Here is a 54,856-nt window from a genome sequence, read left to right on the forward strand (position 1 = left end):
GCGGTGGGGGCCGACCGGATGAGCCCGGAGGCGCGGGCCGCAGCCGCCGTCTTCCGCGATGCGGTCGACGACCTGCCCGGGCGGCTGCGTGGCTGCGCGGGTGGGCGGGAGCTGGCCGGTCACGGCTTCGCGGGCGACGTCGCCATCGCAGCCGAGCTCGACACCAGCCCGCACGTCCCCCTGCTCGTCGACGGCGCCTACGTGCGGGCCTGAGCCCGTCTCACACGCCTCGTGCGACCGCCGCGGCGGCCGCGAGCCAGGCCCGCTGGGTCTCGGCGCGCAGGGCGCCGAAGTGGATCACCCCTGACTTCAGTGCCGGGTCGAACGGGATCCGGACGACCTCGCGCACCAACGGCGCGAAGTCACGGGCGATGCGGTCCATGTTGGGATCGCGTCCGGGCGTGCGCTGCGAGACGATCACCACGGCGTTCTGTGCGAGCGTGCGGCAGTGCTCGTCGCGGCTGGCCAGCGCCTCGAGCATCAGGGCACCGGCCTCGGGGGTGTCCTCCACGTTGGTGCAGGGCACGACCAGCGTGTCGGCGTGCTTGATCATCGTGCGCCAGTTGGGCGCGCGCTCGCTGTTGCCCGAGTCCATCACCACGAGGCGGTAGTAGCGCGACGCCACCCGATAGATGTTGTCGACGTCGTCGGCTGACACGACGTGGTCCCCGGCGACCGACTGGTCCGACCACAGCACGTCGTACTTGTCGTCGGGCTGGTGGTGGGTGAAGTAGCTCATCTCAGCCGACTGGGCCGTGGTGGAGAGCAGGTCGTCCACCCGCGGCAGCAGGTCGAGGACGGTCGACTCGTGGTTGGCGCGCTGGGTCCGCCAGGCCAGGGACCCCCGGGTCTCGTTGTTGTCCCAGGCCAGCACGCCCGCGCCGCCGTAGCGCGCGAAGACCGCCGAGAGCATCACCGTGGTGGGCGTCTTGTTGGCCGAGCCCTTGCCGTTGGCCACGGCGATCACCCGTGGGCCGGGCCAGTGCTGGGAGACCGCGGCGACGTCGTCGCGGAACGACTGCTCCTTGGGGCCGGGGTCGAGACGGAAGCCCATCTTGTTGAGCGCTCCACGCCACCCCTGCGACGCCGGCTGGACGGCCGGGCCGGCTGTGATGAACGACGGGCGGCTGGAGCGGTGGACGCTGCCGACGGACCCGGGGGCGGGCAGGTCGGAGCGGGGCTCCTCCGGCGGCGGGGTGGCTCGTCGGGCGCCCTCGTAGTGCGGAGCGGGCTGAGGAGGCCCGGCGAGGGGCGGGGCCTGCTGGGGGTGAGGAGCCGGCTGCACGTGAGAGGCCGGCTGGATCGGTGGGCTGTCCTGCGGGATCGGTGCGGCGACCTCAGGTGGCGCAGGTGGCGGCGGGCTCTGGTCCGCCGGCGGTGTCGTCAGCGGGTCGTGGAGAGGGTCAGCGAGTGGATCGCCCGGGCTCGCATCACTGGGGGCAGGATCAGCCGGCGCGATCCGCGGCACGATCGCGGTGTGCTCGACGGGGCTCTCAGCGAATGTCGGGGGCGGGGCGGGCTGGGAGACGCCGTTCGCGGCCGGATCCGCCGGGGTGAGGCGGGGGATCGGCCAGTTCGTGGCCGGGGTCCGCTCGTCGTAGTACCAGCCGTCGGGAGTCACGACCAGCGAGGTCGGCAGCCCGTCCGGGCCGGTGGTGTGGACCCGGAACGGCTGGGCGGAGTCGGGGCTGCCTGCCAGGTCCCAGAGGAAGTTGAGCGCCTTGTCCCGCGCGTCCCCCAGACCAGGGGTGTTGTCGAAGACGTGCTGCGCGCCACGCGCGTGCACCTCGACACTCCCGTCGGCACGGAAGGCCGCGGTGACGGGTTCGCTCTCGGTGGTCAGGTCGTTCATCTGGGGCTCCTATCGGCGACGGCTCTTGACCGTGCGCGGGCCTCCTTCCCCGCGGACCGCCGATCTATGCATGGGGTGGGCAACGGCGCGGCGCACCCTCCTACACTCACGGCATGCTCAGTCGGCAGCGGGTGACCACGGTCGTCTTCATCACGATGGGGGCGGCGCTGCTGGCGTTCTCCCTGCGTCTGGAGGCGGGCGACTGGTGGTTCTATCCCGCGACCTTCGGCCTCGCGGTGCTGTGGACGGTCGGCTCCTTCGCCGCCGGCCCGGTGCACCTGGGCCGGATGGGCAACGAGCCGTCCGGGCGGCGCCCGGTGGTGCTGCCGTTCCTGACCGGCCTCGGCCTGGCCGCGCTCTTCGTGATGGGCGCCCTGGTGGTCCGCCAGATCGACTTCCTCAGCGACGCCGTGAGCAATGTGATCTCCCATGCCGACGAGGGCTCGCAGACGGTGCTGCTGGTGATCACGTTCCTCAGCGGGCTCGCGGAGGAGCTCTTCTTCCGCGGGGCGGTGTACGACGCCGTGCCCCGGCATCGTGTGGTCGTCACGACCATCGTCTACTCCGTGGTGACGCTGCTGACCGGCAACGTGATGCTGGCGTTCGCTGCCGTCCTGCTCGGCGCCGTGGCGGGTTGGCAGCGTGAGCGGACGGGCGGGGTGCTGGCCCCGATGATCACCCACGTCACCTGGTCGGTGAGCATGCTCTACGCGCTGCCGCTGCTCTTCCCCTGAGGGCTCGTGGCCGGGTTGCCCCGTCAGTCCTTGCGCCGGGCCGCCTCCTGGTCGGCGTCGCCGCCCGCCGCCTCCACCCGGCGGTCCGCCAGGGCTCGTCGTACCGCCTCGCTGTAGGACAGCGTGCTCCCCGGCACCACGTCGCGGATCGAGCTGTCGCGCACGATCACCTCGTTGTTCATGGAGTCGATCAGGTTGCGCCCGGTCGTGAGGTCCACGTCGGTGACCAGCGAGAGCCAGTACGACGACAGCTTGGGCGTCAGGACCGGCACCGGCACGATCGGCACCGACGTGCCGCGCTCGATGAGAGCCGCCTCGCGGAGCATGTCGATGTAGGACATCTGCTCGTCCCCGCCGACCTCGAAGATCCGACCGAGGGCGTCGGGGTGGTCGATGACGCCGGCGAGGTAGCGCACCACGTCGTCGAGCGCGATCGGCTGGGTGCGGGTCTTGGCCCACTTCGGGACGATCATGGCGGGCAGGTTCTTCACGAGCTGACGGGTGATTTCCCAGGAGATGCCGCCGTGCCCGACGATGATCGCGGCGCGCAGCACCGTCACCGGCACCCCGCCCTCGCCGAGCAGCTTCTCGACCTCGCGACGCGACCGGAGGTGGGCCGACAGCTTCTCGTCCTCGTCACCGAGCCCGCCGAGGTAGATGATCTGACGCACGCCCAGCGCGCCGGCCGCCGTGCCGAACGCCCGGGCCGCAGCCGCGTCGCGCTCCTCGAAGTCGTGGGAGTCCAGCGAGTGCACGAGGTAGAACGCCACGTCGATGTCGGTGAGTGCCTCAGCCAGGCTCCCCGGGTCGCCGACGTCGCCGAACACCGGTGTCCCGGCGCCGCTGTAGCTCTCCGGACGCCGCGTCATCGACCGCACGTCGTACCCCTCCTCGACGAGGGCGGGAGCCAGGCGGCGTCCGATGAAGCCGGATGCCCCCGTCACAAGGATGCGCTTTGCTGAGTCAGCCATAGGAGTCATATGCCCATCCGCGGAGCGCCTCATGTCTGAGCCGCCGGCCGCATCGTGTGAGAGCCGTCCGGGACTGTGCCCGCACTGTGATCTCATGACACCACAGACCCAGGAGGAATGACGTGACCTACAACAGGCGAACCAGGCTGGCCGCGGCCGTCGCGGGCACCGTGATGCTGACCGCCACCGCAGCGTGCGGCGGTGACGACAACGACGACAAGTCCGGTGACTCCGGCGAGTCCTCGAGCGAGAACTTCGCTGACAAGTCGCTCGAAGAGATCCAGGACGCCGCGCTCAAGGACATGGGCGCGCTCGAGTCGGTGCGGATGGCCGGCACCTTCAGCAACGACGGCAGCGAGATGTCGCTGGACCTGCAGCTCAACACCGCCGGAGACTGCGCCGGCACGATCGCGCTCGGTGGGGCCGAGGCCGAGATCATCGGCCTGGGCGAGGACTCCTACCTCAAGGGCACCGAGGAGTTCTGGACCGCGAGCGTCGGCGAGGGTGGCGGCCAGGAGGCCGAGGCCATCATCGCGATGATCGGCGACAAGTGGGCCAAGGTCCCCGACGGTGGGTTCACCGAGGTCTGCGATCTCGACGCGTTCCTCGAGAACCTCGAGGACGAGGACGACGAGTCCGAGTCCGCGGAGGAGAAGGGCGAGGTCGTCGGCGAGACCGAGGTCGACGGCACCCCCGCCATCGAGATCTCCTCGGAGGAGGACGGCGAGGAGACCACCGTCTGGGTCGGCAGCGAAGAGGGCAAGCACTACATCCTCAAGATGACGGTCCCCGGTGGCGACGAGCCCGGTGAGTTCACGTTCTCGGAGTTCGACGAGCCGATCGACGTCGAGGCACCTGCCGACGACGAGGTCGTCGACCTCGCCAACGCGGCCGGCTGATCTGACCGCACCCCCGAGCCCGGTCGGCCCTGAAGCAGGGGCCGGCCGGGCTCTCGTGCTGTGCGGACCGGCTTCCGGGGGTCGCGCATCCCGGTCGCTGGTCGAGCAGGTTGCGCAGCAACCGCCCCCTCGGTGGTCGAGCAGGTTGCGCAGCAACCGACGTCGAGACCCACCCGGAGACGCGCCGAAGCCCCCGCCGGATGCTGCCTACGACGGGGTCCGGGGCGGTGCAGCTACTGGTCGGGCGGTGGTACGGCGCGCGACCGGTCGCGGGTGACGTCGAGTGTGCCGGTGTGGTCGCGGAGGTACTGATAGCCCTGCGGGCTGGTCCACAGGAACGTGCCGGGGTCGACGACGGTGTAGGACCACGGGCTGTGGGTCTTGTGCCGGTGATGCCGCCGGCATAGCGGGGCGATATTGCAGGAGCACGTGGCTCCGCCGGCGGCGTGTTCTCGGACGTGGTCGCAGTCGGCACGGTGCCCGTCGGGCTTGAGCTTGCGGGCTGGTCTCGTGCACCACGGGAACACACAGGTGTGGTTGATCAACGCGACGCGTTCGACGAGGCGGTCGGGGACTTCGTAGGCGTTGACGTGGACGTGGTCCTCGAGATCGATCACCGGCTTCACGGTGATCTGAGTGTCAGGGCTGGCGCACCAGTCGCGGACCTGGTCGGCGGAGACGAAGGAGCGGGTGTTCTCGACCCGGGCGAGGTGGACGCCGTCGTGGTCGAGGCCCCGGGCGCGGAGGGCGTCGTGGGAGAGGTGGACGTAGAGGACGACCTGGCGTGGACGACGCGCTGTCTCGTGCGTGGGGGCAGGGCCGTCAGGGGCCGGGGTGGATGAGCGCGGTTGATCCGGAGCGCTGATGGGTGAGTCGGATCCACCGCGCTGAGCCGATGTCGCGTCGTCACCGGATTCAGTGTTGAGGTCGAAGGCCAACTGCTGGCGGGCAAGGTCGGCGACCGCCTTCGCCCGACGGGCACCGAGGGGCTCCTCCGAGCCCAGGGCACGCTGGGCTTCGGCTCCGGCGGTGACGGCGGCGTCGAGGTCCATCGCGTCCGCGATGTCGAGCTCGCCGCGGATCTGCATGGTGCCGTCGTAGGAGACCTGGTCGGTGTCGACATCGAAACAGCGCCCATCAGCAGCGGCGCGGCGGCGTTGCTCGGCGTCCTCGGGCTGGAACTGGACCCGGGCCTCCTCGATCAGCCGGTCCAGCGCGGTGATGCCGATCTTGTGGGCCACGGAGGCGACGTGACGGTCCACGAACGCCGCGCCGTCGGGGACGAGGCTCATGGTGGCGTCGGCGATGCGGCGAGCCTTCCACGCGACCAGGTCGCCGGCACACACGCGCGCCCACACCTTGGGCAACCGGTAGCGCAGCTCCACGGCCTGGCCGACGTAGCGGCCACCGGCGTCGGTGGACAGGCCCACGGCGAGAGCGAACTCGGTGACCGCGAACTCCGCCACCAACGGGGCACCCTCCCCGGCGATGGGCAGGCCCCGGTCGCCGTACCCGTCGTGGGCCAGCGCGGCATCGGTGAGGGAGTCGACCGAGTGCATCGCCGCCCAGTCCACGGCCAACCGAAGCTGTCTAGCCTCGGCCGCATCAGCTCCGACGCGGGTGATCCGGGCAGCCTCCAGCACCGCGGCGGCGGTGTCGGGAGCTGTCTGGGGCATGGATCTATTGGATCAGCGACCACCGACATTCCCAGGGCCAGAAGCGGGGCGACGCGCAGACTGTGGAGAACTTTTTTCGCGGGTGGGTCTCGACGTCGGTTGCTGCGCAACCTGCTCGACCAACGAACCCGGCTGCGCAACCTGCTCGACCAACGAGCGGGGCTGCGCAACCTGCTCGACCACCGAGGTGGGGCTGCGCAGGCTGCTCGATCAACGAACCGGCCGCGCGCCGCCCCACGGGTCACCGGACGACGGCCACCAGCGCGCCCTGATGGCCCGGGACCTGGAGCGTGTCGCCGTCGAGGGCCACGGCATCTCCGGTCTCGAAGAGCACCTCGTGGGGGCCAGCCAGTGGCACGCTCGCCGCCGAGGTGCCGAAGTTGACCACCATCAGCACGTCCCCGCGCCGCATCGTGAACAGGTGCGTCTCCTCGTCGGCCGTGCACTGCACGGAGCCGAAGGAGGGGTCGGTGAGCTCGGGCCGGGCACGGCGCACCTCGGCCAGCCGTCGATAGACCGACAGGATCCGGGCGTGCCGGCCGCCTTCGAGCTCGGACCAGTCGAGCTTGGAGCGCTCGAAGGTCTCGGGGTCCTGGGGGTCGGGGACGACGGCCGGGTCCCAGCCCATCCGCTCGAACTCTCGGATCCGGCCCTCGGCGGTCGCGCGGCCCAGCTCGGGCTCGGGGTGGGAGGTGAAGAACTGGAACGGCGTGGAGGCCGCCCACTCCTCGCCCTGGAAGAGCATCGGCGTGAACGGTCCGGCCAGGGTCAGCAGTGCGGCGCAGGCGAGCTGGCCGTCGTCGAGGTGGCCGGGGGAGGGGTCGGAGAGCCGGTCGCCGCGGGCTCGGTTGCCGATCTGGTCGTGGTTCTGGTTGCAGACCACGAGCCGCCAGGTGGGCATGTGGTCGGTGTCGATCGGGGCGCCGTGGTCGCGGTCGCGGAACGACGAGAACGTGCCGTCGTGGAAGAACCCCTTCTCACACACCTTCGCGAGCGCGGAGAGGGGCTCGAAGTCGGCGTAGTAGCCCTCGGTCTCCCCGCTCAGCGCCACGTGGACGGCGTGGTGGAAGTCGTCGCTCCACTGCGCGTCGAGGCCGTAGCCACCGGCCTCACGCGGACGGATCAGCAGCGGGTCGTTGAGGTCGGACTCGGCGATGAGCGTCATCGGCCGTCCCCGGTGCGCGGACAGCGCGGCGACCTCGATCGCCATCTCCTCCAGCAGGTGCACCGGCGAGGAGTCCGACAGTGCGTGCACTGCGTCCAGACGCAGCGCATCCACGTGGAAGTCGTCGAACCACATCAGCACGTTGTCGAGGATCAGTCGGCGCACCTCCGGGCTGCCCTCGCCGTCGAGGTTGACCATCGAGCCCCAGGTGTTGGCGCCCTCGGCCTTCAGGTAGGGCCCGAACTCCGGCAGGTAGTTGCCCGACGGCCCGAGGTGGTTGTAGACGACGTCCTGCACGACCCCCATCCCGGCCGCGTGGCAGGCGTCGACGAAGCGCTGGTAGGCCTCGGGACCGCCGTACCCCTCGTGCACCGACGACCACAGCACGCCGTCGTAGCCCCAGTTGTGGGTGCCGTTGAAGCCGTTGACCGGCATCACCTCGACCAGGTCGACGCCGATCGAGCGCAGGTGGTCGAGCTTGCCGACGGCTGCGTCCAGGGTCCCCTCGGGGGTGAACGTCCCCACGTGCAGCTCATAGATGACCGCGCCCGCGAGCTGACGCCCGGTCCAGGCGCCGTCGCCCCAGGCGTACGACGCGGGGCCGAACACCTGCGACCGCGCGTGTACGCCGTGTGGCTGGCGCCGCGAGCGCGGGTCCGGGAGCACCGTCTCGTTGTCGCCGACGAGGTAGCCGTAGTCCACCCCGGCCACGGCGAGGTCGCCGACGTCCTCGGCCGGCGTCCACCAGTCGTCGGTGCCGCACCGCATCGGCACCACCCGGTCGCCGATGCTGAGCGAGACCCGCTCGGGGGTCGGTGCCCAGACGTCGAAGGGGCCGCGGGCGCGCCGGGGGGCTGAGAGGGTGGGAGAGGTCATCAGGAGTCCTCCTCGCGCACCAGCAGTGCGACGGGGTAGGTGGCCAGCAGATCGGAGAGCCGCGCGTCACGGGTGACCGTGCGACCCGTGACGGCCTCGACCCACGTGCCCGGGGGCAGCGGCAGCACGGTGTCGTCCCAGCCGCCACGGGCGGCGAGTCCGACAGGCAGTCGGGTGACCACGCTGATGACGTCGCCGCGGCTGAAGGCCACCACGTGCTCGGCGGCGGGTCCGCGGGCCTTGAGCGGGTCGTAGCCCCGGAACAGGCCCGGGCAGTCGCGGCGCAGGGTCAGCGCCACCTTGGTGACCAGCAGCTTGGCGTGACCCGGGTCGCCCGGAGTCGTCGGCATCGTCGGACGGACGCCTCCGCGGACCTGGGCGAGCACGTCCTTGCGGACGTCGAAGTCGACCGGTCGCCGATTGTCGGGGTCGACGAGGCTCTGCTCCCACAGCTCGCTGCCCTGGTAGACGTCCGGGACACCGGGCATCGTGAGCGCGAGCATCTTGGCCGACAGGGCGTTGACCCACCCGGGAGCCGTGACGCGGTGGACGAACTCCTCGATCGTGCGGCGCACCTCGACGTCGTCGAAGGCCGCGTCGACGGCGGTGTGGACCGCCGACTCGTAGGCCTCGTCGGGCTCGGTCCAGGTGGTCCGGTCGCCGGCCTCGCGCATCGCCTTCTCGGCGTAGCCGTGCAGACGCTCGCGACCGGCCGGCCAGGAGCCGACGACGGCCTGCCAGAGCAGGTTGGCGAAGCCGGCGTCCGGCATCGCGACGAGCTCGAGCAGGCGCGTGAGCGTCGCGTCCCACTCGGCCGGCAGCTCCGCGATCGTGGTGATCCGGGCGCGGACGTCCTCGCCGCGCTTGGTGTCGTGGGTCGACAGCGCCGTCATCGCCAGCGGCCACAGGGTCTGGCGCTCGATCATCGAGGCGTGGAAGGCGTCCGGGCTGACGGAGAAGACGCTCGGGTCCCCGCCGACCTCGTTGAGAGAGGTGAGTCGCGACCAGCGATAGAAGGCGCAGTCCTCGACCCCCTTGGCCATCACCATCCCGCTCGTCTGCTGGAAGCGCAGCGCGGGCCGGTTCTGCGGGTCGGTCAGGACAGGGGCGAGCACGTCCAGCACCGGCCGCAGGTCGGCGCGGTGTCGCAGCGCCAGCGCGAGTGCCTCGTCGAAGTACTCGCGCCCCTCGGGCAGGTAGGAGCGGTAGACGGGGAAGCAGGCCAGCAGCTCGGCCACCGCGTCCACGATCTCCTCGGTGCCCGGACTGGTCACCTCCGCCGTCTCCAGCACCTGCTCCACCTCGCGGGTGATCCGGCGGACCTCGGAGTTCAAGATGCCGTCGGCGACCGCGCGCTTGGTGTCGTGGATCATCTGGTGCCAGTCGACGGGTGCACCGCGCAGCCGGGTCTCCAGCTGGTCCAGGGGGCCCTGCCCGGCGCGGTCTGTCAACAGCCGGTCGATCAGCCCTAGCGCGTCGTACCCGGTCGTGCCCGCGGTGTCCCAGTCGGTCAGCAGCTGCTCGCCCGGCTCGAGGATCTTCTCCACCAGCACGTAGGCGTCGCCGCTGAGACCGGCGAGGTCGCGCAGGTAGCCGCCCGGATGGCGCAGGCCGTCGGGGTGGTCGACCCGGAGCCCGTCGATCAGCTTCTCATCGAACCAGCGCCGGATCTCGACGTGGGACTCCTCGAACACGTCGCGGTCCTCGACGCGCACGCCGGCGAGCTCGTTGACGGCGAAGAACCGCCGGTAGTTTAGCTCGTCGTCGGCCATCCGCCAGTTGACCAGCTCGTAGTGCTGCCGGTCGTGCACCGCGTTGGGCTCCGCGCCGCCGGGCAGCGACGGGTCGTCGGTGCCGGGCGCGATCGGGAAGCGGTTGTCGTGGTAGCGCAGCTCGCCGTCGACCAGGGCGAGGTGGGCGATCGGACCGCCGGACTCGGCCTGGTCGTCGTCGCCGACGACCGGGATCCGGATCCGGCCGTCACCGGCCGCCCAGTCGATGTCGAAGGCGTTGGCGCGCTGGGAGTCGCGACCGTGCTTGAGCAGGTCCCACCACCAGGCGCCCTGGTGGGGCGTGGCCACACCGACGTGGTTGGGGACGATGTCGACCAGCACGCCCATCCCGAGCCGGCGGGCCTCGGCCGACAGCGCGGCCAGGCCCTCGGCGCCCCCGCGGGCGGGGTCGATGTCGTCGTGGGACACCACGTCGTAGCCGTGGTCGCTGCCCGGCTCCGACGCGAGCAGCGGCGAGAGGTAGACCCAGTCGACCCCGAGACCGTGCAGGTAGTCCAGCAGGTCCCGGGCCGCGTAGAGGTCGAACTCCTCGGTGATCTGCAGCCGGTAGGTGCTGGTCGGTGCCCGGTCGGGGACGCGCCGCGTCGTCTGGTCGGTCTCGCTCATCGCGTTCCGCTCGGGTGGGCCGACTGGGTCTGGGCCGCGACGGAGGCCGCCACCGAGTGGTCCACGTCTGCCTCCGGCTCGATGTACTCGCGCAGGACCAGCATGCTGCGCGTCTCCATCGGGATCGTCGCGCCGGCCGGGCACGGGCCGCGGCTGTCGGCGGACCCGCCGGTGTCGATGACGACGTCCCACGCCTCGGCGTACTCCTCGGGCGGAAGGGTGATCTCGGCGGGCCCGTCGGCGTTGAAGTAGAGCAGGAAGTGGTCGTCGACGATCCGCTGGCCGCGGTGGTCGCTGCCGGCGATGCCCTGGCCGTTGAGGTACATGCCGATCGCCTTGCCGCTCTCCTCCCAGTCCTCGTCGTTCTCCATGGGACGGCCGTCGAGGTGGAGCCAGACGATGTCGTTGAGGCGCTCGCCGTCGCCGGTGCGCACGGTGCCGCCGGTGAAGAACCGCTTGCGGCGGAACGTCGGGTGGTCGTGGCGCAGGCGGGTGACCGCGGCGGTGAACTCGACCAGCGGCTGGTCGGCGCGGTCCCAGTGCACCCAGCTGATCTCGGAGTCCTGGGCGTAGGTGTTGTTGTTGCCGTCCTGGGTGCGGCCGAGCTCGTCGCCGTGCGCGATCATCGGGACGCCCTGGCTGAGCAGCAGCGTCGCGAGGTAGTTGCGCTGCTCGCGGGCGCGGGCCAGCTGGATCTCGGGGTCGTCGGTCGGTCCCTCGACGCCGTGGTTCCACGAGCGGTTGTGGCTCTCGCCGTCGTTGTTGTCCTCGCCGTTGGCCTCGTTGTGCTTCTCGTTGTAGGACACGAGGTCGCGCAGCGTGAAGCCGTCGTGGGCGGTGACGAAGTTGATGCTCGCGACGGGGCGGCGCCCGGAGTGCTCGTAGAGGTCCGAGGACCCCGCGATCCGACTGGCGAACTCACCGAGCGAGGGCTCGCCGCGCCAGAAGTCGCGCACGGTGTCGCGGTAGGCGCCGTTCCACTCGGTCCACTGGGGCGGGAAGCCGCCCACCTGGTAGCCGCCCGGGCCCACGTCCCACGGCTCGGCGATCAGCTTGACCTGGCTGACGACCGGGTCCTGCTGGACGAGCTCGAAGAACGTCGCCAGTCGGTCGACGTCGTAGAACTCCCGGGCCAGCGTGGAGGCGAGGTCGAAGCGGAAGCCGTCGACGTGCATCTCGGTGACCCAGTAGCGCAGCGAGTCCATCAGCAGCTGCAGCGAGTGCGGGTGCCGGACGTTGAGGGAGTTCCCGGTGCCGGTGTAGTCCATGTAGTACTGCTCGTCGTCCTCGACGAGGCGGTAGTACGCCGGGTTGTCGATGCCCCGGAAGCTGAGCGTCGGCCCGAGGTGGTTGCCCTCGGCCGTGTGGTTGTATACCACGTCGAGGATGACCTCGATGCCGGCGGCGTGCATGGCCTTGACCATCGCCTTGAACTCCTGGACCTGCTGGCCCTGGCCCTGGGCGTTGCGGGCAGCGGAGGCGTAGTCCGCGTGCGGCGCGAAGAAGCCGAGGGTGTTGTAGCCCCAGTAGTTGCGCAGGCCCTTCTCGAGCAGGGTGCTGTCCTGGACGAACTGGTGGACCGGCATCAGCTCCAGCGCCGTGACGCCGAGCTTGGTGAGGTGCTCGGTCACCGCGGGGTGGGCGAGACCGGCGTAGGTGCCGCGGATCTCCTCGGGGACGTCCGGGTGCAGCTGGGTCAGACCCTTGACGTGCGCCTCGTAGATGACGGTCTCGTTGTAGGGGATCCCGAGCGGACGATCGCCCTCCCAGTCGAAGAACGGGTTGATGACGACGCCGAGCGTCATGTGCTGCGCGGAGTCGTCGTCGTTGCGCGAGTCGGGGTCGCCGAAGTTGTAGCCGAACAGGGACTGGTCCCAGTCGATCTCGCCGCTGGTCGCCTTGGCGTAGGGGTCGAGCAGCAGCTTGTTGGGGTTGCAGCGCATCCCCTGCGACGGGTCCCAGGGCCCGTGCACGCGGTAGCCGTAGCGCTGCCCCGGCTGGACCTGCGGGAGATAGCAGTGCCACACGTGGGCGTCCACCTCGCGCACCTTCACCCGGGTCTCCGTGCGGGTGCCGTCGGGTGCCTCGTCGAACAAGCAGAGCTCCACCTTGTCGGCGACCTCGCTGAAGAGCGCGAAGTTGGTGCCGCTGCCGTCAAAGGTCGCGCCGAGCGGGTACGCCGCTCCCGGCCAGGTCTCCATCAGTGGTGCCTCTCTCCCCTCCGACGCCGTGCCGGAGTTGGAACGATCAAAGCACGGTGTGCCCGTGCCCCGTGAGATGTGCCCGGTCTGGTCCGGTCCTACACCTGCGGGTGGGTGCCGTCCCCATCACAGGTCGGGTCCCAGTCGGATACTCACGAAGCGCGACTCGCGTAGCGTGCTTCACGTGACGCGAGACGCCTGGACCTTCCTCTCCAACCACGGCCACGTCCTGGTCGCGCTCGCCCGCGACCCCGACGCCCGGATGCGCGACATGGCGCAGGTCGTCGGCATCACCGAGCGGGCGGTGCAGCAGATCGTGCGCGATCTCGAGACGCAGGGATGCCTGACCAAGCAGAAGGTGGGCCGGCGCAACCGCTACACGGTGGTGCGCTCGGCCCACCTCCGTCACGAGCTCGAGTCGGAGGTCACGCTCGGTGACTTCGTGGAGCTGCTCGGCGGGTAGGCCGTCGCCCGCAGACTCGCGACCACCGCGACGACGAGACAGGTCGCGATGACGCTCAGCGAGAGCCAGATCGGGATCTTGTAGACGTCGAGCAGCAGCATCTTGATGCCAACGAAGACCAGGATCGCGGCGAGGCCCGCCTTGAGGTGGACGAAGCGGTGGATCAGGTCGGCGAGCAGGAAGTACATCGCCCGCAGGCCCAGGATCGCGAAGGCGTTGCTGGTGAAGACCAGGAACGGCTCCTGGGTGACGGCGAAGATCGCGGGGATCGAGTCGACCGCGAAGATGATGTCGGTGACCTCGATCAGGATCAGCACGGTGAAGAGCGGGGTGGCGACCCACTTCCCCGCGCGGCGCACCCAGAACTTCTGGCCGTGGAGCTCGTCCGTGGTGGGCACCCACCGCTTGACCCAGCGCAGCACCGGGTTGCGGGACAGGTCCGGCTCGGCGTTGCGGTGGGTGAACATCTTCCAGCCCGTGTAGACGAGGAAGGCGCCGAACACATAGAGCACCCAGGCGAAGTTCTCGATCAGCACGGCTCCGCCGGCGATGAAGATCGCCCGGAACACGAGCGCGCCGAGCACGCCGTAGAACAGCACGCGGTGCTGGTACTCCCGGGGGACGGCGAAGTAGGTGAAGATCAGCGCGAAGACGAAGACGTTGTCGACAGCGAGCGACTTCTCGATCAGGTAGCCGGCGAAGTACTCACCGCCGGCCTGGGCGCCGTACGCCCACCAGACCACGCCTCCGAAGGCCAGGCCGAGGCTGACCCAGACGGCCGACCAGATCGCCGCCTCCCGCACCGACACGACGTGGGCCGTGCGGTGGGCGAACAGATCGACCGCCAGCATCGCGAGGATCACGGCCAGGACAGCTGCCCAGGCCCACAGGGGAACGTTCATCGTCACGCCTCCATCCGCCCGCGCGCGGCGGGCTGCTGGAGGTCTCTCCCACCGCCGGGTCAGGCGGCTCGCGCACCGGGTCGGACTGGGCCGGCCGTAGTGACGGCGACGCGATGATGGGGTACTCCCCTCGTAGGGAGAGAGTATTCGCGAATTAGACTTCGGGTGTCAAGCTCGCGCTCAGCCTCGATCGGCCACCTGGCCGACGAGACCGTCGGGCATCGGCTCGTAGTGGTCGAAGGTCCGGGTGAACGTCCCGGTCCCGTGCGTGGCCGCCCGCAGGTCGATGGCGTAGCGGACCAGCTCGAGGGCCGGGACGTGGGCCCGGATCACGCTGTGCCGGTCCTCGGTCTGCTCGCTGCCCAACGGTCGGCCGCGGCGGGCCGCCAGGTCGCCCATCACGGCGCCGACCTGGTCGTCTGGCACCCGCACCAGCACCTCGTCGTACGGCTCCAGCACGGTGACGCCCGCGTCGGCGGCGGCCTCGCGCAGCGCCAGTGCGCCGGCGCTCTGGAAGGCCATGTCGGAGGAGTCGACGCTGTGCGACTTGCCGTCGGTCAACGTGACGCGCAGGTCCACCACCGGGTAGCCGTTGAGGACCCCACGCTCCATCTGGGCCCGGACGCCCTTCTCGACGCTCGGGACGTACTGGCGCGGGACGGCGCCGCCGACCACCTTGTCGACGAACTCGAAGCCGCTGCCGCCCGGGAGGGGCTCGACCTCGATGTCGCACACGGCGTACTGGCCGTGGCCGCCGGACTGCTTGACGTGGCGGCCGTGGCCGACGCCCTTGCCGACGAAGGTCTCGCGCAGGGGCACAAGCACCTCGCGCTGCTCGACGCTCACGCCGAAGCGGTCGCGCAGCCGGTCGAGCGCGAGGTCGGCGTGCGCCTCGCCCATCACCCACAGCACCAGCTGACGGGTCTCGGGGCTCTGCTCGATGCGCAGCGACGGGTCCTCGGCGCTGAGGCGGGCGAGCGCGACGGAGAGCTTGTCCTCGTCGGACTTCGTGGCGGCCTCGATCGCGATCGGCAGCAAGGGCGCGGGCATCGCCCAGGGGCGCAGCACCCGCGGCTGGTCCACGGCCGAGAGCGTGTCGCCCGTCTCCGCACCGCTGAGCCGGCCGATCGCGGCGATGTCGCCCGCGACGACGCGCTTGACAGCGACCTGCTGGCGCCCGAACGGGTGCCCCAGGGCTCCGATCCGCTCGTCGTCGTCGTGGTCCTGGTGGCCCGAGCCCTCGCCGTAGAACGACGTGAAGTGGCCGGACACGTGCAGGGCGGCGTCCGCCTCGAGCGTCCCGGAGAAGACCCGGACCAGGCTGACCCGGCCCAGGTAGGGGTCGCTCGTGGTCTTGACGACCTCGGCGACCAGCGGCCCGTCCGGGTCGCAGGCCAGGGCCTCGGCCGGAGCGCCCGCGGTCGTGAACACCTCGGGGGGCCGGTGCTCGGCGGGGGAGGGGAAGCCGCGGACCATGAGCTCGAGCAGCTCGTCGCAGCCCGCGCCGGTGGTGGCGCAGACCGGGAGGACCGGGTGCAGCGAGGCTCCGGCCACCGCGCGCTCGAGGTCGGCGACGAGGGCGTCCTCGGAGACCTCCTCGCCGGCCAGGTAGCGCTCCATCAGGCCCTCGTCCTCGGACTCCTCGATGACCGCTTCGATCAGCGCTCCCCGACGCGGGTCGCCCCCGGCGCCGGCCACCGCGGGGCCGGCGCGCAGCAGTGACGTCGTACCTCCGCCGTCGGGGACGAGCACCGGCAGCACCTTGTCGCCGAACGCCGCCTGGGCAGCCGTCAGGACGCCGGTGAAGTCGGCGCGCGGGTGGTCGAGCTTGGTGACCACCACGACGCGCGGCATGCCCACCTCGGCGCACTCCGCCCACAGCTGGGTGGCGGCGTGGTCGACGCCTTCGTTGGCCGCCAGCACGAAGAGGGCGCAGTCGGCCGCGCGCAGGCCCGCGCGCACCTCGCCCACGAAGTCGGCGTAGCCGGGGGTGTCCAGCAGATTGACCTTGACTCCGCGGTGGACGAGTGGCGCGACCGCGAGGGAGGACGAGCGGCCGTGGGCCTGCTCGGAGTCCTCGAAGTCGGAGACCGTCGTGCCGTCGATGACCGAGCCCGGTCGGGAGAGGGCTCCGGCCTGGACCAGCAGCGCCTCGACGAGGCTGGTCTTCCCGGACGAAGCCGGCCCGACCAGGACCACGTTGCGGATCTGATCGGGCCGGCCGGCCTCGAGGTTCTGGATGGCGTTCCTACGGGTGCCCTTGTCTGCCATGGCACCCACCCAACGCCCGCTCCCCGGAAGTGGGCAAGGGCCCCTCGGCCCTCGTGTTCGGCGGACCAACGTCCTCAGATGGTTACTGGTGGGTACGATCCTCTTATGACGCGCGAGATCTATGACGAGGACCACGAGGCATTCCGGGCATCGGTCAAGGAGTTCCTCGACCGCCAGGTGGTGCCCAACATGGAGGAGTACGCCGGCGACCACGGCCTGCCCCGTGAGTTCTGGCTCGAGGCCGGCAAGCAGGGCTTCCTCGGCCTGGAGGTCCCCGAGCAGTACGGCGGCTCCGAGGCCGGCGACTACCGCTTCAACGCGGTGCTCACCGAGGAGCTCGCCAAGGTCAACATGACGCTGCCCTCCTGCCTGGGCATCCACGCCGACATCGTCGCGCCGTACCTCGTGCACCTGACCAACGACGAGCAGAAGGAGCGCTGGCTCCCGCGCTTCTGCTCCGGCGAGCTGCTCACCGCCATCGGGATGACCGAGCCCGGCGGCGGCTCCGACCTGGCGAACCTCAAGACCACCGCCGTCCGCGACGGCGACGACTGGATCATCAACGGGTCCAAGACCTTCATCACCAACGGCGGCAGCGCCGACCTCGTGGTCGTCGCCGCGCGCACCAGCCCGGAGAAGAAGGCCAAGGGCATCTCGCTCTTCGGCGTCGACACCTCGCTGCCGGGCTTCTCGGTCGGCCGGGTCCTCGACAAGGTCGGCCAGGACGAGTCCGACACCGCCGAGCTCTCCTTCGAGGACGTCCGGGTCAGCAACGCCGACCTGATCGGCCCGCTCGACACCGGCTTCATCTCGATGATGCAGTTCCTGCCCCAGGAGCGCCTCGGCTCGGCCGTCACCAACCTGGCCCACGCCGCGCAGATCCTCGAGGAGACGATCCAGTACGCCAAGGACCGCAAGGCCTTCGGCCAGCCGATCGGCAACTTCCAGCACAACCAGTTCCTGCTGGCAGAGCTGGTCACCCAGGTCGAGGTCACCCAGGCGTACGTCGACCAGTGCGTGGTCAAGCACTCCGCGGGCAAGCTCAGCTCGGTCGACGCCGCCAAGGCGAAGTGGTGGACCTCGCAGGTGCAGAACGACGTGCTCGACCACTGCGTCCAGCTGCACGGCGGCTACGGCTACATGAACGAGTACCGCGTGGCCCGCGCCTGGCGCGACGCCCGCGTCACGAAGATCTGGGCCGGCTCCAACGAGATCATGAAGATGCTGATCGGGCGCGACCTCGGTCTGTGAGGCTGGCCGGCACGTCAGGTTTCCCCGGTCGACCGGGGAAACCTGACGTTGTCGGGCGAAGTTTCGCCTGACAAGTTCAGCGATCCCCGGTCGGCCGGGGAAACCGACACCCCCTCAGTCCGCCAGACGCGGGGGGAACCCGCCGGTGGCGATGGGGCCCCAGCGGGTCGGGGTGATGCGCAGCAGCGACTTGCCCTGCTGGCGCATCGCGGCGCGGTAGTCGGCCCAGTCCGGGTGCTCGCCGGCGATGTTGCGGTAGTAGGTCACCAGCGGCTCGACGGACTCCGGCGCGTCGACGACCTCGCAGTCGCCGTCCACCTGGACCCAGGCGTCGTTGAACTCCTCGGAGAGGACGACCACGCTGACCTGCGGGCGCTGACGGGCGTTCGCGGTCTTGGCGCGCTCGGGGTAGGTCGAGATGACGATGCGGCCCTCGTCGTCGACGCCCCCGGTCACGGGGGAGGCCTGGGGGCGCCCGTCGGAGCGCGTGGTGATCAGCAGCATCTGGTGGCGGTCGCGCACGAAGTCCAGCAGGCCCTCGAGGTCGACCTCGGTGTTGGTGGCGGTCTTGGGTGGCATGTCGTCCACTGTGCGCCATCGCAGGTGGGCCGGGGAAGGGCCAATCCGCTCCACCCCGGAGCCCGCGCCGTCTAGCCTCGCCCCATGCGGATGTTCGTGGCCGTGGTGCCGCCCCAAGACGCGCTGGACGACCTCGACGCCTTCCTGGAGCCGCGCCGTGAGGCGGGCGACCTCCGGTGGACCCAGGCGGACCAGGTGCACTGCACGCTGGCGTTCCTGGCCGACGTGCCCGACCGGGCGCTCGACGACCTCGTGGAGCGGCTCGAGCGCGCCGCGCACCGACGTACGCCGTTCCGCACCCGGATCGCCGGTGGCGGGGCGTTCCCGGACGTCGCGCGGGCCCGGGTGCTGTGGGCCGGGCTCGAGCTGGACGAGCACGGGGACCAGGAGCTGGGCCGGCTCGCGACCGGCGCCCGGGCCGCGGCCAACCGGGCCGGGGTGCCCGTCGACGGGCAGCGGTTCCGTCCCCACCTCACGATCGCCCGGCTGGGCTTCCCCGCCGAGGTCACCAACTGGGTCCGGCTGCTGGACGCCTACGCCGGCCCCGCGTGGGAGGTGGGCGAGATCGCCCTCGTCGCCTCCCATCTCGGGGAGGGCCCACGACGGCGTCCGCGCTACGAGGAGATCGCCCGTGTCCCGTTCGACTGACGCCCCAGACCGGTCGTCGCGCACCGCTTCGGTGTGCCGGGTGCACCCCGCCGGCGGGTCTGCCCTAGGTTGCAGGGGATGAGAATCGCAGTCGCCCGGGAGACCCGGGCCGGAGAGACCCGTGTCGCGCTCGTGCCAGAGCTGGTCGGCAAGCTGACCGCCCTGGGCTACGAGATCGCCGTCGAGCCCGGTGCCGGTGCCCAGGCCCTGATCGCCGACGAGGAGTACGTCGCAGCCGGCGCGCTGCTCGACGACGCCGCCCTCGACTCCGCCGACCTCGTGGTGTCGGTCCAGCCGCTGGAGGTCGCGTCCGTGCGCCGCCTGCGGCGAGGTGCCGCCACGATCTCGTTCCTGCCGACCGGGCAGGTGCCCGACGTGGTCGCCGATCTGCGTGACTGCGGCGTCGACTCCTGGGCGATGGAGCTCGTGCCGCGGATCTCGCGCGCCCAGTCGATGGACGCGCTGTCGTCGCAGTCGCTGGTCTCCGGCTATCGCTGCGCGATCGTCGCGGCCGGGCTGCTGCGCCGCTTCTTCCCCCTCAACATGACCGCAGCCGGCACCGTCCCTCCCGCCCAGGTCGTCGTGCTCGGCGCCGGCGTCGCGGGCCTGCAGGCGATCGCCACCGCCAAGCGGCTCGGCGCCGTCGTCAAGGCGTACGACGTGCGCGCGGCCGCCGCGGAGGAGATCCGCTCGATGGGCGCCCAGGCGATCGAGCTCGAGCTCGAGACGCTGGAGGGCTCCGGCGGCTATGCCCGGGAGATGACCGAGGACCGCGCGGCCCGTCAGCGCGAGCTGCTCGCGCCGTACATCGCCGCCGCGGACGCGCTGATCACCACCGCCGCCGTCCCGGGTCGACGGGCGCCGATGCTGGTGACCTCGGCGATGGTCGAGCAGATGAAGCCCGGATCCGTGGTCGTCGACCTCGCCGCCGACACCGGCGGCAACATCGAGGGCTCGGTCGCGGGCGAGATCGTCCGGATCGGCCACGCACAGGTGTGGGGCGGACGCAACGTGCCCTCGCAGATGCCCGGCCCGGCGTCGCGGCTCTATGCGCAGAACATCGTCAACCTGGTCACGCTGATGACCCGTGAGGGCGCCTTCGACCCCGACCACGACGACGAGATCGTCGCCGGTGCCTGTGTCACCCGCGGCGGCGCCATCGTCCACGGTCCCACCCGGGAGCTGGTCGAAGGACCGCTGCCGACCGACGAGCAGGAGGCGGGCCGATGAACGAGTCCATGGTCTGGCTGACGATCTTCGTGCTGAGCGTGTTCGTCGGCATCGAGGTCATCGCCAAGGTGTCCTCGACCCTGCACACCCCGCTGATGTCGGGGGCCAACGCGATCCACGGCGTCATCCTGCTCGGCGCCATCATCGTGACCGGCACCACCGACAGCACCGTGGCCCTGGTCGTGGGGCTGATCGCCATCGTGCTGGCCGCCATCAACATGGTCGGCGGCTTCGTGGTGACCGACCGGATGCTGCAGATGTTCACCCGGCGCAAGCCCACGGCCGGCGCCGCGACCACCGGGAAGGGCGGCAAGTGATGCCCACCTGGGTCCAGTTCGTCTACCTGCTCTGCGCGGTCGGCTTCATCCTCGCGCTCAAGGGCCTGGCCGGACCGCGCACGGCGCGCGCCGGCAACCTGATCGGCGCGGCGGCCGCGGTCGTGGCCTGCTCGATCCCGTTCTTCTACCTCGACCTCGACCACGTCCCGCTCATCCTCGGCGCGATCGCGATCGGCTCCCTCGGGGGCTTCCTGGGGGCCCAGCGGGTCCAGATGACCCAGATGCCGCAGATGGTGGCGCTGTTCAACGGCGTCGGCGGCGGCGCGGCCGCGCTCGTGGCGCTGCTGGAGCTCACCGAGTTCGCCGAGCTCGCCGAGCACGGCCTGGAGCCGGACTGGTTCCCGTTGGCCGCCACGGCGTTCACGATCGTGGTCGGCTCGGTCTCCTTCGCCGGCTCGGTGGTCACGTTCGCCAAGCTGCAGGAGCTGATGACCTCGCGGCCGGTGGTCTTCCCGGGCCTCCCGATCGCCTTCGCCGGTGCCTTCCTGGCCGCTCTCGTGCTCTCGGTGCTCGTCGTACGCGAGCCGACGGTGTGGATCGGGATCGTGCTGGCGCTGCTGGGCCTCGCGCTCGGCGTGCTGCTCGTGCTGCCCGTCGGCGGCGCCGACGTCCCGATCGTGATCTCGCTGCTCAACGCGTTCACCGGCCTCACGGTCGCCGCGGGTGGCTACGTGCTCGGCAACACCGTGCTGCTGGTCGCCGGCACCCTCGTCGGCGCGGCCGGCACCTTCCTGACCATGCTGATGGCCGGGGCCATGGGGCGCTCGGTCGCCAACATCCTCTTCGGGGCGCTCAAGGGCGGCTCGACGCTGGGTGCCGGCGAGGCCTCCGACCGGCCGGTCCGCTCGGCCGGGCCCGAGGACATCGCGATCCTGCTCGGCTACGCCGCCCGGGTCATCATCGTCCCCGGCTACGGGCTCGCCGTCGCGCAGGCCCAGCACACCATGCGCGAGCTGGTCGACGTGCTCATCGCACGCGGCACCCAGGTCGACTACGCCATCCACCCCGTCGCCGGCCGGATGCCCGGTCACATGAACGTGCTGCTCGCCGAGGCCCAGGTGCCCTACGAGCAGCTCGTCGAGATGGACGACATCAACGGCGAGTTCAAGCACACCGACGTGGTCCTCGTCGTCGGCGCCAACGACGTCGTCAACCCCGCCGCGCGCACCAGCCCCGAGGCGCCGATCTATGGCATGCCGATCCTCAACGCCGACGAGGGCCAGCAGATCGTCTTCCTCAAGCGCTCCATGCGCCCCGGCTTCGCCGGCATCGAGAACGAGCTGCTCTTCGACCCGAAGACCACGCTGCTCTTCGGCGACGCCAAGGAGACGCTCGGCAAGCTCCTGACGGCGGTCAAGGCGCTGTAGGGACGCCGGACCTGTTGCCGGACCTGTTGCCGTTTGGTCCCCAACGGCACCAAGAACGGTCCGGCGCCTGTCGTCTGTGACCAATCGGGGTGGGTACCTCCCCTCTCGCCGGGGAGGGAACCCGAGCCCCAGGAGAGACCCATGCAGTCCGAGGAAGACGAGCGTCTGGCCCGCCCCGACGGCCACCGGTACGACGCACCGGAGTCGCCGGAGGAGCGCGGCAACAAGGAGATCGCCTACGCCGCGCTGGGACTGCTGGTGCTGCTCGTGATGGTCCTCATCGCGACCGGCGTCGTGCCCTTCTTCGACGCCTGATCCCCGCCGATCGAGCAGGGCGCTCAGCGCCCGACACGCCCTGCCGATCGAGCAGGGCGCTCAGCGCCCGACGTCGAGATCCGTACGCCGACCGCTCAGTGCGCCACGCCGTACAACCGGTCGCCGGCGTCGCCGAGACCGGGGACGATGTAGCCCTTCTCGTTGAGCCGCTCGTCCATCGCGGCCGTGACGACGGTGATCGGGATGTCGAGGTCGGAGAGGTCGCGCTCGAGTCGCTCGCAGCCCTCAGGAGCGGCGAGCAGGCAGATCGCGGTGATGTGGTCGGCGCCGCGGTCGGTGAGGAACCGGATCGCCGCGGCGAGCGTGCCGCCGGTGGCGAGCATCGGGTCCAGGACGTAGCACTGGCGACCCGAGAGGTCGTCGGGGAGCCGCTCGGCGTAGGTCGACGCGTCGAGGGTCTCCTCGTTGCGCACCATGCCGAGGAATCCGACCTCCGCGGTGGGCAGCAGTCGCATCATGCCGTCGAGCATGCCGAGCCCCGCGCGCAGGATGGGTACGACGAGCGGCTTGGGGGTGGCGAGCTTGACGCCGGTGGTGGGGCACACGGGGGTGGTGATGTCCACGTCGGTCACGCGGACGTCACGCGTGGCCTCGTAGGCCAGCAGCGTGACGAGCTCGTCGGCCAGCCGACGGAAGGTCGGGGAGTCGGTCGTCTCGTCGCGAAGCGTCGTGAGCTTGTGGGAGACGAGGGGGTGGTGGACGACGTGGGTGCGCATGGGCGAACCCTAGTCGGTGCCCTCGAGATGGCGAGTGCCGAATGGGGTTGGCCACGACGCACACCGTCTGTCAGGCTGGATGGGCCCGGGTCGGGCCGAGGGCGCGCACGCGCCGGGAACGCTGATCAGAGGAGTCACAGATGGCTGACCAGCTGGACGGCATCGACTTCGCGCTGGCCGCCTACCGCGAGGAGGGCGAGTGGCAGCTGGTCGAGCTGGCCCCCGCCGTCGTCACCGACGTGGACACCTTCGCCTCGGCCCTGCGTCGCTTCCCGGGGGACGGGGGAGCGCTGGGGATGGTCGCCATCGACGAGGACTTCTTCGTCCTCGTGCGCGTCACCGGCCCGAGCGTGCGCCTGCTGCTCTCCGACGTGACCGCGGCCGACGAGTGGGAGCTCGCGCTCTCCGTGGTCGAGCACCTGGGGCTGCCGCTCCCCGAGGAGGACGACGAGCCGTTGCCGGCCGGCGACCTCGACATCTGCGGCGACGTCGGCATGCACGCGATGGACATGGGCGTGCTGATCGACGACTACGAGCTCTTCCCCGACGAGATGCTCTCCGACATCGCTCGCAAGCTGGGCTTCGGAGCCCTCTTCGACGAGGCAGTCGGCCTCGCGTCTGCATGACCCCCTCGCTCTACGCCCTGTGGGCACCGGCCATGGAACTCGCCCTGGACGAGGCGCGGGCGGCGCTCGCGACCGGTGACGTGCCGATCGGTGCGGTGGTGCTGGACGAGCACGGCGCCGTGATCGGTCGCGGTCGCAACGTGCGCGAGGCCGACGCCGACCCCACGGGCCACGCCGAGGTCGTGGCCCTGCGCCAGGCCGCCCGGACTCGTGGCGAGTGGCGCCTGGAGGGCTGCACCCTGGTGGTCACCCTGGAGCCCTGCACGATGTGCGCCGGGGCCGCGGTCCTCAGCCGGGTCGCCCGCGTCGTCTTCGGGGCGTACGACGAGAAGGCGGGCGCCGTGGGCAGCCTCTGGGACGTCGTGCGCGACCGCCGACTCAACCACCGCCCCGAGGTCCTCGCCGGCGTGCTGGCCGGCGAGTCGATGGCGCTGATCGACGACTTCTTCCGCGGCCACCGCGGATCCTGACGCGCGAGTCCGACCCGTCCGTCCGTGCCCTCTGACAGGCTGGCTCCCATCACCCGCCCGCAGGAGGTCGCATGCGTGTCGCCCTGATGGTCACGTGCGTCAACGACGCGATGTTTCCCGAGACAGGCAAGGCGGTGGTGCGGCTGCTTCGCCGGCTGGGGGTAGAGGTCGACTTTGCCGCCGCCCAGACCTGCTGCGCGCAGCCGATGGTCAACACGGGCTACCTCGACGAGGCGGTGCCCGTCGTACGCGGCTTCGTCGACGCCTTCGCGGGGTACGACGCGATCGTCGTGCCGTCGGGATCGTGCGCCGGGTCGGCGCGACACCAGCACGGCCTGGTCGCCAAGCGCTCCGGCGACGCTGGGCTGGTCGCCGCCGTCGCGGAGACGGTGCCGCGGGTCTTCGAGCTCAGCGAGTTCCTCGTCGACGTGCTCGGCGTGATCGACGTCGGGGCCTACTTCCCGCACCGGGTCACCTATCACCCGACCTGCCACTCGCTGCGGGTCGCGCACGTCGGCGACAAGCCGCTGCGGCTGCTGCAGGCGGTGCGCGGGATCCGGCTCGCGCCGCTGGCCGGAGCCGAGGAGTGCTGCGGCTTCGGGGGCACGTTCTCGGTGAAGAACGCCGACACCTCGGTCGCGATGGGCTCTGACAAGGCGCGCCATGTCCGCGAGAGCGGCGCGGAGGTGCTGGTGGCCGGAGACAACTCCTGCCTGATGCACATCGGCGGGATGCTCTCGCGGGAGCGGGCAGGGGTGCGGGTCATGCACCTCGCCGAGATCCTGGCGTGCACCGAGGACGGGCCGGTCCCGGTCGCGGCCGCCGGTACGACGGGAGGCGCGCGATGAGCGGCACGTTCGTGGGGATGCCGACGTTCCCGATCGCCGCGCGCGAGGCGCTGGGCGACACCCAGCTGCGCCACAACCTCGCCCACGCGACGGCGACCATCCGCGACAAGCGGGCCCGGGTCGTGGCGGAGGTCCCGGAGTGGGAGGAGCTTCGGCTCACCGGCGCCGCCGTCAAGGACGCCGCGCTGCGCGACCTCGACCGGCACCTGGTCGACCTGGAGGCGGCGCTGACCGCCCGAGGAGCGGTCGTCCACTGGGCGCGCGACGCCGAGGAGGCCTGCGCGATCGTCGCGTCGGTGGCCAAGAGCCACGGCGTCGACGAGGTGGTCAAGGTCAAGTCGATGGTCACCCAGGAGATCGGCCTCAACGAGGCCCTCGAGGCGGAGGGCATCGCCGCCTGGGAGACCGACCTCGCCGAGCTCATCGTGCAGCTGGGCGAGGACCTGCCCTCCCACATCCTGGTCCCCGCGATCCACCGCAACCGCGCCGAGATCCGCGAGATCTTCCTACGTCGGATGGCCGACGTCGGCCGACCTGCCCCCGCCGACCTGACCGACGATCCAGCCACGCTCGCCGCGGCTGCCCGGCTGCACCTGCGTGAGAAGTTCCTGCGCGCCAAGGTGGCGGTGTCGGGCGCCAACTTCGCCGTCGCCGAGACCGGGACGCTCGTCGTCGTCGAGTCGGAGGGCAACGGGCGGATGTGCCTGACCCTGCCCGAGGTGCTGGTCTCCGTGGTCGGCATCGAGAAGGTGATCCCCACGTGGGAGGACCTCGACGTCTTCCTGCGGCTGCTGCCGCGCTCCTCCACCGGGGAGCGGATGAACCCCTACACCTCGACGTGGACCGGTGTCACGCCCGGCGACGGGCCGCAGGAGGTGCACGTCGTACTGCTCGACAACGGGCGGACCCGGGCACTGGCCGACGAGGTGGGGCGTCAGGCGCTGCGGTGCATCCGGTGCTCGGCGTGCCTCAACGTCTGTCCCGTCTACGAGCGGGTCGGGGGGCACGCCTACGGCTCGGTCTACCCCGGTCCGATCGGCGCGATCCTGAATCCCCTGATGAAGGGGACCGGCGACCCGCAGACCGACTCACTGCCCTACGCGTCGTCGCTGTGCGGGGCGTGCTTCGAGGTGTGCCCGGTGCGCATCGACATCCCGGAGGTGCTGGTCCACCTGCGCACGAAGGTCGTCGACTCCCATCGCGACGACCGGGTTCCGAAGGCCGAGGCGCTGGCCATGAAGGGCGCGGCCTGGGCCTTCTCCGACTCCCGCCGGCTGGGGCTGGGGGAGCGTGCGGCAGGGGTGGCCGGTCGGGTGCTGACCCGGTTCGGGAGGACGAGCCTGCCGGGCGGCCGGGCCGCCGCAGGGCGGATCCCGGGGCCGGGGGCGGCGGCGTGGACCGGGGCCCGCGACATCGCCGCGCCACCCAAGGAGTCCTTCCGGGCGTGGTGGAAGCGGACCGACGGCGGCACGAGAGGTGATGACCAGTGAGCAGCGCCCGTGAGGAGATCCTGGGGCGGGTCCGCGACGCCCTGGGCGACGTGGAGCGCTTCGGGGAGGTCCCGCCGGTGCCGCGCACCGCCCGGGACGGTGTCGACGTGATGGAGCTGTTCGCCGAGCGGGTCGCGGACTACCGCGCGGTCGTGGAGCGCTGCGGTGTCGACGAGGTGGCTGCCCGGGTGGCCGCCGCGCTGCCCGCCGGGGCAGCCGTCGTGGTGCCCGGCGGGCTCGACCTGGCTGTGCCAGGGGCCGTGGTCGACGTCGACTTCTCGGCTGCGGAGCTCGACGCCTTCGACGCCGTGGTGACCCGGGCGTCGGTGGGCATCGCCGAGACCGGGACGATCGTGCTCGACCACGGGCCGGGCCAGGGGCGCCGGGCGATCTCGCTGGTGCCGGACATCCATGTCTGCATCGTCGCCGCGGACCAGGTGGTGGCGGACGTGCCCGACGCCATGGGTCTGCTCGACCCGCTGTCCGCGCTGACCTGGATCAGCGGCCCCAGTGCGACCAGTGACATCGAGCTCGACCGGGTCGAGGGCGTGCACGGGCCGCGGACGTTGCACGTGATCATCGTGAGCTGAGGTGGGTGACGCGCCGCACGGGTGGCCCGAATTCCGTCCGGGCGACCCGGTCGGGTAGATTCACCGGCGGTGGCGTGTCCGAGCGGCCTAAGGAGAACGCCTCGAAAGCGTTTGTGGGTGCAAGCCCACCGAGGGTTCAAATCCCTCCGCCACCGCCAGAGCGAAGCGCCGCTCCCAGGTTCCGCACGAGGACCGGGGGCGGCGCTTCGTCGTTGTGCGCCGCCCGCGCGCGACGTGACAACGTGGGCGCCATGCGGCAACCCGTGATCCGCCCCGGCACCGAGGCGGACCTCCCGCGGCTCGTCACCGTCGAGGTCGAGGCGGGGCGGGTCTTCCGCACCATCGGCATGCCGGAGATCGCCGAGGACCTGCCCGACATCGCTGCTCTGCGTGAGGCGATCGAGGCGAGGCGGCTCTGGGTGACGGTGCTCGGTTCGGGGGCCAGTTCGGTGCTCGGTTCGGGGGCCAGCTCGGGGGGCGGCTCGGTGGTCGCGGGGTACGTCGTGGCGGAGGTGCTCGACGCCAACGCCCACGTGGCCCAGGTCTCGGTGGCACCGGACTTCGCCGGCCGCGCGCTCGGCCGGGCGATGCTCGAGCACGTCGAGGCGTGGGGCCGCGACGCGGGACATCGCGCCACCACGCTCACGACCTTCCGCGCCGTACCGTGGAACGGGCCGTACTACCTGCGCCTGGGCTATGGCTTCCTCTCCGAGGACGAGATCGACCCGCAGCTCGCCGCGACGATGGCCCACGAGGCGTCGCTCCCGGGGGTCGACGGCACCCAGCGCTGCGCGATGATCAAGTCCAGCGCTGCGCGATGATCAAGTCGAGCTAGCCACCCAGCAGTCCGCCGAGCCCGCCCCCGCCGCTGCTGGTCGGCGCGGCCGCCTGGTGACCACCCTGCAGGACCGACTCGCTCGGTTGGACCAGCACGTAGCCCTGGCCGGTGAAGGCCATCTGGAAGGTCTCGCCGCTGCCGCCGCGCAGCATCGACTTGATGCCGCCGGTGTCGACCCGGATGTCCATTTGCACCCCGGAGGTCCACATCACGACCGACTGGGCGTCGGCGAAGGTCGGGCTGCTCGCCACGTCGAGGGCGACGGGCTCGCCCTCGGTGGTGATCGCGACGTACCCGGTGCCGCGCATGAAGACGTTGTAGAGGCCGCCGGTCATCGCCGCGCCCCGCGCCTGGACCCGCTTGATGTCCCACTCGATGGAGGAGGAGAAGGCGAGCACGTTGGCGCCGTTGACGGAGATCTCGTCGTTCTCGAGGTACATCACCTGGACCTCGGAGGCGAGGTTGGCGACGAACAGCTCGCCCTGTCCGGTGCACTGCATCATGTCGACACCCTCGCCGGTCATCGCCGAGCGGAACATCTTGCCCAGGCCGCCTGCGCCCTTGTTCTCGAAGTGCACGTCGCCCTGGTAGGCGACCATCGAGCCGCTCCTCGCCCACACGGGCCCGTAGCCCATCTGGACCTTGAGCAACTTCTTGTTCTGCAGCGAGAACGGGTCCTGGGAGGTGTTCTCCTTGAAGTCCGAGAACAGCGATCCGTGGATGGCCATGGCAGTCGTCCCCTCTCTGGGTGAACGTCCGGCCCCGTGGTCGGACCTGCTCACGACTCTAGTGAGCCGGGCGCGCGCTGCGTAGGCTTCGAAGCGGATCCCGGGAACCCGTCTGAACCGGTCGGAGGTACTGGTCATGAGTTTTCTCGACAAGGCGAAGGCCGCCGCGAACGACCTCGCAGCCAAGGCAGACACGGCGCTCGCCGGCGCCGGGATGGGCGGTCCAGGGGCGGCCCTCAACCCTGAACGACTGTTCCGCGACCTGGGCGTGATCACCTACCTCGAGGCCACGGGGCGACCGCTGTCCTCCGAGGAACGTGAGCGGGTCATGAACGCGCTGCAAGCGTTGGAGGGACAGGGCGCCATCCGCTCCTTCGCTCTCCAGACCGCGGCGGTGCCGCCTGGGGCGATGTCCTCCGGCAGCGTGCCCCCGCCACCCGGTGCGGCGCCCCCGCCCCCGCCCCCGCCACCGCCACCAGGGCCGAGTGCGCCGCCGGGACCTGCAGGGTCAGGGCCTATGTCATCGGGGCCTGTCCCGCCGACATCACCGCCCCCGCCGCCGCCCTCCTGGATGTCGCAGTAGGCGGGGTGGGGCGCAGGGGGCACCACGTTGCCTCGTGGCGGCTGGGTCGTGGCAGGGCCGTTGGGCCCTGTGGCGGCAGTTGCGCCTGGGCTTGAATGTGAGTGCGAGGAGAACCAAGGCGGAAGTGGCGTCAGGTAGCTGGGCAACCAGTCGAACCGGCCAAGACTCCTACACCGTGTCAAACGGCCATGGTTCTCCTCGCTACACGTCTGCCCCGAGGGTGCGCCCGGCCCCCTGGGCCCTGGCCCCCTGGCCCCCTGGGCCCCTGGCCCCCTGTCGGTCGTGTGTCGGGGAGCGCGCCGGGGCGCGTCGTGGGGCACACGACCCGGGGGGACGGTCGCCGGCCTGTCGCGAGCGGGACGCGCAGGGGGCACCACGTTGCCTCGTGGCGGGTGGGTCGTGGCAGGGCCGTTGGGCCCTGTGGCGGCAGTTGCGCCTGGGCTTGAATGTGAGTGCGAGGAGAACCAAGGCGGAAGTGGCGTCAGGTAGCTGGGCAACCAGTCGAACCGGCCAAGACTCCTACACCGTGTCAAACGGCCATGGTTCTCCTCGCTACACGTCTGCGCAGCCCACGCCGTACGCCGGACGCCGCCTGGGGCCGGCGGTCGAGGCGTCGGGGCCGCTCCGGGGCACCGCCTGTGGTGATGCTCACGCCGGATTTCCGACACCGGAATTAGCCTTGATGTTGACGATGCGTATACGTTCACATCGTCGCTTCGTCAATGCCCCAAGTGGGTAGAAAGCGTCGCGACGACGGTGCGCGGGAGTGTGCTCTGACACACCCGTGGGTGGACATCACCGTCTGACAGCCGCACACCCTTCGCGCGAGTTCCACGCGTGGGTGATAGCGATTCGCCAGCACATGACCACGAGAGCCCCGACGAGGACTGCCGCGTGAGCGCGGCCCACTGCACCACCGGCCCACGTCCAGGCCACCTCAGCACGTGCGTCGTCCGGCGGCACCGCCGACCGGACGATGACTCCTGCCCTCGGGCGCCTCGTTCGAGGAAACATGAACAAGAGACTCACCGCCGTCGCCGGCCTGCTCGCCATCGGCCTGACCGGCCTGACCCCCGTCACGGGCGCCCAGGCAGCTCCCTCGGCCGGCTCCTCCGCTGCCTCCGCCGACACCTCCCGCCAGACCACACCGTCGCAGCGCGCCCGGGCCCAGTCCGGGAAGCCATGGCTCTCCGGGGTCTTCGCGCACAGCACCCAGACCGCGAAGTCGTTCGAGCGGATGCGTGGCTCCAGCGTCGACATCGTCTCGGTGCACCCGCAGCGTGACTCCTTCGCCACGATGATGGACACGTGGTGGCTCGACCAGACTGCCGGCATCCGCCGTGCGGGCGCGCGCCTCGAGGTGACGGTCCCCACATGGCCGAACAACTCAAGCGTCAACACGCCCGCGAAGAAGCAGTGGCGCGCCTTCGGTCGCCTCCTGGTCAAGCGGGGGGAGCGCGACGCGATCATCGTCATCGGCAAGGAGTTCAACCTCCCCAACGGCTGGCACATCACCAAGGCCAACCAGGGCGCATGGCGCCAGCGCTTCCGGGAGGCTGCCACCGCGCTGCGCGGTGTCCCCGGCAACCGCTTCCGCATCGCCTGGACCCCCAACGAGGGTCAGTCGCAGACCGGAGTGGCGCCGACGGCCGCATGGCCGGGCAAGAAGTACGTCGACATCGTGGCGCCGGACTACTACGACCAGTGGGATGCGGTCCGGAACGCCAAGCAGGCCAAGGCTCGCTTCAACCGGCAGTACGGCATCGAGTGGTGGTTCAAGTGGGCCCGCAAGCGGGGCGCCAAGGTCGGCGTGAGCGAGTGGGGCGTCTCGTCCGGCAGCCAGTGGGCTGGCCACACGGGTGGGGACAACCCGTTCTACATCCGTGCGATGCACAACCTCTTCGAGCGCTACCGCGCTCGACTGACCTACGAGTCGTACTTCGAGGAGCCGGCGTCCTACGTCGCCTCGAGCCTCGTGAGCCAGAACCCCCGCGCGCGCTCGGCCTACAGCTCCCTGTGGTGACCTGGCCTCGGACAGCTCAGGAGGCACGTCGAGAGATCGCCGTAGTGCCGTCCTCCGCAGGCGTCTCCCTGCGAGACTCCTCGCCCGAGGCCCCCTGCGTCTGAGGCTTCACCTCACTGCCGCCGTCCTTCCCTCCAGGGAGGGACGGCGGCAGTGCGTCGAGACCGTCCACCGCGGCGGTGGCGCCCCGCACCGCACCCAAGATCACCCACGTGCCGACGACGTGGGCGAGCACGAACCCGGCCGCCGCGCCGGGCGCCCGGCCGAGCTCGGCCCCGGCCACCGAGGCGACCAGCAGGATCGGTGCCTGGATAACGCTGACCCGCAGGAGAGCCGTGGCCCGGGCGAGAGCCTTCAGAGCGAGGGCCGGGCCGGTCGCGACCGCGATCAGCAGCATCTGGGCCGAGAGCAGGGGCAGCACCGATTCTGCGCCGACCCAACTGGCCCCCATCAGCCGCCACCCGACGGAGTCCGGTATGAGGAGCAGCGGGAGGCAGTAGAGCGCCGTGCACCCGGCTCCCGCCACCGTGATGGCGCGCAGCACTCGTCGGAAGCGCGGGGCGTCGACCCGGGCGGTCGCCAGCAGCGGGAGCGCGAGCGAGGACAGGGCAAGCAGCATCACCTGGACGGGGGCCAACAGCACCTGGGCTGCGCGGATGGCGCCCACCACCGCGAGGCCCGCGGTCGCCGAGATCACGGCCAGCGCGACGGTGAACACCCCCTGGCTGATCAGGAAGTCCGTTCCCAGGCGACCTCCGAGGGCGCGCTGCTCCCACAACCACCTCATGCCCTGGACGGGACGTGGGGCCCGTCGGATCTGGAGGCATCCCAGCGCGGCCGCCAGCCCCCCGCTCACGCCCCAGGCGAGGACGAGGGGCGCGACCTCCAGCTGTCCCGCCTGGATCAGCAGCAGCACGCCCGACAGCTGGAGCACCGACCAGACCAGGTCGTTCACGAAGGTGGCGCGGGGACGGCCGAGGGCGAAGAACGCACGTCGCCAGGCGTCCTGGAGCAGTAGTCCGGGCAGCACGAACGCCAGCGCCTGCAGCACTCGTCCGGGTGCCTCGGGAGCGACGACAGCCCCCACCAGGCAGAGTGCGCCGGCCATCGCACCCAAGACCAACGAGGCCCCTGCCGCCCGGGCGCACGCTAGCCGTTGGGCGGCGGGTTCGTCCCCGGAGTGCGAGATGAGCAGGGGGTCTGTCACGAGCGCACGGACCAGCCCCACCGCGAACGCGAACACCAGGAAGGCGAGCGCGAATGCACCGAACTCGATGGCGTCCACAGAGCGGGCCACGACGATCGACAGGAGGGCGTTCGTCGAGCTGGCCACCAACTGGTCGGCAAAGGTCCAGCCGGCGCGGGCTCGGGTCGATCCGCTAGTCATCGGCGAACACGCAGGAGAGCAGCCACGTGAACACGATCGTCGAGGGCTGGAGGAGACTCCCGGACAGGACCGCCAGCATGAACACGAGCGATCCGGGCAGCACGCGCAGGTACGCCCCCCGTAGGAGGGCCACGAACCAGAAGACCAGGAAGAGCCCTCCGGCGGGCAGGCCGTACTCGAAGAGCAGCTTGGGTGCCACCGGATAGACGACGGCCAGGCCTGCGCCCTCTTTGTCGTTCTCGAGCAGCCGTTCCGCCGAGCCGGGTCCGGCGCCGGTGAGGTAGCGGTGCGGCGCCGCCTGGAGCCCCTTCGCGACCTCCTCGTAGGGCAGGACGAAGCGCAACGACCAGCTCGACGTCGAGTCCTGGGTCTCCTCCGAGCGCTCCAGCAGCGGGGCCGCGAGCGGGGAGGAGGTGGCGAGCAGCAGCACGGCTGCGGTGGCCGCCACGATTCGGGGGCGCACGGCCGAGGGGCTCCGCAGCATCAGGATGAGGCCGCCGACGGCGAGCAGGAGGATGCCGGTGCCGGAGTACGACGCGAGCATCCCGAGGCCCATCAGGCAGGGCTGCCACAGCGGTGCGCGCACGAGCAGGGCGGCCAGGATCCCGAGCGCCAGGAACTGGGAGAGGAATGACGGCTCGAGGAAGACGAAGGCCTGGGACTTGATCACGGGGGAGCCATACTCAGTCGGGATCACGGTGTTGTAGTCGCCGAGCAGGAGCTCGGGGGGCAGCAGGTCGGCGAGGTAGTCGTGGAAGGGCCAGGCGCCGCTGCGCTGCCCGGCCTGCTGGCCGATGGCCACGGCGGCGAAGAAGGTCATCATCTGGGCGAAGAACCGCACCACCCGCCAGGTGGTGTCGGGAGGCCCGGCGAGCGGGCGCAGCCGGAACACCCAGGGCACGTAGACCACGACGAGGAGCAGGAAGGACATGCTCGCCACCGGACGCCCGGTCCAGGCGCCGCTCCAGGCGGCCAGGCCGCAGGCCGCGCATGCGAACAGGTAGAGCTGTGTGCGTCGCCGGTCGTGCTCGACCAGGTTGAGCAGGAGCAGCATCCCGAGCACCCCGTAGCCGAGCACGAGGACGGACGAGATGCCGTTCTCCCCCACCGGCACCGCCACCCGCTGCAGGAGCACGCACAGGATCAGGCCGGCGCAGATGATCGGCACGGCCTGAGCGGATGCTCGGGCGGAATCCGGGGAGTCCTCCGTGGCCCTCGGGGGAACGAGGAGCGCGCTCATCGCCGGGCGCGGAGCAGCCGCAGGGTGCCTTGCCAGAATCCGACTCCCCAACCGACCTGCATCGCCATGAGCGCTGCCGGGACCGCCGCCCGGTTGGCCGTGCGCGGCAGTCCGCGGACGATCGAGGTGCTGGCGACGCTGATCACGACGGCGTACGGCGCTAGTGCCGCGAGGCTCGCGCGGGGGTGCCGGGGGGAGAGCAGACCGCAGACCGTCAGCCAGACGACGAGGGCGGGTGGGGCGAGGTGGCGCAGCGACACGCTGCCCGGGTGCCGGAGTGCGACAGCGGGCTTGCCGGTGCCGTAGCGCCGGTACTGGCCGAACAGGTCCGTGACCCGTTCCCTGCCCTGCCACGCGATGTGCAGCGAGGGGTCGAACAACAGCTCCCCGTGGCGACGTAGTCGCTGGTCCAGCTCGAAGTCCTCGTTGTTGGCGATCTCCTCGTCCCAACCGCCCACCTCCCGCAGGCGCGCCGTGGGATAGCAGCCGAACGGGACGTGCTCGACCGGCTGGGGGACGGTCCCGTAGTGGTAGGTCGAGCCGCCCACCGCGAGCCTGGAGGCGAGGACGCCCGCGATCGCCTCCCCGGTGGGGGAGACGGCGACGGCGTCCTTACGACCGCCGACGCCGACCCAGCGGCCGGTGCGCAGGAGCTGTACGGCCAGGCGCACATAGTCGGGTGGGATCGTCGAGTGGGCGTCGACGCGCACCAGCCACCGTCCACGCGAGGCCGCCAGGGCGGCGTTGAGGGAGGCGGGGATCGACGGCCGATCCCGGGTCAGCACGCGAACCCGTGGGTCCGCCTCGGTCCATCCGCGCAGCATCGCCGGCGTCGCGTCGCTGGAGCCGTTGTCGACTACGACCACCTCGAGATCGGTGAAGTCCTGGGCCAGGACCGAGCGCAGGCACTGGTCGATCGTGCCCTCCTCGTTGCGCACAGGTACGACGACGGTCACCTCCGGCGGGAGCGCCGGCAGCCTCGGTGCGGATGCGGATGCGGATGCCGATGCTGGGAGGACCTTGGACCCCACGGCAGCGACGTCAGTCACGATCCGTCACCTCCTCACCGGCGACCCACGCACGAGCAGTGAAGGCGCCGCGCGCATACATGAGGTGTTCCTGGGCCCGTTCGGGGTCGCGCTTGATCCGTGAGCGGACCGCGCGCACCACGTACCCCGCGCCGACCACCCCTGCCACCGCCCGCGCGCGCAGCGGCGGCCGCGTGGTCCCCACGTAGCGGGCGAACGACGCTCCGCGCAACCGCATCATCTCCAGCGACGGCGCCCCCGAGCCCCCGCTGGCGTGCGCCACGGGCAGGTCGGTGCGCAGCACCTGGTGCAGCCCCCGCTCCCGGGCCGTGCGTCCGTACGCGACGTCCTCGCTGTAGACGAAGAAGCGCTCGTCGAGGCCTCCGAGATCGAGGAACAGCTCGCGGCGCACCGCCATCACCGCCCCGGTCGTCCAGTCCAGGTCGATCTGCTCGCCCACCCGCGGCCGGGCGAACAGGCCGTGGTGGGGAAGCAGCGCGTGGATCCCGGCCGCGTGGGCGAGCGCCCGCGCGAAGGTCGGCTCCCAGCCGCCGGTGCCGATCTCGCTGGTCCCGTCGGGGCCGACGTTCAGCGCGGCACTCGAGGCGCAGGCCGGGTCGCCCGCCACGTCGTCGACCAGGGCCCTGAGCACGGCCAGGGTGGGCCGGGTGTCGGGGTTGACCAGCACGACGTAGGGGTGCCGGGAGGTCCGGACGCCGAGGTTGGCCGCTCGGGCGTAGCCGGCGCCGCCGCCGGTGTCGACATAGCGGCCGGCCGTTCGCGAGCCTGCGAGCTCCTCGACCCGGTCGGCGCCGCGGGCGTTGTCGACCAGCGCGAGGGGGAGGTCCGCCGGCAGGCCGGCGAGGAGGCCCTCGATCTGGCCGCGGCTGCGGTAGCTGACCACCACGACCTCGAAGCTCGCCTGCGGGGAGTCGCCGACGACCTCGGTGCCGCCGCGCGGGTCGATGCTCATCGGGCGACTCCCCGGACCGTGCGGGGCTGGAGCAGCCGTGCTGCCCGGACCAGATTCCACAGGCCGACCAGGACGCCGTCCTGGGCGCAGTGCCGGGGTGACCTGCCGGCCACGAGGCCGAGGGCGGGGACACCCGCGGACGAGGCGACCGACCAGAGCAGCAACGGCTCACCACGTCCCGTGGCGGCGCGCGTCGTGGCCAGGGTGCCCAGCAGGAGCCACCCCGTCGTCGCGACGACGGACAGTCGGCTGCGGCCGGACATCCGCGGGAACCAGCCGGGAGCGGAGGTGTGCCAGACCTCGCGGCGCACGAACCGTCGAAGGCTCGGCGGGAAGCCGTGGTGCAGCGTCGTCATGCCCTCGACCAGCGCGATCCGGCCGCCCAGCCGACGCACCCGGAGTGACAGGTCGGCATCCTCGCCCGTCACGAGCGTCTCGTCGAAGCCGCCGAGCCGCTCCCAGAGATCGCGTCGGAGCACCAGGTGCTGGCTCCACAGCAGGGCGTCCGGACCGGCGGTACGCCGCTCGATCGCGGCCCAGCGCGAGGCCACCCAGCCGGCTCCGGCGGGGGCGAACGTCCGGGACCCGACCAGGTCAGCGTCCCGGAGCGCCTCGAGCGCGGCGGCCGCCCAGCCGGGGGCGACCTCGCAGTCGGCGTCGACGAAGGCGACGTACTCCAGAGGCTCCGCCTCCAGGGGCTCCGTGCGGCCGGCCGCCAGCAGACTGGCACCGTGATTACGAAGGGCGCTGATGCGGGCCCCGGGCAGGTTCACCACCTGGTCCGCGAGCGCTGCGGCGATCGTCCGGCTCGCGTCGGTCGAAGCGTTGTCGACGACGACGATGCGTCCGACAGCCGCTTGGGCGCGCAGGGCCGAAAGGCACCTGCCGATGGTCGCCTCCTCGTTGCGGCACGGGACGACGACCCCGATCCGACCCTCCATGGCCACTTCCTTCCCCACCCGGACCTCCGAGTCAGGCACGATATTTCGCGGCCAGGGTCCGGAGGCGGGAGGCGCTGGGCGTTACCCAATAAGGGCTAAGCGTCCGACGGAGTACTGCCTGTCCCGGGCATGCGCTGGTTGCCTGTCGGTGCCCGGGAGGACCGGGACCGCTGTCGAAAGCATCGGGGGGAGCCCGCATGTCCCAGCCGCACTACATCTCGTCGACCCACGATCGCCGCGTCGGCCCTGACCAGTCCCGGGTCTCGGCCAGCATGCGGCGGCACTGGGTCCTGGTGCTCGTGCTGACCCTCCTCGGAGTGGTGGGCGGGCTCCTCCTGACCACCGTGCAGCCGACCACCTACCAGGCCGAGTCGCAGGTGTTCTTGTCGTCGCAGGCGGCGTTCGACCCGACCGGTCGGCGCGACTACGTCAGTGACCCGTCACGCTTCGTGGAGGAGCAGGCCGCGGTGATGATGTCGACCCCCGTCCTCAAGGCCGCGATCGAAGGTGGGGCCGACGCGAGCTCGGTGGCGCAGCTGCGCGAGTTCGTCGAGGTGGTGCCGGCGAAGGACTCCAACATCGTCACGGTGCGGGCCTCGAGCGTCTCCAAGAAGGACGCCGTTGTGATGGTGGATCAGATCGTGCTGGCCTACCGCGGCCACATCGCGGCATCGGTGGCCGCCACGCTCGCCAAGATCGAGGGCGTGCTGCAGCCCGATCGCCTGGAGTTCGCCCAGCGGGAGGCCGCGCTGTTCGGTGATGGCGTCTCCCTGGCGGAGCCGGCCGCGGCCAAGCAGACGTCCTCGTTGGTGCGCAACGCCGTCCTCCTGGGACTGGTGGGCCTGATGTGCTCGATCGGCGTCTCGTTGCTCCGCGACCGTCGGATCCTCGCCCCCCACCCGGGCGTGGTCCCGTACCCCGCTCCTACCGCGTCCCACTCCGGGGGCCAGCACCCCGCCGGTGATCCGCACCCCGCGGGCGGCACGCACCGCCCCGTCGCACAATCTCCGGTCGAGACCTCACGCACTGGCGCGCCGCAGCCCGTCGCCGCACCGGAGCCCGCCGCCGCCCGCCGAGGGGGGCCGCGGCTGCGTCAGTCCTTCGCCTCGCCGGCCCACGTCGCCCGTCAACGCGGGGACGAGCTCTCCCCCGAGGCATCGTGAGCAGGGCCGTGATGCGGCCGTGGCTGGTCACCGCAGTGCTCGCCTCCGCGGCCCTGGCGGCATGCTCAGGTGAGAGCCGGGATCGGACGCACCGCGACATCGAGGGGTGGGAGCGGGGCGCGGCGACCATGGTGGCCGAGCCGAAGGGCTGCGACGCAGCGGGAGCCCCCGACGTAGGGGTCTTCCGGGAGACCAACCCGCGGGAGGTCCGCGCGTTCGAGCGGTGGCTGGGCTGTCCCGTCGACGTCATCGTCGACTACTCCGCGCGCGCCACCTGGGATGACATCGCGAATCCGCACTACCTCCTGGAGGCCTGGGACGGCAACCCGCGTCGCCTGGTCCTCGGTGTCGCCATGCTGCCCGAGGCCGACCACAGCGCCTCCATCGAGACCGGCGCCACCGGGGCGTACGACCACTACTTCCGCCAGCTCGGTGAGAACCTCGTGGCGGCTGGCCGCGGCCGGTCGGTGCTGCGTATCGGGTGGGAGTTCAACCTCGGCTCGTCACCCTGGTTCACCCTCGACTCTGCGGCCTTCAAGGAGTACTGGCGACGCATCGCCGAGGCGCTCCATGTCCCTGGCAGTGACTTCGTGCTGGACTGGAACCCCAACAAGGGGCTCGGTGCCACTGACGCGGTCGACTACTACCCGGGCGACGACGTCGTGGACGTGATCGGGGTGGACGCCTACGACGTGAACTCGCGCGTCTACCCCTATCCCGACGACTGCGACGCGGACTGCCGCGAGGAGATGCAGGAGACCTCGTGGGAGGACTACGTGCACGGCGGTGAGCTCGGCCTGGCGTTCTGGAGCGAGTTCGCCCGCGAGCGCGGGAAGCCGATGTCGCTGCCCGAGTGGGGACTGTGGGAGCGCCCGGACGGCACCGGCGGCGGCGAGAACCTCCACTACCTGCGCGCGATGCACGACTTCATCACCGATCCGGAGAACGCGGTGCTCTACCAGGCCTACTTCGAGTTCGACGGCGCAGACGGCGAGCACCGCCTGATGACGACCTTCGAGGAGGGGGGCAGGCTCTTCCGCGAGCTCTTCGCGGGCACGTAGCCGCCCTCCTCGTCACGGGCCCCCGCTCCTGAAGGGGCTCAGCGGGCCGCGACCTCTCGGGGCTCGGAGGAGACGAAGTCGTGCGCGGCCTGGCGCTGCCGCAGCTCGTCGACGAGGCGCCCCTCGGGGAGCACGACGTCGTCATAGGTGAGCACCTCGTCACGGGAGACGTCGCGGGCCAGCCGGCACCCCTCCGCGACCCCGATCGGCAGCAGGCGTTGGTCCTGGGTCACGTCGGCACGCTCGGCCTGCCCGAAGGTGTCGAAGCCGCCCAGGCCGTCGAGGACGGTCCCGGACGGTAGGTCGCGCTTGGCCGTGGTGACGACCTCGACCGAGGGCGCGCCGAGCGGCGTGATCGTCGCGTCACCGAACAGCGCGGCCCTGGCCACCGTGGTCGGCACCTCGAAGTGGCACAGGTGGTAGGGGGTGTAGAACGAGTACAGCGGTCCGGGACCGAGCTTGTAGAGCTCGAGGTAGTGACGCTGGCGCGGGTCGTCGTGGGTCGCGAGCACGAACACGCCCGGCCCGGGGCGGGACCCGACCACGTAGTCGACGACCCCGCCCAGGCTCCGCAGCTGCGACACGTCGTACTGCGTGACGAGCTCGTCGACGTGTCCGGGCCAGTCCTGGCCCCCCATGCCCCGTCGGGTCACGGTCATCCCGGTCGCGTTGGCCACCGTCGCCTGCTCGATCGAGATCTTCGTCCCGTCGGCGAACGAGGTGACCATGTGCGGGTCCTGCCCCCACCGCGCCGCGAAGGCCGCCTGGGTCTCGGGTGTGCGATAGGGATCCTGGAGGCCCTTCACGTTGCCGCAGACCAGGGGCTGCAGGCCCAGGCCGCGCACGAAGCGCACCAGGTTCATCTGCACACCGGGCTGGTCACCGTCGCAGCCGGTGAGCACCACCCCCGCCTCGGCGGCCAGGACCGAGAGGATCGGGCCCACGGTGGCGTCGACCTCGGCGTTCATCAGCACCACGTGCTTGCCGTGCCCGATCGCACTGAGCGTGACGTGGCAGCCGTACTCCACCGCCCCCGTCGCCTCGACGACCACGTCGACGGTCCCGGCCTCGCAGACCACCCGGAAGTCCTCGCTCACCACCGGGACGCCGCGCCTGATCCAGGCATCGGCGAGGTCGGGTCGGTCCACGGTCTCGAACCGTTCGACGCCTGCCTCGCGGTAGGCCCGGCAGGCGGAGGTACCCGTGCGGTTGGCGATGGCGACGAGGTCCATCCCCGGGACGCTGTTGACGATCTGGTTGACCAGGGCGCGGCCCATGAAGCCGGCGCCGACCAGAGCCACCCGGACGGGTCGCTGCTCGGCCGCGCGGCGTGCCAGGGCCGTGTCGACGAGGATCATGCGCGCACGCTCTCGACCATCGTCTCGGCGGCCGGCACGGCCCCCTGCTCGTCCAGCAGGGGCCAGCCGGCGTCCTTGGCGCTGATGCAGCTGACCTTGAACGGCCAGCTGATGCCCAGCGCCGGGTCGTCGTGACGCAGGCCGCGCTCCGCCTCGGGGGTGTAGGTCCCGCTGACCTGGTAGACGACCTCCGTGTCGTCGACGAGGGTCTGGTAGCCGTGGGCGAAGTAGGGCGGCACGTAGAGCGCGCGCCGATCCCTGGCGGTGAGTGTCACCTGGACGTGCTGGAGCCGGGTGGGGGATCCCTCACGAAGGTCGACGACCGTGTCCACGATGGCACCGCGGGTGCAGCGGACGAGCTTGGCCTCCGGATGCGGCGCGATCTGCAGGTGCATGCCGCGCAGGGTGCCGCGGTGGTGGTTGAAGGACACGTTGCACTGGTCCACGACGGGCTCGAGCCCGGCTCCCGCGAACTCCTCCTTGCAGAACGTGCGCGCGAAGAAGCCGCGCTCGTCCGCGTGCATCTCGATGTCGACCAGGACGGGGCCCGGGAGTGGAGTGGGGGTGATCTTCATCGGGTCCTCCAGAAGAGCTGCTCGTCGAGCTGGCCGGTGTCGATGAGGTGCTTGAGCTGGAGCAGCCGCGTGTGCCCGCGACCGCTGAAGGTCTGCTCGTCGAGCGCGATGCTGCTGAACACGTCGTGCAGCTGGTGGACACCGCGCTCGGCGTCCCACTCGCAGTGGAACGCGGGCAGCTTGTTGGCGATCTTCTCGAACGACACGCGGTAGCTCCGGTTGTCGCCGCCGCTCTCGCCGAACGAGAGCTCGCAGCCGGGGAAGCAGTCCGCGACGATCCGGGCGATGTCGCGCACCCGGTAGTTGTGGGCGCTGTCGCCGACGTTGAACCGCTCGGCGTGCACGACCTCCCGCGGCGCGTCCAGAGTGACCCGGATGGCCCGCGCGATGTCGAGGGCGTGCACGAGAGGGCGCCACGGCGTGCCGTCACTGGTCAGCGCGATCCTGCGCTGCGTCCAGGCGAGCCCGCTCAGGTTGTTCAGCACGATGTCGAAGCGCATCCGCGGGGACGCGCCGTACGCCGTGGCGTTGCGCAGGAACGTCGGGGAGAAGTCGTCGTCGGCCATCGCCGTGAGGTCCCGCTCCACCAGCGCCTTGCACTCGGCGTAGGCCGTCTGCGGGTTGATCGGCGACTCCTCGTCGACCTCGCCGTCGGCGACGCCGTACACGCTGCACGACGACATGTAGACGAACCGGGAGACGCCCGCCTGCTTGGCCAGCTGGGCGAGACGCACGGACCCGGCGTGGTTGATGTCGTAGGTGATCGTCGGTGACAGCTCACCCAGCGGGTCGTTGGAGAGCTCGGCCATGTGCACCACCGCGTCGACGCCCTCGAGGTGCTCGGGGGTGAGCAGGCGGATGTCGGTCGCGAGCGTGTGGGGGACGGCGTCGACGCCAGGGTAGAGCCACCCGTACTTGTAGAACCCGGTGTCGACGCCGAGCACGTCGTGCCCGTCGCGGAGCAGCTCGGGTGCGAGCAGGGAGCCGAGGTAGCCGTCGGTGCCGGTGACCAGGACGCGCATGTCAGTCCTCCCAGACCTTCCAGGGGGCCTCGCCGGAGTCCCACAGCTTGTTGAGCTCGGTCCAGTCCCGGAAGGTGTCCATGCCCATCCAGAACCCCTCGTGCGGGTTCATCGCGAGCTCGTCGTCAGCCGCCATCCGCTGCAGGGGGCGCTGCTCGAGGAGCAGGTCCGGGTCGTCGTCGAGGTACTTGTCGATCATCACCCGGTCGAACATGAAGAACCCGCCGTTGACCCAGCCGGTCGCGAGGGTCGGCTTCTCGTTGAACTCGCTGACCCGGCCGCCCTCGACGTGCATCTCGCCGTACCGGCTCTGCGGGTGCACGGCGGTCACGGTCCCGACCCGGCCCCGCTGGGCGTGAGTCCGGACCAGGGCGTCCAGGTCGACGGCCCCTATCCCGTCGCCGTAGGTGAGCATGAAGACGTCGCTGTCGATGTATGGCTCGATCCGGCGGACCCGGGCGCCGGTCCCGGTGAGCAGCCCGGTGTCCGCGAACGTGATCTCCCAGTCCTCCTGCCGCTCCTGCCCGCACCAGCGCGGCGATCCGTCGTGGCGCAGGGACAGCGTGAAGTCGTTGCGCAGCGCTCGGTAGTCGAGGAAGTACTGCCGGATCTGGTCGCCCTTGTAGCCCAGGCAGAGCACGAATCGCCGGAAGCCGAAATGCGAGTAGGTCTTCATGATGTGCCACAGGATCGGTCGGCCGCCGATGTCCACGAGCGGCTTGGGCAACTTCTCGCTCGCCTCGCGGAGTCGGGTGCCCATCCCTCCGCAGAGGATGACGACCGGCACGTCGGCGGGATCTATGTCCGTCGGGTTCATGGGGGATGCTTCCTTTCCTGGGCGGACCTGGGCGCGGCGGCGCCCAGGCGAGGAGGACGGGAGGGCGGTCAAGCCCCTCGCGCGCTGAAGACCGAGACGGCGGTGCGGAGCAGGATCTTGACGTCGAGCCACAGCGACCAGTTCTCGATGTAGAAGTTGTCGAACCGGGCGCGGTCGTCGATGCTCGTGTCCCCGCGCAGACCGTGGACCTGGGCGAGCCCGGTGAGCCCGCTGGGCACCCGATGGCGGGAGATGTAGCCCGGGTAGCGGTGGGCGAACTCGTCCACGAACTGCGGGCGCTCCGGCCGCGGACCGACGACGCTCATGTCACCGCGCAGGATGTTCCACAGCTGGGGCAGCTCGTCCAGCGAGCAGACTCGCAGGAATCTGCCGACGGGGCCGAGCCGATCATCGTGGGCGATGTTCCAGCGGGTGCCGGACTCGTGCTCGTCGGCGGGCTTCAGCGACCGGAACTTCAGCAGCTCGAACGGTCGCCCGTCCATGCCCACGCGCGTCTGGTGGAAGATGACCCCGGGGCCGCCCTCCAGGCGTACGGCGAGCGCGCACGCTGCCATCACGGGCGACAGCAGCAGCAGCGCGGCCCCCGCGACCAGCACGTCGAGCAGTCGCTTGAACTGCCACGACACGCTGCGGCCGGCCGAGCGCCGCAGACGCACCAGCGGGAGGCCCCAGATCATCTCCATGTCGTCGGAGAGCTGGTGCAGCTCGTAGAGCCGGGGGACGAGAAAGAGCTCGCAGGTCGAGCGGTGGCAGGCGCGGATCAGCCCGACGAGCACCGGGTCGGGCACCTCGGCGTAGGCCAGCACGACCACCTTGGTCTCAGAGCGCTCGAGGATCTCGAAGAGGCGGGTCGGGTCTCCGACCACGGGGGCTCCCAGCTCGCCGGCCGCCACGGTGCGGGTGCTCAGGAAGCCGCTAGGGCGCAGGCCGTACTCCGGGTGCGCGCGCAGGATCTCGGCGACCCGGCGTCCGGCGGCGCCGGTGCCGACGATGAGCGTGGAGTGGGTGACGACGCCGAGCCGGCGCATCCAGCGCACGAGGGCATAGCAGGTCGTGCGGGCCGACAGCACGAGCGCGAACGCGACGAGCGCGAAGCCGATGGTCTGCGTCCCGACCCCAAGCCCGAGCCCGGGCACCGTGGCCGCGAGCGTGAGCAGCAGGGCGATCATCACCACCCAGCGCCCGAGCAGCCGCGGTAGGTCGTCGAGCAGCGAGAGCTGGAGCCGGGAGCGGTAGAGGCCAGCGGTCGCGTGGACCACCACGACGGCCGCGGTCAGCAGGAGCGCCGTGGTCGCCGGGGTCCGGGTCGCCAGGGCGGCCATCACGCAGCCGGCCACGTCGGCGAGCACGAGCGCTGGACGCACGCCGTCCAGCAGGAAGGGGGCCAGCGCCGTTCGCAGCGCCGGGAGCACGTGCGGGGCGTCGGTGAGCGCCTTCCCGTCGCGGATCGCAGGGTGCTGCAGGTTGCTGTCCGCCATCTGTTCCCCCCACTCCTTGTTGCGCGTTTCCCCGAGCGGCAGTGTGCTCAGAGGCCATGGGGTTGAGGGGGGTGAAGCCCAGCGTTGCCCCAAATTGGTGACCGACCCGCTGGACACCTCGAGGTCAGACGGTCAGGCTGAACTGCGTCAACGCCGCCTCGGCAAGCCGGTCGGCGATGGCCAGTGAGGCCGTCGCCGCGGGCGAGGGCGCGTTGAGGACATGCAGCGACGACGGCTGCGCAGAGAGCCGGAAGTCGTCGACCATGCTGCCGTCCGGGTCCACCGCCTGAGCCCTGACCCCGGAGGGCCCGAACGTCAGCTGGTCGGAGCGGACCTCGGGCACGTAGCGGCGCAGCTCGGCGAGGAAGGCCCTCTTCGAGACGTCGCGCCAGACCTCAGCGACGCCCGTGCGCCAGTAGGTGCGCGCGAGCCGCCGGAACCCCGGGTAGCGCAGGATCTCGACGGCGTCACGGGCGACGACGTCGGTGCGCGAGTAGCCTTCCCGGGCGGCTGCGAGCACGGCGTTGGGGCCAGCCCAGACGCCGCCGTCGATGCGCTTGGTGAAGTGCACCCCCAGGAAGGGGAGCGACGGGTCCGGCACCGGGTAGATCAGGCCCCGGCACAGGTGTCGAGCGTCAGGTGAGAGCGTGTAGTAGTCGCCCCGAAACGGCACGATCCGCAGCCCCGGGTCCGGGGCGGTCGCTCCGGGCGACAAACGGGCGACCCGGTCCGCGTGCAGGCCGGCGCAGCTGACGACGTACCTCGTCTCCAGGGCCCCCTTCGAGGTGATGACCGACTGGCCGGCGGAGTGCTCGCGGACCGCCAGGACCTCGTGACCCAACAGGACGTCGACCCCGTCGTCGATCAGCCGCTCAGCCAGCACCTCGACCACGCGGGAGAAGTCGATGATCCCGGTGCCGGGCACGTGCAGTGCGCGGATGCCGGCCGCGTGCGGCTCGATCTCGCGGATCCCCTCGGGCCCGACCATGCGCAATCCGGGTACACCGTTGGCGCGGCCACGCTCGAGCAGGTCGTCGAGGCGGCCGAGCTCGCTCGCGTCGAGTGCCACGATCAGCTTGCCGCAGGTTTCGTAGGCGATGTCGTGGGCCTGGGCGAAGCGCTCCATCCGTGCCTTGCCCTCGACGCACAAGAGAGCCTTGAGCGAACCCGGCCGGTAGTAGACGCCCGCGTGCAGGACCCCGCTGTTGTGGCCGCTCTGGTGGCGGCCAGGAGCGTCCTCCTTGTCGAGCACGGCGATGCGCAGCCGGGGTGCGCGCCGGTGCAGCTCGCGGGCGGTGGCGAGGCCGACGATGCCGGCTCCCACCATGACGACGTCGTAGCGCTTGCTCATGTTCTTTCTCCACGGTTGCCGGGGGTCCGGTCGCCGAGTCAACCTGCACCGGTGACGGTGGGCGGGCTCGCCGTGCGCGCCTCACCGAAATTGGCTACGGGCGGGGCTACGGCCGCCCGTGGCAGAAAGTGCGCATCGACACACTTCGAGGCCGGTGCTAAAGCCCGAGGTCCCGGCGTCCGATGAGAACACTGTCCTCACGCCCTCGGCTGCGCCACCGCCCGGCTGATCCGTCTGCCCCTCCAGCGGCAGACCGCGACCCCCCGCTCCCGATCCGCAACTGCTGTGCCGTCCGTCGGCGCGGTCACTTCTGCCTGCCCCGAAGGAAGTCCCTCCCATGTCTCGTGTCACCCGTCTGCTCGCAGCGCCGGCCCTCGTCGCCGGCCTGACGCTCGCGGCGCTCAGCCCCGCCATGTCCGCGCCGGGGACGAGCCGGCCCGTCGAGAGTGTGACCGCCCAGGCCCGGAAGACACCGGGGCACACGGTGCGCGTGGCCACGGCCAACATCTACGGCGGGCTGGGCGCCCGACAGGCCGCCAGCGACCTGGCCAAGGCCACCCGTCGCGCCGACGTCGTCGGACTCAACGAGATCCACTCCAAGCGCGGCAAGCAGATCCGCGCCTGGGTCGGGCGGAACCGCGGGTGGACGCTCCACCGTCCCGACGCCAGCCAGAGCCCGTGGGCCGGCATGAACGCGGTCCTGGTCCGCAACTCGATGTTCGAGGTCAAGGACGCCGGCTACACCTACGGCGCGGAGTCGCGCACCCCCCACTTCAAGATCTCGGACCGGTGGATCACCTGGGTCGAGCTCGAGCACCGGGCCACCGGGGCCACCGTGTTCCACCTGCAGATCCACCTCGACGCTGCGGTCTCGCGCGGCGGCAGGCCGCGCAGCGGAGCGATGTTCCGCGTCCGCGGCAACGCGGAGCACCTGCACCGGCTCAACGCGCTCGTCCAGGCGCTCAGCGCGCGTGGTGAGGTCGTCGTCGGCGGCGACTGGAACATCGACGCCCGGGGCGACCAGCGTGTGGGCTACGGACTGTTCCCGCACGCGATCCTCGAGCAGGGCGGCTACCTGCGCTCGACGTACTCGGAGCTGGGCTTCAACGTCCCGCGGACCAGCCCCGGCGGCTACCTCGACGCCATCCGCTTCCTCAAGCGTCCGCTGAGGACCCAGCAGGTGATGACCCTGACCGGCCACCGCGTCTACACCGACGTCCGCAGCGACCACAACGCAGTGGTGGCCACCTTCCGCATCAACCCGCGCCGGATCGCCTTCAGCCCCGCCCAGCGCGGCTGATCGCAGGGGTCTGTCGCCGGGCGGGTTTGCTGCCGGACAGTGCGGGTACTAAGTCGCCATGGGATTCATCGGATTCATCATCGCCGGCCTCATCATCGGCGCGCTCGCGCGCCTCATCAAGCCTGGAAAGCAGAACCTCAGCATCCTGATGACGCTGCTGCTGGGCATCGTCGGCTCCATCATCGGCGGTCTCATCGCGGGCCTGCTCGGCACGGGAAGCATCGGGGAGCTCAACGTCCTCGGCTTCATCCTCGCGGTCGTGGCAGCGGTGCTGCTGATCGGCGTCGCCGAGGGCTTCAGCAGCAAGTCCAAGTCGCACCACTGACACCACGCTTCGTCGCACCCAACGGCTCGGCTCCCCTGGTGGGGGGCCGGGCCGTTCTGCGTGAGTTGCGGCCGTGTGCGCAAGGATGGCGCCCATGACGTGGTTCACCTCGCAGGACCAGACGCTCGCCGGGCTCGCCGAGTCGGGCTATCTCGCCGACGCGGCGACGGCGACGACCACCTATCTCGCCGGAGTGCTGGAGAAGCCGCTGCTCATCGAGGGTCCGGCCGGCGTCGGCAAGACCGAGCTGGCGAAGGCGGTGGCCCAGGCGCACGGCGCCGAGCTGGTCCGGCTGCAGTGCTACGAGGGGCTCGACGAGGCGCGCGCCCTCTATGAGTGGAACTACAAGAAGCAGCTGCTGCGCATCCAGGCGAGCGGTGCGGGGGAGTCCTGGGACGAGACCCACGACGACATCTTCACCGACGAGTTCCTGCTCACCCGCCCCCTGCTGACCGCGATCCGACGCTCCGAGCCCACCGTCCTGCTCATCGACGAGATCGACAAGGCCGACGTCGAGGTCGAGGGCCTGCTGCTGGAGGTGCTGAGCGACTTCCAGGTCACGATCCCCGAGCTCGGCACGCTCAGCGCCGTACGGCGACCGTTCGTCGTGCTCACCTCCAACGCGACCCGGGAGCTGTCCGAGGCGGTCCGCCGCCGATGTCTCTACCTCCACCTCGACTATCCCGACGCCGAGCGTGAGCGGGAGATCGTCACCTCACGCGTCCCCGGGCTGGAGGAGGCTCTCGCAGTCCAGCTCGTGGAGACCATCGGCCGGCTGCGCGAGCTCGAGCTCAAGAAGGCTCCCTCCATCGCAGAGAGCGTCGACTGGGCCCGGACCCTCGTCGCGCTGGAGATCGGCGACCTCGACGCCGCGACCGTGCGTGCGACGCTGGGCGTGGTGCTCAAGCACGCCTCCGACCAGGACCGGGCGATCCGCGAGCTCCGTCTCGCCGCCACCGGGACGTCCTCGCAGGCTGCGGCCCGAGCCACCGCCCGCCGCTGAGCCTGCGATGACCTTCCTTGACACCCACCTCGGCTTCCTGGAGGCGCTGCGCGCCGCTGGTCTGCCGGTGTCGCTGGCCGAGGACCTCGACGCCGTGGCGGCGCTCACCCGGCTGGAGTGGGTCGACCGCGAGACCCTGCGCGACGGGTACGCCGCGACGCTGGTGAAGCGGCACGCCCAGCGGCCGACCTTCGACGCCCTCTTCGACGTCTACTTCCCCCGGATGGTCGGTGACGGTGTCCGGGCCGAGGAGGAGCGGGCTGAGGAGGAGCAGGCGCGCTCCGGTGACGGTCCTCCTGCGCTGCGTGACTCCGCCGCCGCGCTGCAGGAGATGCGCGAGCAGCTCGTGGAGGCGCTGAGCGCGGGCGACGACGCGGAGACGCTGCAGCTGGCCGCGGACGCCGTCGGCCGGTTCGGCGCCATGCCCGGCCGAGGGGCCGGCCTCTCCTCGTGGTCGGCCTACACCGCGCTCCAGCGGGTCTCGCCCCGCGAGCTCGTGGACCGGATCGTCGCCGCTCTGCAGGGCGCCGGCCTGGGGGACGACGAGGCCCGCGCCGTGGCCGGGCGGCGGATCGGCGCCTTCACCCGTCTCGTCGAGGACGACGCCCGCCGCCGGATCGCGGAGGAGAAGGGGGCGCGTCACGTCGCGGACGTCACCGTGCGTCCCTCCATCGAGCAGCTCGACTTCATGTCGATGCGGCGCACCGACCTCGAGCAGCTGCGCCGCCAGATCCACCCCCTGGCCCGGCGGCTCGCCACCCGGCTGACCCAGGAGCATCACGCCAACCGGCGCGGCCCGCTCGACTTCCGTCGTACGGTCCGGGCATCGATCTCGACCGGCGGCGTGCCGATCACCACCCACCACAAGCCGAAGCGGCCGCACCGCACCGAGCTGGTGGTGCTGTGCGACGTCAGCGGGTCGGTCGCCAACTTCGCGCAGTTCACGCTGCTGCTGGTCTTCGCGCTGCGCGACCAGTTCCAGAAGGTCCGGGCGTTCACGTTCATCGACCACGTCCACGAGGTGACCGGACACTTCAAGCCCGGCGCCGACGTCGTCGAGGTGATGGCCGACCTGGCGGCGAGCACCGCGCACGCGGCGCTGTGGGGTCGGACCAACTATGGGCGGGCGTTCACGAAGTTCAGCGAGCTGCACCTCGACGCGATCGGCCCGCGCACCTCGCTGCTGATCCTCGGCGACGCGCGCTCCAACAACAGCGACCTCTCGGTCCCGGTGCTGGCCGACCTCGCCGACCGGGCCCGGCACACCTGGTGGCTGAACCCCGAGCACCGGCGGCACTGGGACACCGGCGACTCCGCCGCGCGGGCGTACGGCGACGTGGTGCCGATGGTGGAGTGCCGCAACCTCACCCAGCTGGGCGAGTTCGTCCACGACATCCTCTGAGGATCAGGGAGCCAGGTAGCCCAGCTCGCGCAGCCGCTCGCCCTCTGCGCGCAGGAGCGGGTGCTCGGAGGCGTCGGCCGCCCGCCCACCTGCGACGTAGGGGCCGTCCTCGTCGGCCTCGGCACCGTCGAAGACCACGGTCACCCGGTTGGGGATGGTGGTGTTGATCAACGAGCCGAGCAGTGCGATGGGGTCGCGGCGGTCCTCGAAGGACAGCACCCGTGTCGTGGGCGGGATCCGCGGCACCTGCGACGACGGAGCACCGGCGGTCACGACCTGGTCGATGACGAACGCCTCGGAGGCATCGCCGGCGGCGACATCGGCGGCCGTGACTCCTCCCTGGCCCAGCCCGACCAGCATCACCCGGGCGTCCGGGCGGTCTCCGATGGCCGTCTCGAGGGCGCGGACGACCTCCACCACATAGGTGGACGGGTCGCCGCCGACGAGGCGCAGCCGCGGTCGACCGCTGGAGAGGGCGAGCCCGGGGATCCACGCGATGAAGCGCGCGTCGTCGACCTGCTGGATCCGGATCTGCCCGTCCTCGGCGGCGAGGACGCGCATGATCTCCTCGAATCCGTGGGGCGCCTCGTCCCCCCGCATGTCCACGGCAGCCGTGGGGGTAGGCGCAGGGGCGTCCGTGGCGAAGCCGCCGGCTGCATCACGCAGGGCCGCGGCGCCGTCGGTGGTGAGGGGATCCACGCCCAGGGCACGCAGGCCGCCGCGCGCGGCGAGTGGCCCCTCGTCCCCGGCGAGCACGGAGGTCGTGAGCAGGGACCGCATCTGCAGGCTGTCGAGCAGCCCACCGCCACTGGCGAGATGGTCGAGCAGCTCGGGGTTGTTGTCCGCCAGCTCCTCGAGGTACGACGCGACCTCGTCGCGGTCGAGCGCGTCGGTCTCGATCAGCCCTGCCGAGACGATAGCTCCGCCGAGAGCCACCTCGGGTGCGAGGTAGCCGACCGCCCGGCCGGCGATCGTCCCCAGGGTGCGGAACGCCGCCTCCTGCAGATCGTCGATCCAGCGGTAGGTCCGCACAGTGGCTCGCACGACCAGGGCATCGGCGTCGAGCTCGGCCGCCCTCTCGGTCAGTCCGTGGCGTCCGGTCGTCGCGGCGCGCACGTCCTCCTCGACCCGGGTGAAGGTGGTCGCGGAGAGGGGGGCGGAGGCGACGAGGGACTCGTCGGTCAGGACCTCGTCGCCGAGCCGGGACCGCTCGCGCAGCCGATCGCCGGCACTCTCGAACAGGTCGGCGAGGCGGAGCATCTCGTCGTACTTGTCGGCCAGCACCTCCTCGGGTGCGTCGGCGGTGTCGAGCGCCCGGTCGAAGGCGTCGCCGACGGGACCGCCGCTCATGCCGACACCTCGACGAGCACGGGCGCCAGCGCAGCGGCCAGGTCGGCAGCCTCCACGCGACGTACCTCCAGGCGGGGGCCGTCCGCCGCCACGTGCGGGCGCAGCGCGTGCCAGCCGTCGGCGAGCAGCAGCCAGGAGACCACCCCCACGACCGTGCGCTCGGTGGTCGTCACGTCGGCGACCAGAGCACGCAGCCGCCCCTGGGCCTCGTGGGCCAGCGCGCCGAGCAGGACGTCGACGTCCGCGCCGGCCATCGGCTCCCCGGCGGCGTCCAGAGCCGGACCGGCGTTGCCGGAGAGGACCGGGAGGACGTCGGCGCGTCCCGAGCGGATCGCCTCTCCCGCAGCATCGGCGAGATCGTAGGGGAGGTCCACGGTCTCGGGTACGACGGACGCGCGGAGGGCGAGGTCCTCGGGGACCACGGCGACGCGGGCGAGCTCGGCGGCCCACTGGTCGATGCCGAACCAGGCGAGCTCGAAGACCACCCCGTCGGTCGTCGCCAGCGTCGCCACCGCGTCGCGGCTGTGCCGGTGCCAAGCCTTGACCTGGGCCCTGACCGGCCCGGTGCCCACCGCGAGATCGAGGTCGAGCGCGAGCCGGGGGGTGGCGAGCAGGCCCACGGCTCCGGTGAGACCGGCGTCCATGCCGTCGTCGGTGAGCAGCCCGCGGCGGCGCAGCGTGTCCTCCGGAGGATGCAGCGCCGCCAGTGCTGCCTGGTAGGCGGAGGCCTCGGTGGTGCCGGGGCTGTCGCCCAACCGGCCCTCGAGCGGGTTGTCGGAGGCCGGCCTGGTCGCGAAGGGCAACGGCGCGTCACCCGCGTGGGCTGCGACCAGCTGCAGCTCGGGGAGCGTGAGCGTCACGCGGCGCGGCAGCTGGTCGAGCAGGCCCGACGGGGCCGGTGCCGGCTGGGTCAGGTCGATGGTGGGCATCAGAGAGTCCTCACAGTCCGGGCAGCGTGACGTCGAGCCAGTCGCGGTGACCGGGCGGTGGGGGCTCGAAGCCGGGGGGTGTCCGGTCGGCGTCGCGCAGGATCGCGGCGGCGCGGCGCTCGGTGCCGGCGATGGCCTCCGTCAGCCGGTCGACCTCGCCCACGTGCAGGAGGAGGGAGTCGGCGGCGTCCTCGTGCGAGCGGGCGGTGTCGCGCAGCTGCGCGGCGCGGTCGCGCATCCGCTCGCGCATCATCGAGGCCGCCCGGCCGGTCCAGGCGACCGCCTCCGAGCGGGAGAGCAGCTGGTCCGCGAGGGCGCGGATGTCGCCGCCCTGCTCGCGGAGCTGGGCGGCGCGCCTGCGGAGGGCGGCCGTGTCGCCGTACATGCATCCCACCTTTCGCTGTCCGTGACACGGTTTGCCCGAGACCCCGACCATTGAAACCCGAGCGGCGCGACCCGGACAGGCCCGGTGCAGTCCACCAGGCTCAGCGTGTCAGGTCCGGCAGCGCGCCGCGCATCCGCCCCAGGGCCGCCTCGAGGTCGCCCGACGGGCCCGCGAAGCTGAAGCGCAGGAAGCGGTCGCCCGCCGCGGTGTCGAAGTCGATCCCCGGCGCGACCGCGACCCCGATCGTGGCCAGCAGCCGCCGGCTGAGCGCGAGGGTGTCGTCGGTGAGATGGCCGACGTCGGCATAGACGTAGAAGGCGCCGTCCGCAGGTGCGAGCCTGTCGATCCCGAGCGTCGCGAGGCCGTCGAGGAGGAGGCGCCGGTTGGCGGCGTAGCGCACCACGTGGGAGTCGAGCTCCGCATAGGACTCGTCGGTGAAGGCGGCGACGCACGCGCGCTGGGCGATCACCGGCGGACAGATCGTGAAGTTGCCCGTGAGCACGTCGACCGCCCGGCGCAGCCGCTGCGGCACGAGCATCCAGCCGATCCGCCAGCCGGTCATCGAGAAGTACTTCGAGAACGACGAGAACACGATCGCCTCGCGGGAGGTCTCCCACGCGGAGCGGGCCAGCGGGTCGTAGCCGTCGAGGGGGGCGTACTCGATGCCGTGGTAGATCTCGTCGGAGATCAGCTGGACCCGGTGCTCCTCGCACCAGGTGGCGAGCGCGGCCAGCTCGCTGGGCATCAGCATCGTGCCGGTGGGGTTGGCGGGGCTCGCCACCACCAGACCGCGGATGTCGGGGTCCTCGGCCAGCAGCGCGTCGAGCTGGGCCACGGTCGGCTGGAAGCGGGTCTCGGGGCCGCACGGGATCTCGACGACCTCGCAGCCCAGCGCGCTCAGCACGTTGCGGTAGCAGGGATAGCCCGGCCGGGCCATCACGACCTTGTCGCCGGCCTCGAACGCCGCCAGGAACGCCAGCAGGAACCCGCCGCTGGACCCGGTCGTGACCACGACGTCGTCAGGCTCGACCACGATGCCGTGCATCCGCCGGTGGTGGGCGGCGATCGCCTCGCGCAGCTCGAGGATGCCGGTGGCGACGGTGTAGCCCAGCGGGTCGTCGGAGCCGAGCAGCCGGATCGCCTCGGCCCGGACCGGTGCCGGCGCGCCCGTGCTCGGCTGCCCCGCGGTCAGGTTGAGCAGGTCCCCGTGGGTGCGCTGCCGCTCGGCCGCTGCGGCTAGGACGTCCATGACGTGGAACGGGGGCACGGCGGCCCGCGACGCCACGGCGTACCGGTCGTGCATGGGGTCTCCTCGGGGCTGCTCAGGGGCGGGCGGCGTGGCGCCCCGCGCGGCGACCGAAGAACGAGCCCTCGCCGAGCTGGGTGCCCGAGCAGTATCCCTTGCCGTCCTGGGCGAGGTTGGACGCACACGCCCCCGCGGCATAGAGGCCGGTGACCACGGAGCCGTCCGGGCGCTGCACCTCCCCGTCGACCGAGGTGCGCAGGCCCCCGAGCGTGAAGCCGGCATAGAGCGCGTTGCCCAGCGTCAGGTCGAAGACGCCCCACGGGCCGGTGTCCTGAGGAGCCAGCCACTCGGCGGCCTTGTGGAAGTCGGGATCCTCGCCGCGGGCGGCGTGCTCGTTGTAGCGCTCCAGGGTCTGGGCGAGCGCGCCGCTCGGGATCCCCAGCGACTGCTCCATCTCCGCGACGGTCTCGAAGCCGTCGAGGAACGGCACCAGCGGCATCGCCGGGTGCTGCACGTGCTCGCTGTCGACGACGAGGTACGCCGCGGCGCCGGGCTGCTCCATCACGAAGCCGCTGGTGCGCGCGTGGTAGGAGTCCTCGGCGACGAAGCGCTGCCCGAGGCGGTTGACGATGAGCCCCTTCACCAGGATCGACGGCGGGTAGAACGGCGCGGTGATGAACGGCTGCTCCATGTGGCGCAGGTCCGCGCCCACCGAGGCGCCCATCCGGATGCCCAGCCCGTCGTCGTACGTCGAGCCGAGCGTGAAGAGCTTCTCGCCCAGGGCGGGGGTGTGCTCGGCGACCATGTCGGCGTTCATCACGAAGCCGCCGTTGGCCAGCACCACGGCGCCCGCGCCGACCACGCCGGTCTCCTGGAAGTGTCGCCAGACCAGGCCGACGACCCGGCCCTCGTCGTCGGCGACGAGGTTGGTCGCGCCGGTCTCGTAGCGGACCTCGACGCCTGCCTCCTCGATCCGCTCGCGCAGCAGGTCCATCACCATCTGGGTGCCGCCGGTGTCGCCGGGCACCGGCACCTTGTGGCCGCGGGGCGCGGGGCGGGCCTGCTCGACGAAGGGCCAGACCTTCTCGTTGCCGGTGAACATCAGGCCCTGGGTGCCTGGCTGGATGACGTTCTTCTCCGGATAGAACGACCGCTCGAACTGGAAGCCGAGCCCCTCGAGCCAGTCGAAGTGCTCCACCGACTCGTCGCAGTAGGCGCGGATCTTGTCCGGCTCGGGGTCGAGCGACGTCGCGAGGAGGTACTTGTACATCTCTTCGGGGGAGTCCTCCTGGCCGGTGGCCTGCTGCACCGCCGTACCCCCGCCGAGGTAGAAGTGGCCGCCGGACATGCTCGAGGTGCCGCCGTGGACCGCCGCGCGCTCCAGCAGCAGCACACGGGCGCCGGCGCGGGCCGCTTCGAGGGCCGCGCAGC

49 protein-coding genes, 1 tRNA gene and 1 pseudogene (1 of these 51 cut by a window edge) are annotated in these 54,856 nt (G+C 71.3%); 24 read left to right on the top strand and 27 right to left on the bottom strand.

Annotated elements, in window-relative coordinates; translation table 11 throughout:
* A pseudogene (locus ACYU7L_RS06485) lies at positions 1–213 on the top strand (2-phosphosulfolactate phosphatase); the annotation flags it as partial.
* Positions 214–220: 7 nt separating this feature from the next.
* Here ACYU7L_RS06485 and ACYU7L_RS06490 read toward each other — a convergent pair.
* Positions 221–1,852, bottom strand: a complete 1,632-nt coding sequence (locus ACYU7L_RS06490; protein ID WP_460794517.1) for a MinD/ParA family ATP-binding protein — start codon at positions 1,850–1,852, stop codon at positions 221–223.
* Positions 1,853–1,965: 113 nt separating this feature from the next.
* Between ACYU7L_RS06490 and ACYU7L_RS06495 the strand changes: the two genes are divergently transcribed.
* Positions 1,966–2,586: a CPBP family glutamic-type intramembrane protease gene (locus tag ACYU7L_RS06495; protein WP_460794518.1), complete on the top strand. Its 621-nt coding sequence runs from the start codon at positions 1,966–1,968 to the stop codon at positions 2,584–2,586.
* A 23-nt stretch (positions 2,587–2,609) separates the two neighbouring features.
* Here ACYU7L_RS06495 and ACYU7L_RS06500 read toward each other — a convergent pair whose 3' ends face one another.
* Entirely contained in the window at positions 2,610–3,557 is a 948-nt protein-coding gene (locus tag ACYU7L_RS06500) for an NAD(P)H-binding protein (protein ID WP_460794519.1), read from the bottom strand.
* 122 nt (positions 3,558–3,679) lie between these two features.
* Here ACYU7L_RS06500 and ACYU7L_RS06505 point away from each other — a divergent pair, with 122 nt between their 5' ends.
* Positions 3,680–4,456, top strand: a complete 777-nt coding sequence (locus tag ACYU7L_RS06505; RefSeq protein WP_460794520.1) for a hypothetical protein — start codon at positions 3,680–3,682, stop codon at positions 4,454–4,456.
* A 233-nt stretch (positions 4,457–4,689) separates the two neighbouring features.
* Here ACYU7L_RS06505 and ACYU7L_RS06510 read toward each other — a convergent pair whose 3' ends face one another.
* From ACYU7L_RS06510 to glgX, 4 genes are all read right to left on the bottom strand, one after another.
* Positions 4,690–6,132, bottom strand: a complete 1,443-nt coding sequence (locus ACYU7L_RS06510) for an HNH endonuclease signature motif containing protein (RefSeq protein WP_460794521.1) — start codon at positions 6,130–6,132, stop codon at positions 4,690–4,692.
* 241 nt (positions 6,133–6,373) lie between these two features.
* A complete protein-coding gene (treZ, locus tag ACYU7L_RS06515) occupies positions 6,374–8,173 on the bottom strand; it encodes a malto-oligosyltrehalose trehalohydrolase (RefSeq protein WP_460794522.1) in 1,800 nt (599 codons plus the stop codon).
* A complete protein-coding gene (treY, locus tag ACYU7L_RS06520) occupies positions 8,173–10,572 on the bottom strand; it encodes a malto-oligosyltrehalose synthase (protein WP_460794523.1) in 2,400 nt (799 codons plus the stop codon). The genes treZ and treY overlap by 1 nt, the downstream gene beginning before the upstream one ends.
* Complete coding sequence (gene glgX, locus ACYU7L_RS06525; protein ID WP_460794524.1) at positions 10,569–12,773, bottom strand: glycogen debranching protein GlgX; 2,205 nt, start codon at positions 12,771–12,773, stop codon at positions 10,569–10,571. Before glgX ends, treY begins: the two co-directional genes overlap by 4 nt.
* A 184-nt stretch (positions 12,774–12,957) precedes the next feature.
* On the opposite strand from glgX, the gene ACYU7L_RS06530 reads away from it, so the two are divergent.
* The gene (locus ACYU7L_RS06530; RefSeq protein WP_460794525.1) at positions 12,958–13,236 is read left to right on the top strand and encodes a MarR family transcriptional regulator; all 279 of its coding nucleotides are present in this window, start codon (positions 12,958–12,960) and stop codon (positions 13,234–13,236) included.
* Here ACYU7L_RS06530 and ACYU7L_RS06535 read toward each other — a convergent pair.
* The gene (locus ACYU7L_RS06535; protein WP_460794526.1) at positions 13,179–14,138 is read right to left on the bottom strand and encodes a TerC family protein; all 960 of its coding nucleotides are present in this window, start codon (positions 14,136–14,138) and stop codon (positions 13,179–13,181) included. The two genes, ACYU7L_RS06530 and ACYU7L_RS06535, sit on opposite strands and share 58 nt — an antisense overlap.
* 180 nt (positions 14,139–14,318) lie before the next feature.
* Positions 14,319–16,409 (bottom strand): elongation factor G-like protein EF-G2, encoded by a 2,091-nt coding sequence (locus ACYU7L_RS06540; protein ID WP_460794527.1) that lies wholly within the window; start codon positions 16,407–16,409, stop codon positions 14,319–14,321.
* A gap of 105 nt (positions 16,410–16,514) precedes the next feature.
* Between ACYU7L_RS06540 and ACYU7L_RS06545 the strand changes: the two genes are divergently transcribed.
* Positions 16,515–17,660, top strand: coding sequence for an acyl-CoA dehydrogenase family protein (locus tag ACYU7L_RS06545; RefSeq protein ID WP_460794528.1), 1,146 nt, complete (start codon positions 16,515–16,517; stop codon positions 17,658–17,660).
* A 114-nt stretch (positions 17,661–17,774) separates the two neighbouring features.
* On the opposite strand, the gene ACYU7L_RS06550 is transcribed toward ACYU7L_RS06545, so the two are convergent.
* Positions 17,775–18,239 (bottom strand): PPOX class F420-dependent oxidoreductase, encoded by a 465-nt coding sequence (locus ACYU7L_RS06550; RefSeq protein ID WP_460794529.1) that lies wholly within the window; start codon positions 18,237–18,239, stop codon positions 17,775–17,777.
* An 84-nt stretch (positions 18,240–18,323) separates the two neighbouring features.
* Between ACYU7L_RS06550 and thpR the strand changes: the two genes are divergently transcribed.
* The 5 genes from thpR (at position 18,324) to ACYU7L_RS06575 (ending at position 22,137) form a co-directional block, all read left to right on the top strand.
* The gene (thpR, locus tag ACYU7L_RS06555) at positions 18,324–18,887 is read left to right on the top strand and encodes an RNA 2',3'-cyclic phosphodiesterase (protein WP_460794530.1); all 564 of its coding nucleotides are present in this window, start codon (positions 18,324–18,326) and stop codon (positions 18,885–18,887) included.
* A gap of 78 nt (positions 18,888–18,965) precedes the next feature.
* The gene (locus tag ACYU7L_RS06560) at positions 18,966–20,117 is read left to right on the top strand and encodes an NAD(P) transhydrogenase subunit alpha (protein ID WP_460794531.1); all 1,152 of its coding nucleotides are present in this window, start codon (positions 18,966–18,968) and stop codon (positions 20,115–20,117) included.
* Entirely contained in the window at positions 20,114–20,434 is a 321-nt protein-coding gene (locus ACYU7L_RS06565) for an NAD(P) transhydrogenase subunit alpha part 2 (protein WP_460794532.1), read from the top strand. Before ACYU7L_RS06560 ends, ACYU7L_RS06565 begins: the two co-directional genes overlap by 4 nt.
* Positions 20,434–21,822, top strand: a complete 1,389-nt coding sequence (locus tag ACYU7L_RS06570; protein ID WP_460794534.1) for an NAD(P)(+) transhydrogenase (Re/Si-specific) subunit beta — start codon at positions 20,434–20,436, stop codon at positions 21,820–21,822. Before ACYU7L_RS06565 ends, ACYU7L_RS06570 begins: the two co-directional genes overlap by 1 nt.
* Positions 21,823–21,963: 141 nt before the next feature.
* The gene (locus ACYU7L_RS06575; RefSeq protein ID WP_460794535.1) at positions 21,964–22,137 is read left to right on the top strand and encodes a hypothetical protein; all 174 of its coding nucleotides are present in this window, start codon (positions 21,964–21,966) and stop codon (positions 22,135–22,137) included.
* A 95-nt stretch (positions 22,138–22,232) separates the two neighbouring features.
* Here the strand turns inward: ACYU7L_RS06575 and upp are convergent, their stop codons facing one another.
* The gene (gene upp, locus ACYU7L_RS06580) at positions 22,233–22,874 is read right to left on the bottom strand and encodes a uracil phosphoribosyltransferase (RefSeq protein WP_460794536.1); all 642 of its coding nucleotides are present in this window, start codon (positions 22,872–22,874) and stop codon (positions 22,233–22,235) included.
* Between the two features lie 140 nt (positions 22,875–23,014).
* On the opposite strand from upp, the gene ACYU7L_RS06585 reads away from it, so the two are divergent.
* The 7 genes from ACYU7L_RS06585 (at position 23,015) to ACYU7L_RS06615 (ending at position 27,719) form a co-directional block, all read left to right on the top strand.
* The gene (locus ACYU7L_RS06585; protein ID WP_460794537.1) at positions 23,015–23,500 is read left to right on the top strand and encodes a tRNA adenosine deaminase-associated protein; all 486 of its coding nucleotides are present in this window, start codon (positions 23,015–23,017) and stop codon (positions 23,498–23,500) included.
* Complete coding sequence (locus ACYU7L_RS06590) at positions 23,497–23,970, top strand: nucleoside deaminase (protein ID WP_460794539.1); 474 nt, start codon at positions 23,497–23,499, stop codon at positions 23,968–23,970. Before ACYU7L_RS06585 ends, ACYU7L_RS06590 begins: the two co-directional genes overlap by 4 nt.
* Before the next feature lie 71 nt (positions 23,971–24,041).
* The gene (locus ACYU7L_RS06595; RefSeq protein ID WP_460794542.1) at positions 24,042–24,818 is read left to right on the top strand and encodes a (Fe-S)-binding protein; all 777 of its coding nucleotides are present in this window, start codon (positions 24,042–24,044) and stop codon (positions 24,816–24,818) included.
* On the top strand, positions 24,815–26,308 hold the full coding sequence (locus ACYU7L_RS06600) for a LutB/LldF family L-lactate oxidation iron-sulfur protein (RefSeq protein WP_460794544.1): 1,494 nt from the start codon (positions 24,815–24,817) through the stop codon (positions 26,306–26,308). Before ACYU7L_RS06595 ends, ACYU7L_RS06600 begins: the two co-directional genes overlap by 4 nt.
* Positions 26,305–26,898, top strand: coding sequence for a LutC/YkgG family protein (locus tag ACYU7L_RS06605; RefSeq protein WP_460794545.1), 594 nt, complete (start codon positions 26,305–26,307; stop codon positions 26,896–26,898). Before ACYU7L_RS06600 ends, ACYU7L_RS06605 begins: the two co-directional genes overlap by 4 nt.
* A gap of 68 nt (positions 26,899–26,966) precedes the next feature.
* Positions 26,967–27,056: transfer RNA gene (locus ACYU7L_RS06610), tRNA-Ser, on the top strand.
* 93 nt (positions 27,057–27,149) lie between these two features.
* Positions 27,150–27,719, top strand: a complete 570-nt coding sequence (locus ACYU7L_RS06615; protein ID WP_460794546.1) for a GNAT family N-acetyltransferase — start codon at positions 27,150–27,152, stop codon at positions 27,717–27,719.
* 10 nt (positions 27,720–27,729) lie between these two features.
* Here the strand turns inward: ACYU7L_RS06615 and ACYU7L_RS06620 are convergent, their stop codons facing one another.
* The gene (locus ACYU7L_RS06620; RefSeq protein WP_460794547.1) at positions 27,730–28,464 is read right to left on the bottom strand and encodes an AIM24 family protein; all 735 of its coding nucleotides are present in this window, start codon (positions 28,462–28,464) and stop codon (positions 27,730–27,732) included.
* Positions 28,465–30,059: 1,595 nt separating this feature from the next.
* On the opposite strand from ACYU7L_RS06620, the gene ACYU7L_RS06625 reads away from it, so the two are divergent.
* Entirely contained in the window at positions 30,060–31,070 is a 1,011-nt protein-coding gene (locus tag ACYU7L_RS06625) for a glycoside hydrolase family 26 protein (protein WP_460794548.1), read from the top strand.
* A gap of 16 nt (positions 31,071–31,086) precedes the next feature.
* On the opposite strand, the gene ACYU7L_RS06630 is transcribed toward ACYU7L_RS06625, so the two are convergent.
* The 5 genes from ACYU7L_RS06630 to ACYU7L_RS06650 all read right to left on the bottom strand — a co-directional run bounded on the left by ACYU7L_RS06630 (position 31,087) and on the right by ACYU7L_RS06650 (position 36,639).
* Positions 31,087–32,457, bottom strand: coding sequence for a hypothetical protein (locus ACYU7L_RS06630; RefSeq protein ID WP_460794549.1), 1,371 nt, complete (start codon positions 32,455–32,457; stop codon positions 31,087–31,089).
* Positions 32,450–33,625 (bottom strand): hypothetical protein, encoded by a 1,176-nt coding sequence (locus ACYU7L_RS06635; protein WP_460794550.1) that lies wholly within the window; start codon positions 33,623–33,625, stop codon positions 32,450–32,452. The genes ACYU7L_RS06630 and ACYU7L_RS06635 overlap by 8 nt, the downstream gene beginning before the upstream one ends.
* A 68-nt stretch (positions 33,626–33,693) precedes the next feature.
* The gene (locus ACYU7L_RS06640; RefSeq protein WP_460794551.1) at positions 33,694–34,746 is read right to left on the bottom strand and encodes a glycosyltransferase; all 1,053 of its coding nucleotides are present in this window, start codon (positions 34,744–34,746) and stop codon (positions 33,694–33,696) included.
* On the bottom strand, positions 34,739–35,698 hold the full coding sequence (locus ACYU7L_RS06645; RefSeq protein ID WP_460794552.1) for a glycosyltransferase family protein: 960 nt from the start codon (positions 35,696–35,698) through the stop codon (positions 34,739–34,741). Before ACYU7L_RS06645 ends, ACYU7L_RS06640 begins: the two co-directional genes overlap by 8 nt.
* Positions 35,695–36,639 (bottom strand): glycosyltransferase, encoded by a 945-nt coding sequence (locus ACYU7L_RS06650; protein ID WP_460794553.1) that lies wholly within the window; start codon positions 36,637–36,639, stop codon positions 35,695–35,697. The genes ACYU7L_RS06645 and ACYU7L_RS06650 overlap by 4 nt, the downstream gene beginning before the upstream one ends.
* Before the next feature lie 197 nt (positions 36,640–36,836).
* On the opposite strand from ACYU7L_RS06650, the gene ACYU7L_RS06655 reads away from it, so the two are divergent.
* The gene (locus tag ACYU7L_RS06655) at positions 36,837–37,802 is read left to right on the top strand and encodes a YveK family protein (RefSeq protein WP_460794555.1); all 966 of its coding nucleotides are present in this window, start codon (positions 36,837–36,839) and stop codon (positions 37,800–37,802) included.
* Positions 37,799–38,863, top strand: a complete 1,065-nt coding sequence (locus ACYU7L_RS06660) for a glycosyl hydrolase (protein WP_460794556.1) — start codon at positions 37,799–37,801, stop codon at positions 38,861–38,863. The genes ACYU7L_RS06655 and ACYU7L_RS06660 overlap by 4 nt, the downstream gene beginning before the upstream one ends.
* 38 nt (positions 38,864–38,901) lie before the next feature.
* On the opposite strand, the gene ACYU7L_RS06665 is transcribed toward ACYU7L_RS06660, so the two are convergent.
* The 6 genes from ACYU7L_RS06665 to lhgO form a co-directional block, all read right to left on the bottom strand.
* Entirely contained in the window at positions 38,902–40,221 is a 1,320-nt protein-coding gene (locus tag ACYU7L_RS06665) for an NAD(P)H-dependent oxidoreductase (RefSeq protein ID WP_460794557.1), read from the bottom strand.
* Positions 40,218–40,796 (bottom strand): dTDP-4-dehydrorhamnose 3,5-epimerase family protein, encoded by a 579-nt coding sequence (locus ACYU7L_RS06670; protein ID WP_460794558.1) that lies wholly within the window; start codon positions 40,794–40,796, stop codon positions 40,218–40,220. Before ACYU7L_RS06670 ends, ACYU7L_RS06665 begins: the two co-directional genes overlap by 4 nt.
* Complete coding sequence (locus ACYU7L_RS06675; protein ID WP_460794559.1) at positions 40,793–41,818, bottom strand: NAD-dependent epimerase/dehydratase family protein; 1,026 nt, start codon at positions 41,816–41,818, stop codon at positions 40,793–40,795. Before ACYU7L_RS06675 ends, ACYU7L_RS06670 begins: the two co-directional genes overlap by 4 nt.
* Before the next feature lies 1 nt (position 41,819).
* The gene (locus ACYU7L_RS06680) at positions 41,820–42,635 is read right to left on the bottom strand and encodes a sugar phosphate nucleotidyltransferase (protein ID WP_460794560.1); all 816 of its coding nucleotides are present in this window, start codon (positions 42,633–42,635) and stop codon (positions 41,820–41,822) included.
* Positions 42,636–42,703: 68 nt separating this feature from the next.
* Complete coding sequence (locus ACYU7L_RS06685; protein ID WP_460794561.1) at positions 42,704–44,134, bottom strand: sugar transferase; 1,431 nt, start codon at positions 44,132–44,134, stop codon at positions 42,704–42,706.
* A 124-nt stretch (positions 44,135–44,258) separates the two neighbouring features.
* On the bottom strand, positions 44,259–45,485 hold the full coding sequence (lhgO, locus tag ACYU7L_RS06690; RefSeq protein ID WP_460794562.1) for an L-2-hydroxyglutarate oxidase: 1,227 nt from the start codon (positions 45,483–45,485) through the stop codon (positions 44,259–44,261).
* A gap of 337 nt (positions 45,486–45,822) precedes the next feature.
* Here lhgO and ACYU7L_RS06695 point away from each other — a divergent pair, with 337 nt between their 5' ends.
* The 4 genes from ACYU7L_RS06695 (at position 45,823) to ACYU7L_RS06710 (ending at position 49,515) form a co-directional block, all read left to right on the top strand.
* Positions 45,823–46,785 (top strand): endonuclease/exonuclease/phosphatase family protein, encoded by a 963-nt coding sequence (locus tag ACYU7L_RS06695; protein WP_460794563.1) that lies wholly within the window; start codon positions 45,823–45,825, stop codon positions 46,783–46,785.
* 58 nt (positions 46,786–46,843) lie between these two features.
* Positions 46,844–47,110, top strand: coding sequence for a GlsB/YeaQ/YmgE family stress response membrane protein (locus tag ACYU7L_RS06700; RefSeq protein ID WP_460794564.1), 267 nt, complete (start codon positions 46,844–46,846; stop codon positions 47,108–47,110).
* 85 nt (positions 47,111–47,195) lie between these two features.
* The gene (locus ACYU7L_RS06705) at positions 47,196–48,113 is read left to right on the top strand and encodes an AAA family ATPase (RefSeq protein ID WP_460794565.1); all 918 of its coding nucleotides are present in this window, start codon (positions 47,196–47,198) and stop codon (positions 48,111–48,113) included.
* A 7-nt stretch (positions 48,114–48,120) separates the two neighbouring features.
* Positions 48,121–49,515: a vWA domain-containing protein gene (locus ACYU7L_RS06710; RefSeq protein WP_460794566.1), complete on the top strand. Its 1,395-nt coding sequence runs from the start codon at positions 48,121–48,123 to the stop codon at positions 49,513–49,515.
* A gap of 3 nt (positions 49,516–49,518) precedes the next feature.
* Here the strand turns inward: ACYU7L_RS06710 and ACYU7L_RS06715 are convergent, their stop codons facing one another.
* The 5 genes from ACYU7L_RS06715 to ACYU7L_RS06735 form a co-directional block, all read right to left on the bottom strand.
* Positions 49,519–50,865 carry a hypothetical protein gene (locus ACYU7L_RS06715; protein ID WP_460794567.1) on the bottom strand — a complete coding sequence of 449 codons (1,347 nt, stop codon included), beginning with the start codon at positions 50,863–50,865 and terminating at the stop codon, positions 49,519–49,521.
* Positions 50,862–51,794 carry a hypothetical protein gene (locus ACYU7L_RS06720; protein WP_460794568.1) on the bottom strand — a complete coding sequence of 311 codons (933 nt, stop codon included), beginning with the start codon at positions 51,792–51,794 and terminating at the stop codon, positions 50,862–50,864. Before ACYU7L_RS06720 ends, ACYU7L_RS06715 begins: the two co-directional genes overlap by 4 nt.
* A gap of 10 nt (positions 51,795–51,804) precedes the next feature.
* Positions 51,805–52,179 carry a hypothetical protein gene (locus tag ACYU7L_RS06725; RefSeq protein ID WP_460794569.1) on the bottom strand — a complete coding sequence of 125 codons (375 nt, stop codon included), beginning with the start codon at positions 52,177–52,179 and terminating at the stop codon, positions 51,805–51,807.
* A 100-nt stretch (positions 52,180–52,279) separates the two neighbouring features.
* Positions 52,280–53,482 carry a pyridoxal phosphate-dependent aminotransferase gene (locus ACYU7L_RS06730; RefSeq protein ID WP_460794570.1) on the bottom strand — a complete coding sequence of 401 codons (1,203 nt, stop codon included), beginning with the start codon at positions 53,480–53,482 and terminating at the stop codon, positions 52,280–52,282.
* Between the two features lie 19 nt (positions 53,483–53,501).
* Positions 53,502–54,856: the 3' portion of an FAD-binding protein gene (locus ACYU7L_RS06735; protein ID WP_460794571.1), read on the bottom strand. 139 nt of this gene lie beyond the right edge of the window; only the last 1,355 of its 1,494 coding nucleotides appear in the window; its start codon lies off the right edge, out of view — the gene reads right to left on this strand; it ends in the stop codon at positions 53,502–53,504.

This window comes from Nocardioides pacificus (genome assembly GCF_054775955.1).

What these genes read in the sequence shown, in the direction of transcription:
- ACYU7L_RS06490 (WP_460794517.1), bottom strand. Translation starts at nt 1,852, where the DNA reads ATGAACGACCTGACCACCGAGAGCGAACCCGTCACCGCGGCCTTCCGT.
- ACYU7L_RS06495 (WP_460794518.1), top strand. Translation starts at nt 1,966, where the DNA reads ATGCTCAGTCGGCAGCGGGTGACCACGGTCGTCTTCATCACGATGGGG.
- ACYU7L_RS06500 (WP_460794519.1), bottom strand. Translation starts at nt 3,557, where the DNA reads ATGGCTGACTCAGCAAAGCGCATCCTTGTGACGGGGGCATCCGGCTTC.
- ACYU7L_RS06510 (WP_460794521.1), bottom strand. Translation starts at nt 6,132, where the DNA reads ATGCCCCAGACAGCTCCCGACACCGCCGCCGCGGTGCTGGAGGCTGCC.
- treZ (WP_460794522.1), bottom strand. Translation starts at nt 8,173, where the DNA reads ATGACCTCTCCCACCCTCTCAGCCCCCCGGCGCGCCCGCGGCCCCTTC.
- treY (WP_460794523.1), bottom strand. Translation starts at nt 10,572, where the DNA reads ATGAGCGAGACCGACCAGACGACGCGGCGCGTCCCCGACCGGGCACCG.
- glgX (WP_460794524.1), bottom strand. Translation starts at nt 12,773, where the DNA reads ATGGAGACCTGGCCGGGAGCGGCGTACCCGCTCGGCGCGACCTTTGAC.
- ACYU7L_RS06535 (WP_460794526.1), bottom strand. Translation starts at nt 14,138, where the DNA reads ATGAACGTTCCCCTGTGGGCCTGGGCAGCTGTCCTGGCCGTGATCCTC.
- ACYU7L_RS06540 (WP_460794527.1), bottom strand. Translation starts at nt 16,409, where the DNA reads ATGGCAGACAAGGGCACCCGTAGGAACGCCATCCAGAACCTCGAGGCC.
- ACYU7L_RS06545 (WP_460794528.1), top strand. Translation starts at nt 16,515, where the DNA reads ATGACGCGCGAGATCTATGACGAGGACCACGAGGCATTCCGGGCATCG.
- ACYU7L_RS06550 (WP_460794529.1), bottom strand. Translation starts at nt 18,239, where the DNA reads ATGCCACCCAAGACCGCCACCAACACCGAGGTCGACCTCGAGGGCCTG.
- thpR (WP_460794530.1), top strand. Translation starts at nt 18,324, where the DNA reads ATGCGGATGTTCGTGGCCGTGGTGCCGCCCCAAGACGCGCTGGACGAC.
- ACYU7L_RS06560 (WP_460794531.1), top strand. Translation starts at nt 18,966, where the DNA reads ATGAGAATCGCAGTCGCCCGGGAGACCCGGGCCGGAGAGACCCGTGTC.
- ACYU7L_RS06565 (WP_460794532.1), top strand. Translation starts at nt 20,114, where the DNA reads ATGAACGAGTCCATGGTCTGGCTGACGATCTTCGTGCTGAGCGTGTTC.
- ACYU7L_RS06570 (WP_460794534.1), top strand. Translation starts at nt 20,434, where the DNA reads ATGCCCACCTGGGTCCAGTTCGTCTACCTGCTCTGCGCGGTCGGCTTC.
- ACYU7L_RS06575 (WP_460794535.1), top strand. Translation starts at nt 21,964, where the DNA reads ATGCAGTCCGAGGAAGACGAGCGTCTGGCCCGCCCCGACGGCCACCGG.
- upp (WP_460794536.1), bottom strand. Translation starts at nt 22,874, where the DNA reads ATGCGCACCCACGTCGTCCACCACCCCCTCGTCTCCCACAAGCTCACG.
- ACYU7L_RS06585 (WP_460794537.1), top strand. Translation starts at nt 23,015, where the DNA reads ATGGCTGACCAGCTGGACGGCATCGACTTCGCGCTGGCCGCCTACCGC.
- ACYU7L_RS06590 (WP_460794539.1), top strand. Translation starts at nt 23,497, where the DNA reads ATGACCCCCTCGCTCTACGCCCTGTGGGCACCGGCCATGGAACTCGCC.
- ACYU7L_RS06595 (WP_460794542.1), top strand. Translation starts at nt 24,042, where the DNA reads ATGCGTGTCGCCCTGATGGTCACGTGCGTCAACGACGCGATGTTTCCC.
- ACYU7L_RS06600 (WP_460794544.1), top strand. Translation starts at nt 24,815, where the DNA reads ATGAGCGGCACGTTCGTGGGGATGCCGACGTTCCCGATCGCCGCGCGC.
- ACYU7L_RS06615 (WP_460794546.1), top strand. Translation starts at nt 27,150, where the DNA reads ATGCGGCAACCCGTGATCCGCCCCGGCACCGAGGCGGACCTCCCGCGG.
- ACYU7L_RS06620 (WP_460794547.1), bottom strand. Translation starts at nt 28,464, where the DNA reads ATGGCCATCCACGGATCGCTGTTCTCGGACTTCAAGGAGAACACCTCC.
- ACYU7L_RS06625 (WP_460794548.1), top strand. Translation starts at nt 30,060, where the DNA reads ATGAACAAGAGACTCACCGCCGTCGCCGGCCTGCTCGCCATCGGCCTG.
- ACYU7L_RS06630 (WP_460794549.1), bottom strand. Translation starts at nt 32,457, where the DNA reads ATGACTAGCGGATCGACCCGAGCCCGCGCCGGCTGGACCTTTGCCGAC.
- ACYU7L_RS06645 (WP_460794552.1), bottom strand. Translation starts at nt 35,698, where the DNA reads ATGAGCATCGACCCGCGCGGCGGCACCGAGGTCGTCGGCGACTCCCCG.
- ACYU7L_RS06650 (WP_460794553.1), bottom strand. Translation starts at nt 36,639, where the DNA reads ATGGAGGGTCGGATCGGGGTCGTCGTCCCGTGCCGCAACGAGGAGGCG.
- ACYU7L_RS06655 (WP_460794555.1), top strand. Translation starts at nt 36,837, where the DNA reads ATGTCCCAGCCGCACTACATCTCGTCGACCCACGATCGCCGCGTCGGC.
- ACYU7L_RS06665 (WP_460794557.1), bottom strand. Translation starts at nt 40,221, where the DNA reads ATGATCCTCGTCGACACGGCCCTGGCACGCCGCGCGGCCGAGCAGCGA.
- ACYU7L_RS06670 (WP_460794558.1), bottom strand. Translation starts at nt 40,796, where the DNA reads ATGAAGATCACCCCCACTCCACTCCCGGGCCCCGTCCTGGTCGACATC.
- ACYU7L_RS06675 (WP_460794559.1), bottom strand. Translation starts at nt 41,818, where the DNA reads ATGCGCGTCCTGGTCACCGGCACCGACGGCTACCTCGGCTCCCTGCTC.
- ACYU7L_RS06680 (WP_460794560.1), bottom strand. Translation starts at nt 42,635, where the DNA reads ATGAACCCGACGGACATAGATCCCGCCGACGTGCCGGTCGTCATCCTC.
- ACYU7L_RS06685 (WP_460794561.1), bottom strand. Translation starts at nt 44,134, where the DNA reads ATGGCGGACAGCAACCTGCAGCACCCTGCGATCCGCGACGGGAAGGCG.
- lhgO (WP_460794562.1), bottom strand. Translation starts at nt 45,485, where the DNA reads ATGAGCAAGCGCTACGACGTCGTCATGGTGGGAGCCGGCATCGTCGGC.
- ACYU7L_RS06695 (WP_460794563.1), top strand. Translation starts at nt 45,823, where the DNA reads ATGTCTCGTGTCACCCGTCTGCTCGCAGCGCCGGCCCTCGTCGCCGGC.
- ACYU7L_RS06700 (WP_460794564.1), top strand. Translation starts at nt 46,844, where the DNA reads ATGGGATTCATCGGATTCATCATCGCCGGCCTCATCATCGGCGCGCTC.
- ACYU7L_RS06705 (WP_460794565.1), top strand. Translation starts at nt 47,196, where the DNA reads ATGGCGCCCATGACGTGGTTCACCTCGCAGGACCAGACGCTCGCCGGG.
- ACYU7L_RS06710 (WP_460794566.1), top strand. Translation starts at nt 48,121, where the DNA reads ATGACCTTCCTTGACACCCACCTCGGCTTCCTGGAGGCGCTGCGCGCC.
- ACYU7L_RS06715 (WP_460794567.1), bottom strand. Translation starts at nt 50,865, where the DNA reads ATGAGCGGCGGTCCCGTCGGCGACGCCTTCGACCGGGCGCTCGACACC.
- ACYU7L_RS06720 (WP_460794568.1), bottom strand. Translation starts at nt 51,794, where the DNA reads ATGCCCACCATCGACCTGACCCAGCCGGCACCGGCCCCGTCGGGCCTG.
- ACYU7L_RS06725 (WP_460794569.1), bottom strand. Translation starts at nt 52,179, where the DNA reads ATGTACGGCGACACGGCCGCCCTCCGCAGGCGCGCCGCCCAGCTCCGC.
- ACYU7L_RS06730 (WP_460794570.1), bottom strand. Translation starts at nt 53,482, where the DNA reads ATGCACGACCGGTACGCCGTGGCGTCGCGGGCCGCCGTGCCCCCGTTC.